Origin of the sequence: Streptomyces chengmaiensis (assembly GCF_029846775.1) — a bacterium.
Lineage (GTDB): Bacteria > Actinomycetota > Actinomycetes > Streptomycetales > Streptomycetaceae > Streptomyces > Streptomyces chengmaiensis.
In genome coordinates this window covers 56,640-100,793 of sequence record NZ_JARWBG010000026.1, presented here as the reverse complement: position 1 = coordinate 100,793, position 44,154 = coordinate 56,640, and the positions used below count along the sequence as shown (strand labels likewise).

At 71.5% G+C, this 44,154-nt stretch carries 40 protein-coding genes and 7 tRNA genes (1 of these 47 cut by a window edge); 36 read left to right on the top strand and 11 right to left on the bottom strand.

What is annotated here, in order from left to right:
- Positions 1–2,278: sensor histidine kinase (locus tag QCN29_RS22045; RefSeq protein WP_279930233.1), on the bottom strand; the 2,278-nt coding region annotated here is incomplete at its 3' end.
- 581 nt (positions 2,279–2,859) lie between these two features.
- On the opposite strand from QCN29_RS22045, the gene QCN29_RS22040 reads away from it, so the two are divergent.
- From QCN29_RS22040 to QCN29_RS21990, 11 genes are all read left to right on the top strand, one after another.
- Complete coding sequence (locus QCN29_RS22040) at positions 2,860–3,033, top strand: hypothetical protein (protein ID WP_240140271.1); 174 nt, start codon at positions 2,860–2,862, stop codon at positions 3,031–3,033.
- A gap of 383 nt (positions 3,034–3,416) precedes the next feature.
- Entirely contained in the window at positions 3,417–4,211 is a 795-nt protein-coding gene (locus QCN29_RS22035; protein ID WP_279930232.1) for a fumarylacetoacetate hydrolase family protein, read from the top strand.
- A 17-nt stretch (positions 4,212–4,228) separates the two neighbouring features.
- Entirely contained in the window at positions 4,229–5,704 is a 1,476-nt protein-coding gene (gltX, locus tag QCN29_RS22030) for a glutamate--tRNA ligase (protein ID WP_279930230.1), read from the top strand.
- A gap of 95 nt (positions 5,705–5,799) precedes the next feature.
- Complete coding sequence (locus QCN29_RS22025) at positions 5,800–6,522, top strand: HAD family hydrolase (protein ID WP_279930229.1); 723 nt, start codon at positions 5,800–5,802, stop codon at positions 6,520–6,522.
- A gap of 136 nt (positions 6,523–6,658) precedes the next feature.
- Positions 6,659–6,730: transfer RNA gene (locus tag QCN29_RS22020), tRNA-Gln, on the top strand.
- A gap of 21 nt (positions 6,731–6,751) precedes the next feature.
- A tRNA-Glu gene (locus tag QCN29_RS22015) sits at positions 6,752–6,824 on the top strand.
- 64 nt (positions 6,825–6,888) lie between these two features.
- Positions 6,889–6,964: transfer RNA gene (locus QCN29_RS22010), tRNA-Glu, on the top strand.
- 18 nt (positions 6,965–6,982) lie between these two features.
- Positions 6,983–7,054: transfer RNA gene (locus tag QCN29_RS22005), tRNA-Gln, on the top strand.
- Between the two features lie 18 nt (positions 7,055–7,072).
- Positions 7,073–7,148, top strand: a tRNA-Glu gene (locus QCN29_RS22000).
- An 18-nt stretch (positions 7,149–7,166) separates the two neighbouring features.
- Positions 7,167–7,238: transfer RNA gene (locus QCN29_RS21995), tRNA-Gln, on the top strand.
- An 18-nt stretch (positions 7,239–7,256) separates the two neighbouring features.
- Positions 7,257–7,329: transfer RNA gene (locus QCN29_RS21990), tRNA-Glu, on the top strand.
- Positions 7,330–7,417: 88 nt separating this feature from the next.
- On the opposite strand, the gene QCN29_RS21985 is transcribed toward QCN29_RS21990, so the two are convergent.
- Complete coding sequence (locus QCN29_RS21985) at positions 7,418–8,056, bottom strand: MerR family transcriptional regulator (RefSeq protein ID WP_279930245.1); 639 nt, start codon at positions 8,054–8,056, stop codon at positions 7,418–7,420.
- Between the two features lie 95 nt (positions 8,057–8,151).
- On the opposite strand from QCN29_RS21985, the gene QCN29_RS21980 reads away from it, so the two are divergent.
- Positions 8,152–8,658: a DUF4188 domain-containing protein gene (locus QCN29_RS21980; RefSeq protein WP_279930228.1), complete on the top strand. Its 507-nt coding sequence runs from the start codon at positions 8,152–8,154 to the stop codon at positions 8,656–8,658.
- Between the two features lie 1,012 nt (positions 8,659–9,670).
- Here QCN29_RS21980 and ndgR read toward each other — a convergent pair.
- Positions 9,671–10,387: an IclR family transcriptional regulator NdgR gene (ndgR, locus tag QCN29_RS21975; protein WP_279930227.1), complete on the bottom strand. Its 717-nt coding sequence runs from the start codon at positions 10,385–10,387 to the stop codon at positions 9,671–9,673.
- A 183-nt stretch (positions 10,388–10,570) separates the two neighbouring features.
- On the opposite strand from ndgR, the gene leuC reads away from it, so the two are divergent.
- The 4 genes from leuC (at position 10,571) to QCN29_RS21955 (ending at position 13,735) form a co-directional block, all read left to right on the top strand.
- Positions 10,571–12,004 (top strand): 3-isopropylmalate dehydratase large subunit, encoded by a 1,434-nt coding sequence (gene leuC / locus QCN29_RS21970; protein WP_279930226.1) that lies wholly within the window; start codon positions 10,571–10,573, stop codon positions 12,002–12,004.
- Positions 12,005–12,009: 5 nt separating this feature from the next.
- Positions 12,010–12,603 carry a 3-isopropylmalate dehydratase small subunit gene (leuD, locus tag QCN29_RS21965; RefSeq protein WP_279930224.1) on the top strand — a complete coding sequence of 198 codons (594 nt, stop codon included), beginning with the start codon at positions 12,010–12,012 and terminating at the stop codon, positions 12,601–12,603.
- A 104-nt stretch (positions 12,604–12,707) separates the two neighbouring features.
- Positions 12,708–12,935 carry an SCO5555 family protein gene (locus tag QCN29_RS21960; RefSeq protein WP_240136798.1) on the top strand — a complete coding sequence of 76 codons (228 nt, stop codon included), beginning with the start codon at positions 12,708–12,710 and terminating at the stop codon, positions 12,933–12,935.
- Between the two features lie 170 nt (positions 12,936–13,105).
- Positions 13,106–13,735 (top strand): HU family DNA-binding protein, encoded by a 630-nt coding sequence (locus QCN29_RS21955; protein ID WP_279930222.1) that lies wholly within the window; start codon positions 13,106–13,108, stop codon positions 13,733–13,735.
- A gap of 127 nt (positions 13,736–13,862) precedes the next feature.
- Here the strand turns inward: QCN29_RS21955 and QCN29_RS21950 are convergent, their stop codons facing one another.
- Together QCN29_RS21950 and cofC are read right to left on the bottom strand one after the other, a co-directional pair.
- A complete protein-coding gene (locus QCN29_RS21950; protein WP_240136800.1) occupies positions 13,863–14,066 on the bottom strand; it encodes a hypothetical protein in 204 nt (67 codons plus the stop codon).
- Between the two features lie 458 nt (positions 14,067–14,524).
- The gene (gene cofC, locus QCN29_RS21945; RefSeq protein ID WP_279930220.1) at positions 14,525–15,256 is read right to left on the bottom strand and encodes a 2-phospho-L-lactate guanylyltransferase; all 732 of its coding nucleotides are present in this window, start codon (positions 15,254–15,256) and stop codon (positions 14,525–14,527) included.
- 147 nt (positions 15,257–15,403) lie between these two features.
- On the opposite strand from cofC, the gene QCN29_RS21940 reads away from it, so the two are divergent.
- The 3 genes from QCN29_RS21940 (at position 15,404) to QCN29_RS21930 (ending at position 18,829) form a co-directional block, all read left to right on the top strand.
- Positions 15,404–16,156, top strand: coding sequence for a lysophospholipid acyltransferase family protein (locus tag QCN29_RS21940; protein ID WP_279930218.1), 753 nt, complete (start codon positions 15,404–15,406; stop codon positions 16,154–16,156).
- Positions 16,153–17,163, top strand: a complete 1,011-nt coding sequence (locus QCN29_RS21935) for an NAD(P)H-dependent glycerol-3-phosphate dehydrogenase (RefSeq protein WP_279930217.1) — start codon at positions 16,153–16,155, stop codon at positions 17,161–17,163. The genes QCN29_RS21940 and QCN29_RS21935 overlap by 4 nt, the downstream gene beginning before the upstream one ends.
- A 490-nt stretch (positions 17,164–17,653) precedes the next feature.
- Positions 17,654–18,829 carry a D-alanine--D-alanine ligase family protein gene (locus QCN29_RS21930; protein WP_279930216.1) on the top strand — a complete coding sequence of 392 codons (1,176 nt, stop codon included), beginning with the start codon at positions 17,654–17,656 and terminating at the stop codon, positions 18,827–18,829.
- A gap of 40 nt (positions 18,830–18,869) precedes the next feature.
- Here the strand turns inward: QCN29_RS21930 and QCN29_RS21925 are convergent, their stop codons facing one another.
- The gene (locus QCN29_RS21925) at positions 18,870–19,361 is read right to left on the bottom strand and encodes a DUF3515 domain-containing protein (protein ID WP_279930215.1); all 492 of its coding nucleotides are present in this window, start codon (positions 19,359–19,361) and stop codon (positions 18,870–18,872) included.
- Positions 19,362–19,381: 20 nt separating this feature from the next.
- Positions 19,382–19,615, bottom strand: a complete 234-nt coding sequence (locus QCN29_RS21920) for an Lrp/AsnC family transcriptional regulator (protein WP_279930214.1) — start codon at positions 19,613–19,615, stop codon at positions 19,382–19,384.
- 352 nt (positions 19,616–19,967) lie between these two features.
- Here QCN29_RS21920 and QCN29_RS21915 point away from each other — a divergent pair, with 352 nt between their 5' ends.
- The gene (locus QCN29_RS21915; RefSeq protein ID WP_240136806.1) at positions 19,968–20,930 is read left to right on the top strand and encodes a thiamine-phosphate kinase; all 963 of its coding nucleotides are present in this window, start codon (positions 19,968–19,970) and stop codon (positions 20,928–20,930) included.
- A 5-nt stretch (positions 20,931–20,935) separates the two neighbouring features.
- A complete protein-coding gene (thiD, locus tag QCN29_RS21910; protein WP_398859676.1) occupies positions 20,936–21,790 on the top strand; it encodes a bifunctional hydroxymethylpyrimidine kinase/phosphomethylpyrimidine kinase in 855 nt (284 codons plus the stop codon).
- A gap of 214 nt (positions 21,791–22,004) precedes the next feature.
- On the opposite strand, the gene rpmB is transcribed toward thiD, so the two are convergent.
- Positions 22,005–22,190, bottom strand: a complete 186-nt coding sequence (rpmB, locus tag QCN29_RS21905; protein WP_003993230.1) for a 50S ribosomal protein L28 — start codon at positions 22,188–22,190, stop codon at positions 22,005–22,007.
- Between the two features lie 236 nt (positions 22,191–22,426).
- On the opposite strand from rpmB, the gene QCN29_RS21900 reads away from it, so the two are divergent.
- The 9 genes from QCN29_RS21900 (at position 22,427) to mutM (ending at position 31,808) form a co-directional block, all read left to right on the top strand.
- Positions 22,427–24,037 carry a DAK2 domain-containing protein gene (locus QCN29_RS21900; protein ID WP_240136808.1) on the top strand — a complete coding sequence of 537 codons (1,611 nt, stop codon included), beginning with the start codon at positions 22,427–22,429 and terminating at the stop codon, positions 24,035–24,037.
- Positions 24,038–24,193: 156 nt separating this feature from the next.
- Positions 24,194–26,338, top strand: coding sequence for an ATP-dependent DNA helicase RecG (gene recG, locus QCN29_RS21895; RefSeq protein WP_279930243.1), 2,145 nt, complete (start codon positions 24,194–24,196; stop codon positions 26,336–26,338).
- Between the two features lie 146 nt (positions 26,339–26,484).
- Positions 26,485–27,069 carry a 16S rRNA (guanine(966)-N(2))-methyltransferase RsmD gene (gene rsmD / locus QCN29_RS21890; RefSeq protein WP_279930212.1) on the top strand — a complete coding sequence of 195 codons (585 nt, stop codon included), beginning with the start codon at positions 26,485–26,487 and terminating at the stop codon, positions 27,067–27,069.
- Between the two features lie 26 nt (positions 27,070–27,095).
- Positions 27,096–27,575: a pantetheine-phosphate adenylyltransferase gene (gene coaD / locus QCN29_RS21885; RefSeq protein ID WP_240136891.1), complete on the top strand. Its 480-nt coding sequence runs from the start codon at positions 27,096–27,098 to the stop codon at positions 27,573–27,575.
- A 73-nt stretch (positions 27,576–27,648) separates the two neighbouring features.
- Positions 27,649–28,728 carry a cell division initiation protein gene (locus tag QCN29_RS21880; RefSeq protein WP_279930211.1) on the top strand — a complete coding sequence of 360 codons (1,080 nt, stop codon included), beginning with the start codon at positions 27,649–27,651 and terminating at the stop codon, positions 28,726–28,728.
- 188 nt (positions 28,729–28,916) lie between these two features.
- On the top strand, positions 28,917–29,567 hold the full coding sequence (locus tag QCN29_RS21875) for a YceD family protein (protein WP_279930242.1): 651 nt from the start codon (positions 28,917–28,919) through the stop codon (positions 29,565–29,567).
- A gap of 2 nt (positions 29,568–29,569) precedes the next feature.
- Entirely contained in the window at positions 29,570–29,743 is a 174-nt protein-coding gene (rpmF, locus tag QCN29_RS21870) for a 50S ribosomal protein L32 (RefSeq protein ID WP_026165248.1), read from the top strand.
- A gap of 19 nt (positions 29,744–29,762) precedes the next feature.
- Positions 29,763–30,560 (top strand): ribonuclease III, encoded by a 798-nt coding sequence (rnc, locus tag QCN29_RS21865; protein ID WP_279930210.1) that lies wholly within the window; start codon positions 29,763–29,765, stop codon positions 30,558–30,560.
- Between the two features lie 348 nt (positions 30,561–30,908).
- Positions 30,909–31,808: a bifunctional DNA-formamidopyrimidine glycosylase/DNA-(apurinic or apyrimidinic site) lyase gene (gene mutM / locus QCN29_RS21860; protein ID WP_279930208.1), complete on the top strand. Its 900-nt coding sequence runs from the start codon at positions 30,909–30,911 to the stop codon at positions 31,806–31,808.
- A 4-nt stretch (positions 31,809–31,812) separates the two neighbouring features.
- On the opposite strand, the gene QCN29_RS21855 is transcribed toward mutM, so the two are convergent.
- Positions 31,813–32,673, bottom strand: a complete 861-nt coding sequence (locus QCN29_RS21855; protein ID WP_279930206.1) for a CAP domain-containing protein — start codon at positions 32,671–32,673, stop codon at positions 31,813–31,815.
- Positions 32,674–32,829: 156 nt separating this feature from the next.
- Between QCN29_RS21855 and QCN29_RS21850 the strand changes: the two genes are divergently transcribed.
- The 3 genes from QCN29_RS21850 to QCN29_RS21840 all read left to right on the top strand — a co-directional run bounded on the left by QCN29_RS21850 (position 32,830) and on the right by QCN29_RS21840 (position 38,236).
- Positions 32,830–33,111 carry an acylphosphatase gene (locus QCN29_RS21850; RefSeq protein ID WP_240136817.1) on the top strand — a complete coding sequence of 94 codons (282 nt, stop codon included), beginning with the start codon at positions 32,830–32,832 and terminating at the stop codon, positions 33,109–33,111.
- Between the two features lie 392 nt (positions 33,112–33,503).
- Entirely contained in the window at positions 33,504–33,722 is a 219-nt protein-coding gene (locus tag QCN29_RS21845; protein WP_240136818.1) for a hypothetical protein, read from the top strand.
- A 158-nt stretch (positions 33,723–33,880) separates the two neighbouring features.
- Positions 33,881–38,236, top strand: a complete 4,356-nt coding sequence (locus QCN29_RS21840) for an AAA family ATPase (RefSeq protein ID WP_279930205.1) — start codon at positions 33,881–33,883, stop codon at positions 38,234–38,236.
- Positions 38,237–38,251: 15 nt separating this feature from the next.
- Here QCN29_RS21840 and QCN29_RS21835 read toward each other — a convergent pair whose 3' ends face one another.
- Positions 38,252–39,244 carry an LLM class flavin-dependent oxidoreductase gene (locus QCN29_RS21835; protein WP_279930201.1) on the bottom strand — a complete coding sequence of 331 codons (993 nt, stop codon included), beginning with the start codon at positions 39,242–39,244 and terminating at the stop codon, positions 38,252–38,254.
- A 460-nt stretch (positions 39,245–39,704) separates the two neighbouring features.
- Between QCN29_RS21835 and ftsY the strand changes: the two genes are divergently transcribed.
- Complete coding sequence (gene ftsY / locus QCN29_RS21830; RefSeq protein ID WP_279930200.1) at positions 39,705–40,928, top strand: signal recognition particle-docking protein FtsY; 1,224 nt, start codon at positions 39,705–39,707, stop codon at positions 40,926–40,928.
- 152 nt (positions 40,929–41,080) lie between these two features.
- Here the strand turns inward: ftsY and QCN29_RS21825 are convergent, their stop codons facing one another.
- Complete coding sequence (locus QCN29_RS21825) at positions 41,081–41,758, bottom strand: bifunctional DNA primase/polymerase (protein ID WP_279930199.1); 678 nt, start codon at positions 41,756–41,758, stop codon at positions 41,081–41,083.
- A gap of 597 nt (positions 41,759–42,355) precedes the next feature.
- On the opposite strand from QCN29_RS21825, the gene nsdA reads away from it, so the two are divergent.
- Entirely contained in the window at positions 42,356–43,822 is a 1,467-nt protein-coding gene (nsdA, locus tag QCN29_RS21820) for a transcriptional repressor NsdA (RefSeq protein WP_279930198.1), read from the top strand.
- A 305-nt stretch (positions 43,823–44,127) separates the two neighbouring features.
- Positions 44,128–44,154 carry the 5' portion of an ammonium transporter gene (locus QCN29_RS21815; protein ID WP_279930197.1) on the top strand. Its footprint extends 1,275 nt past the window's final position, so only the first 27 of its 1,302 coding nucleotides appear in the window; the start codon lies at positions 44,128–44,130; its stop codon lies off the right edge, out of view.

Here is a 44,154-nt window from a genome sequence, read left to right as displayed (position 1 = left end):
CGCCGAGGCCGGGCCGGCCGCCGCCCGCCGGCGCGGCGGGCGCGCCGGGGCCGCCCTTGCCGCCTGCACCGGGCTTGCCGCCGGGCTTCTTGCCGCCGTGGGCGACGTCGACGGGGAGCATGACCAGCGCGGTCGTGCCGCCCGAGTCGGAGGGACGGAGCTGGATGCGGATGCCGTGTCGCAGGGACAGCCGGCCGACCACGAACAGACCCATGCGGCGGGAGACCGAGACGTCCACGGTGGGCGGCGACGCCAGCCGCTCGTTGATCGCGGCCAGGTCCTCGGGGGAGAGGCCGATGCCGGTGTCGTGGATCTCGACGAGCACCCGGCCGTCGGGCAGCGCATGACCGGTGACCTTGACCTTGGTCTGCGGGGAGGAGAACGACGTCGCGTTCTCCAGCAGCTCGGCGAGGAGGTGGACGAGGTCGTTGACGACGCGGCCGGCGACTTCGGTCGCCGGGACCGACGCCAGTTCGATGCGCTCGTACTGCTCCACCTCGGAGGCGGCGGCGCGGAGCACGTCGACCAGCGGGACGGGGCGCGTCCAGCGCCGGCCGGGCTCTTCACCGGCCAGAACGAGGAGGTTCTCGCCGTTACGGCGCATACGGGTCGCGAGGTGGTCCAGCTTGAAGAGCGACGACAGCTGGTCCGGGTCGGCCTCGCGGGACTCCAACTCGGAGATCAGCGAGAGCTGGCGCTGGATCAGACCCTGGCTCCGGCGCGAGAGGTTGGTGAACATCGCGTTGACGTTGCCCCGCAGCAGGGCCTGCTCGGCGGCGAGGCGGACCGCCTCGCGGTGCACGTCGTCGAAGGCCGCGGCCACCTGGCCGATCTCGTCACGGGAGTGCACACCGACGGACTCCACGGAGGTGTCCACGTCCTGCGGGTCCGCCTCCGAGAGCTGCTTGACCAGCTCGGGCAGCCGCTCCTGGGCGACCTTGGTGGCCGTGTCCTGCAGCCTGCGCAGCGAGCGGATCATGGACCGCGCGACGACGAACGCGCCGACGAGGGACACGCCGAGGACGACGAGGATCAGCGCACCGTTGATGATCGCTTCCTGCTGCGACTGCTCGCGCAGCTCACGCGCCTTGGCCTCCATCTGGCCCAGCAGCGTGGCCTCGATGGTCCGCATGGCGTTGATGCGGACCGAGTAGTCGTCGGTCCAGTCCAGGTGCGAACGCTTCTTCTGGTCCTGCTGCTTCAGCAGACCGTTCCGGTTGTCCAGCACACGCTTGGCGTACAGCTCGGACGCGGTGATGGTGGGGTTGCCGCTGTCCAGCGTCGCGGTCAGCTCCTCGGCGTTGCCGCCGACCGACTCGTAGATGGACTTGAACGCCTTGAGCTGGGTGTCGCCGTTCTCGAGAGCCGCCTTGCCGTAGAGGCGGTCGTTCTCGCTCAGACCCGGTCCGTTGGAGTCACTGCCCGCCGGGAGGGCCGCGGCGATGATGGCACGCTGGATGGACGCGTACTCCTTGGCGGCGGAGAAGGCCGCCAGCGCACGCGTGCGCTTGATCATCTCCGGGTTGGAGGTGGCCTGCGCCATGTCCTGCGAGAGGCTCAGCAGCGACTCGACCAGCCGGCTGTAGCTCTCCACCGTCATCGACGGCGGGGTGTCGTCGGTGTATGCCGACTGGCGGATCTTCTCCAGGCCGCGGACCTGGACGGCGATCTGGTTGGCGTTGGCGCGGATGGCCTCCAGCGCCGCGTCGTCGCCCGCGTTGGGGATGTCGCGGGTGGCGTCGAGGAAGCTCTTCTTGGCGCGGTCGGTCGCGGTGCGGGGACCGGTGACCTTGAAGTCGTTGGGGTTGGCGCCGTTGGCGAGGGGACCGGCCGACAGGTCACGCTCCGTCTGGAGCGCCTGGGCGAGCTGGGTCGCCTCCTTGGTCATGGTGGTGAGCAGCTGCATATGGTCCAGCTGCTTCATGTCCTCCATGGACTCGTTGATACGGAGTCCGCCCAGCGTGGTCGCCGCGACGACCGGCAGGGTGAGCAGGGACACCAGACGGGTGCTGATGCGCCAGTTGCGCAGGGCTATTCGTGACCCGGTGTCCGCGGGCCGCTTCGGAGCGGACGCCTCAGCGGGCCCGTCTCCCTGCCCTCCTTGGGCTCCCTGGGGCGCCGACGCTCCGGGGCGGGCGGCGCGCTCGCCGCCGTCGCCGGGCGCTGACTGACCCTGGTTCTGGGTGTGCTGGGGCGAGGTGCCGCGGTCGGCACCGCCGCGCGGCTCCTGTTCCGCCGCAGCGTCTCCTCGACTCTGGCGGGCCTGGGGGGAACCCATGCCATCCCTCTTGAAACGTCCCTGCACTAGCGTCGCAACCTCTGGACCAGGCGTCCCCCCGCGCGAACGGCGGGACGGTGTCGGCGTCGTGGGGCGACGGTGCGCGCCCCAATCGGTGGTCGTGAGTGACCGGCGCAGCTCCCCCTTTCCCGCCGCCGCTCGGCGCTGCGTTGCGCCTCTTGCGCGCCGATCTGAGACCTGCGGCGGTGCGTGGAATTCCAGCACAGTGCCGGATCTCCAACAAGAGCCGGGGACCCGTCTGTGACCTGGGTGACGCGATGTGATCGATATGTCACAAGCAGTGTAAATCGTTCATGGGCGAAAGCGGACTTTTCCCTACGAGCCAGCAGGGTGTGCGGGGTGTCCCAGTCGCCATGATCAGGAGCGGAATGCTGGCTTCGGGTGCGCAATGTCCGATTCGCCGGTGAAGATCCAGTGTCGGAATTGCCGGGATCGCTCAATAATTCGTGAGGAAACTCACACGCCGATCGTCGCCTCTTCCAGGTATTGGGGGGCAACCGGATGTTTAGCCTGGTGCCGCTTTACGATTGCCCGCTCTCTGTAAAGGCCCGATAGCGCACATGAAGACGACGATGATGTTCCGCAACATAGCCAACCCCCGTCGCACCACCCTCGCGCACCTCGAGGACGCGGAGGAACTGCAGACGCCGGAGCAGCCGGAGCACCCGCTCGATCTTCCCACCCAGACAGCCAACCCCCGCCGCACGGTCCTCATGGACGCGCCTGTTTCCTGACGTGGCTCGGTCCTCACCCAGCTACCTCCCCCAGACTCCGTCCGGGGGTACCCCCATGGAGGTGCCCCCACGGGGCGCTTTGGCGTCTGTCGACGGTTGATCATGCTCGGTCCTCCCCAGACTCCGTCCGGGGGTACCCCCACGTTCCTCGGGACCTGCGCGTTCCCCCAGCCACCGCTGGGCGGCGCCCCCACCTTTCGACACCTGCGCGCACCTTCGGCTCACTCGCCCCTGGGCGAGTCGTAGCTTGTGAGCCGGTGGTCCGGGCGAGCCGCGGTCGTACCGGCGGATGTACAGCACGTTAGCCTGGAGCGTCAGTTTCAACGCTCGCGCAGGCGCGGGCCGCAGCAGCAAGAAGACAAGAAGAGGGGCATCCGCATCCCGTGCGCATCGCCAGGTTCTCCATCGACGGCAATGTCGCCTTCGGTGCGGTCGAGGGCGACGGCACCGGCGACCCGGCCGGTCTCGTCCTCGACATCATCAAGGGCATTCCCTACGCCGACTTCGAACTCTCCGGCACCAAGGTCCCGCTGAGCAAGGTCCGTCTGCTGCCGCCCGTGCTGCCCAACAAGGTCGTCGCCATCGGCCGCAACTACGCGGAGCACGCGGCCGAGCTGGGCAACGAGGTGCCCGAGGTCCCCGTCGCCTTCTTCAAGCCCACCACATCGGTGATCGGCTCCGGCGACGCCATCGAGTACCCCTCCTTCTCCCAGGAGCTGCACCACGAGGCCGAGCTGGCCGTCGTGATCGGCCGGATGTGCCGCGATGTCCCGCGCGAGCGGGTCAAGGACGTCGTGTTCGGCTTCACCTGCGCCAACGACGTCACCGCGCGCGATGTCCAGAAGCGCGAGAAGCAGTGGGCCAGGGCCAAGGGCTTCGACACCTCCTGCCCGCTCGGCCCCTGGGTGGAGACCGGCATCGACCTGGCGGCCGCGCACGACCTCACCATCCAGTGCACGGTCAACGGCCAGCAGCGCCAGCTGGGGCGTACGAGCGACATGATCCGCTCCATCGAGGACCTGGTCGTCCACCTCACCGAGGCCATGACGCTGCTCCCCGGCGACGTCATCCTCACCGGCACCCCCGCCGGGGTCGGCCCCCTCAACGTCGGCGACGAGGTCGCCGTCACCATCGAAGGCATCGGCACTCTCACCAACAAGGTGATCAAGCGTGGCTAACAACAAGGTGATCAAGCGTGGCTAACGCGAACGTCCGCGTACGTTTCTGTCCCTCGCCGACCGGCAACCCCCATGTGGGGCTGGTCCGCACCGCCCTGTTCAACTGGGCGTTCGCCCGGCACCACGGCGGGACCATGGTGTTCCGCATCGAGGACACCGACGCGGCCCGCGACTCGGAGGAGTCGTACCGGCAGCTCCTGGACTCGCTGCGCTGGCTGGGCCTGGACTGGGACGAGGGCCCCGAGGTCGGCGGACCGCACGCGCCCTACCGCCAGTCGCAGCGGATGGACGTCTACCGGGACGTCGCGCAGAAGCTGCTCGACGGCGGCTACGCCTACCCCTGCTACTGCACCGCCGAGGAACTCGACGCCCGCCGTGAGCTGGCCCGCCGCGAGGGCCGGCCGTCCGGTTACGACGGCCAGTGCCGAACGGTGACGCCCGAGCAGAAGGCGGTGTACGACGCCGAGGGCCGTGAGCCGATCATCCGCTTCCGGATGCCCGACGAGCCGATCACCTTCACCGACCTGGTCCGCGGCGAGCTGACCTTCACCCCGGACAACGTGCCCGACTACGGCATCGTCCGCGCTACCGGCGCCCCGCTGTACACGCTGGTCAACCCGGTCGACGACGCGCTGATGGAGATCACCCACGTGCTGCGCGGCGAGGACCTGCTGTCCTCCACCCCGCGGCAGATCGCGCTCTACAAGGCGCTGATCGAGCTGGGGATCGCCAAGGAGATCCCCGCCTTCGGCCACCTGCCGTACGTCATGGGCGAGGGCAACAAGAAGCTCTCCAAGCGCGATCCGCAGTCCTCGCTCAACCTCTACCGGGAGCGCGGCTTCCTGCCGGAGGGCCTGCTCAACTACCTCTCGCTGCTCGGCTGGTCCTTCTCCGCCGACCAGGACGTCTTCTCCGTCGCCGAGCTGGTCGAGAAGTTCGACGTCGAGGACGTCAACGCCAACCCGGCCCGCTTTGACCTCAAGAAGGCCGAGGCGATCAATGCCGACCACATCCGACGCCTGGACGAGAAGGCATTCGTCGAGGCCTGCGAGCCCTGGCTGAAGGCCCCGTACGCCGACTGGGCCCCCGAGGACTTCGACCGGGCGGCCTGGGAGGCGATCGCCCCGTACGCGCAGACCCGGCTGACCGTCCTGTCGGACATCACGGCCAATGTCGACTTCCTCTTCCTGAAGGAGCCGGCAGAGGACGAGGCGTCCTGGGCCAAGGCGATGAAGGGCGACCCGGCCGCCCTGCTGACGACGGCTCGCGCCAGGCTGGAGGCGGCCGACTGGTCCAGTCCCGACTCGCTCAAGGACGCCGTCCTCAAGGCGGGCGAGGAGCACGGCCTCAAGCTGGGCAAGGCCCAGGCCCCGGTCCGCGTCGCGGTCACCGGCCGCACGGTGGGGCTGCCGCTCTTCGAGTCCCTCCAGATCCTCGGCAGGGACCGCACCCTGGCCCGGATCGAGGCGGCCCTGTCCAAGCTGGCCGGGTAACCGTCCGTTCGCACGAAGGGCCCGGAAGCCGCCATGCCTTCCGGGCCCTTCGCGGTTCCCCCGCGAGCGGCCCGCCCCGGCGGTACGGTCGCGCTATGGCCATCCGCGGGGTTCTCTGGGACATCGACGACACGATCTTCGACTATGCGAGCGCGGACCGAGCGGGCATGCAGCGGCACCTCGCGGCGGAAGGGCTGGCAGGGGAGTACGGCTGCGTGGAGGAGGCGCTCGCCCGGTGGCGGGAGGCCACGACCCTGCACTGGAGACGCTTCGAGGCGGGCGGGGTCGGCTTTGAGGAGCAGCGCAGGGACCGGGTCCGGGACTTCCTCGGCGCGCAGGGGATGACCGACGCCGAGGCCGACGGCTGGTTCGGGCGCTATGTCGCGCACTACGAGGCGGCCTGGGAGCTGTTCCCGGACGCACTGCCGGTGCTGGAGGCGCTGGCGGGGGAGTACCGGCAGGGTGTGCTGTCCAACTCCTCCCTGCACAACCAGCAGCGGAAGCTCACCGTCCTGGGGGTGCGCGACCGCTTCGAGACCGTGTTGTGCGCGGCGGAGCTCGGTGTGGCCAAGCCCGCCCCGGAGGCCTTCCACGCCGCCTGTGAGGAGCTCGGGCTGCCCCCGGGGGACGTCGCCTACGTCGGAGACCAGCCGGACATCGACGCCGGCGGGGCGGTCGCGGCCGGTCTCACCGGCATCTGGCTGGACCGCGCCGGTATCGGCGGGCGTCCGGAGCTGGTCCGGATCACCGGCCTCGACGAGCTGCCCGGCCTGTTGCGGGCGGATACCCGTTTTGGAGCGCCGTCCACCTTCGGGTAATGTTCTTCCTGCGCCGCCCGAGAGGGCCGAGAGGTCCGGCGGGAAGCGTAAGCCAAACAAAATCCCCACTGGGGGTTGAGTTTTGNCGGCGGGAAGCGTAAGCCAAACAAAATCCCCACTGGGGGTTGAGTTTTGGTGGCCTATGGTGTAATTGGCAGCACGACTGATTCTGGTTCAGTTAGTCTTGGTTCGAGTCCAGGTAGGCCAGCTCGCAGAGCTCATCTGCAAAGCCCCCGTTGTGTAGCGGCCTAGCACGCTGCCCTCTCAAGGCAGTAGCGCCGGTTCGAATCCGGTCGGGGGTACAGATCCTTCCCGTGTGATCATCTGGGTCGCTCCCGATGCATCTCTCGACGCAGGATCGCCAGGGCCCCCGTTGTGTAGCGGCCTAGCACGCCGCCCTCTCAAGGCGGTAGCGCCGGTTCGAATCCGGTCGGGGGTACCAACTGGTCTAAACCACCAGTGGCCTATGGTGTAATTGGCAGCACGACTGATTCTGGTTCAGTTAGTCTTGGTTCGAGTCCAGGTAGGCCAGCAGGTCTTTCGAGATCTTGCCCCCGTTGTGTAGCGGCCTAGCACGCCGCCCTCTCAAGGCGGTAGCGCCGGTTCGAATCCGGTCGGGGGTACCAACTGGTCTAAACCACCAGTGGCCTATGGTGTAATTGGCAGCACGACTGATTCTGGTTCAGTTAGTCTTGGTTCGAGTCCAGGTAGGCCAGCAGGTCTTTCGAGATCTTGCCCCCGTTGTGTAGCGGCCTAGCACGCCGCCCTCTCAAGGCGGTAGCGCCGGTTCGAATCCGGTCGGGGGTACGTGACGAAGAGGCCCTCCCCGTCAGGGGAGGGCCTCTTCTGTCTTCCCTCGGTCTTCCCCGGCTCCTGGTCTTTCCCGGCTCCGTGCTCAGCCGAAGCGGCGGTGCGACTCCTCCGCCTCCGCCATCCGGCGCAGGCCGAGCAGCACCGGCTCGTACAGCACGGTGAGCGCGACCGCCGCCTCGACCTGCTCCTCCTCGCGCTCGTACTCCTCGACCAAATCAAGGTCCGCGACCGCGAGTTGGCCGGCGCTGCGGGCGTACGGCAGCAGGTGGGCGGTGTCGCAGGGGTAGCCGAGCCGGTGCAGCGCCGCGACGGCGGCCACCAGCATCCGGTACGCCGGCGACTCGTCGCCCACCTCGCGGCCGAAGTCCCAGCCGGCGCGCTCCAGCAACTCGTCGACGGCACCGCGGGCGGCGACGGCGGCGGGGTCGCCCTCGTCGGGCTCCGGCCCGTGCGGCAGCGCCCAGACCGCGGCGCCCAGGCGCATGTGGTGGTCGAGCGCGTCGTCGCCGAGGGCGGCGAGCACCTCGCGGGCCGTGGCCACCGGCATCCGCCCCACCTGGATCAGCGCCCGCACCAGTCGCAGCCTGCGCAGATGCTCCTCGGTATACGCCGCCTGGGTCGCGGTGATCCGCCGGCCCGGCGGGAGGAGACCCTCGCGCAGGTAGTACTTGATCGTCGCCGGGGAGACCCCGCTGCGTTCGCTGAGCTCCGCGAGTTTCATCATGCGCTTGCACCCCCTCTTAGATAGTGGCACTATCTAAGCATGGATAGCGACGCTATCCAATGGCCGGCAGTCGCCACGAAGGGGACCGAGCGATGAGCGACGTCAAGCGGAACGAGCCGATCGAAGGCCGGATGACCGCCGCATCCGAGGGCGGTGTGACCGTCTTCCTGATCGGCATGCGGATCAACAACTTCCGGGCGGTGCGCAGCTGGTGGCCGGTGTTCACCGCCATGCCGAAGATGATCAGGGAGCTGACGAGGGAGAAGGGCCGTGGCCTGCTGGGCCTCCAGCCGCTGCTGGGCGGCCCCCGGCTGCTGTACGTCGTCCAGTACTGGGAGTCCGAGGAGAAGCTGCTCGCCTACGCCTCGGACCGCGACGGAGAGCACAGGCCCGCGTGGGCGGCGTTCAACCGCCGGATGCGTGAGGGGCGAGGCAACGTGGGTTTCTGGCACGAGACCTATGTCGTGCCGGCCGGCTCCTACGAGTCGATCTACCTGAACATGCCGGAATTCGGCCTGGGCAAGGCCACCGGGGTGATCCCGGTCGCCCGCCGGGGCGACCGCGCCGCGGACCGCCTCACGGCGAAGCCCGCGGGCTGACCTTGCGGCGGTCGGCTCGTGGAGCCCGAGGGCTGCTGGGGCGGATCTTGCCCCTGCCCGCCCCCTTCCCGAAACCGGGGCTCTGCCCCGAGCCCCCGCGCCTCAATCGCCGGCGGGCTGGGTTTTGGGGCTCCTGCCCCCGGGGCCCTGCGCCTCAATCGCCGGCGGGCTGGGTTTTGGGGCTCCTGCCCCCGGGTTCCTGCGGCTCAATCGCCGGCGGGCTGGGTTTTGGGGCTCCTGCCCCCGGGTTCCTGCGGCTCAATCGCCGGCGGGCTGGGTTTTGGGGCTCCTGCCCCCGGGTTCCTGCGGCTCAATCGCCGGCGGGCTGGGTTTTGGGGCTCCTGCCCCCGGGTTCCTGCGGCTCAATCGCCGGCGGGCTGGGTTTTGGGGCTCCTGCCCCCGGGTTCCTGCGGCTCAATCGCCGGCGGGGCTGGTTTGTGGGGCTTCGGTCCCTGGGCCCTTGCGGCTCAATCGCCGGCGGGGTGGTTCTCTGTAGCTGCGGCCCCGGGCCCTGCGTCTCAATCGCCGGTGGGGCTGGCTCTTGGGGCTCTGCCCTGGGTCCCCGGCCTGGTCGTCGGCGGGGCTCATCCGAGCTTCGTCTGGGGTGCCTCCCGGACGAAGCCTGGGGGCTGTGGACACGGCCAGCAGGCCGTACCGGGAGCCGGGGGTCCGGGGGCCCGCCCCCGGTTTCGGGAAGGGGCGGGGCAGGGGCAAGATCCGCCGGATGCACGCCGGCCGACTCGCCCGGCTCTGACGGGCACTGCTCGGCGGCTCTCTCCGGTGGTGCGTCCGCACGCTGGTCTGGCGCAGGTCGGGGAACCCGTCGAAGCGGCTCCGGCTTCGGGCGGGGCCCTGTGCCGTCCGTGCGGGCGGAGGTGCGGGGCCGGCTCCGCGGCCGGGCCCTTCCGGCAGGCGGCGGCGTTGACGCCCACCAGTCGGGACCATGCGCAGCCCGGGGTGCGACCCGGTGCCCATGCGCCCATGCGCCCATGCGCTCCCCGCGCCCCAGGCGTCAGCTCGCGCGGCGCAGCGCCTCCGAGAGCCGCGCCGCGGCGTCGATGACCGCCTGCGCGTGCATCCGTCCCGGATGCCGCGTCAGCCGCTCGATCGGCCCGGAAACCGACACCGCGGCCACGACGCGGTTCGAGGGTCCGCGCACCGGCGCGGACACCGACGCCACACCCGGCTCGCGCTCGCCGATCGACTGGGCCCAGCCCCGGCGTCGTACGCCCGAGAGCGCCGTCGCCGTGAAGCGCGCGCCCTGCAGCCCGCGGTGCAGCCGCTCGGGCTCCTCCCAGGCCATCAGGATCTGCGCGGACGAGCCCGCCTTCATGGTCAGCGTGGAGCCGACCGGGACGGTGTCCCGCAGTCCGGACAGCCGCTCGGCCGCGGCCACGCAGATGCGCATGTCTCCCTGCCGGCGGTAGAGCTGCGCGCTCTCGCCGGTAACGTCGCGCAGATGGGTCAGCACGGGGCCGGCCGTGGCCAGCAGCCGGTCCTCGCCCGCCGCTGCGGCGAGCTCCGAAAGCCGCGGGCCGAGGATGAACCGGCCCTGCATGTCACGCGCCACCATCCGATGGTGCTCCAGAGCCACGGCCAGGCGGTGTGCCGTGGGTCGTGCCAGTCCGGTCGCCCCGACCAGACCCGCGAGGGTGGCCGGACCGGACTCCAGGGCGCTCAAGACCAGTGCCGCCTTGTCGAGAACGCCGACGCCGCTAGAGTTGTCCATGCAACGATACTCGCGTCTCACTCTGTGAAACGCAAGTTCAATATTCCCGGGAACTTGCGAACCTGGGTTGCACCAGCCGCCCGCGCACCGACGGGACGGCGGCCGGTGTCCGCGTGGGGCGCGGCCATCGGCGCACACATCTCTAGGAGCGCCGGGCGAACAACGCCGGCCGGAGGGAAAGCGATGGGTAGGACACTCGCGGAGAAGGTCTGGGACGACCACGTCGTCCGGCGCGCCGAGGGCGAGCCCGACCTGCTCTTCATCGATCTGCACCTGCTGCACGAGGTGACCAGCCCCCAGGCTTTCGACGGCCTGCGCAAGAGCGGCCGGCAGGTGCGGCGGCTCGATCTGACCATCGCCACCGAGGACCACAACACCCCCACCCTCGACATCGACAAGCCCATCGCCGACCCGGTCTCGCGCGCCCAGCTGGAGACGCTGCGCAAGAACTGCGCGGAGTTCGGGGTGCGGCTGCACCCGCTCGGCGACGTCGAGCAGGGCGTCGTCCACGTCGTGGGGCCGCAGCTGGGCCTGACCCAGCCCGGCACCACCGTGGTCTGCGGCGACTCGCACACCTCCACGCACGGCGCGTTCGGCGCCCTGGCCTTCGGCATCGGCACCTCGCAGGTGGAGCATGTGCTGGCCACCCAGACGCTCCCGATGGCCCGCCCCAAGACCATGGCAATCACCGTCGAGGGCGAGCTGCCCGAGGGCGTCACCGCCAAGGACCTGATCCTGGCGATCATCGCGCGGATCGGCACCGGCGGCGGCCAGGGCTACGTCATCGAGTACCGCGGCTCGGCCATCGAGAAGCTCTCGATGGAGGCCCGGATGACCATCTGCAACATGTCGATCGAGGCCGGCGCGCGGGCGGGGATGATCGCCCCGGACCAGACCACGTTCGACTACCTCCAGGGCCGTGACCACGCGCCCCAGGGCGCGGACTGGGACGCGGCCGTCGCCTACTGGAAGACGCTGCGCACGGACGACGACGCCGTCTTTGACGCCGAGGTGTTCATCGACGCCGCCGAACTGGCCCCGTTCGTCACCTGGGGCACCAACCCCGGGCAGGGCGCGCCGCTCTCCGCCTCCGTCCCCGACCCCGCTTCGTACGAGGACGCTTCGGAGCGGCTCGCAGCCGAAAAGGCCCTGGAGTACATGGGGTTGACCGCGGGGCAGCCGCTGCGCGACATCAAGGTCGACACCGTCTTCGTAGGCTCGTGCACCAACGGCCGCATCGAGGACCTGCGGGCGGCCGCGTCGCTGCTCGAAGGCCGCAAAGTCGCCGACGGGGTACGGATGCTGATCGTGCCCGGCTCCGTACGGGTCGCTCTGCAGGCGGTCGAGGAGGGCCTGGACAAGGTCTTCACCGGGGCCGGGGCCGAATGGCGGCATGCGGGCTGTTCGATGTGTCTGGGCATGAACCCCGACCAACTGGCCCCCGGCGAGCGCTCCGCCTCCACCTCCAACCGCAACTTCGAAGGCCGGCAGGGCAAGGGCGGACGCACCCATCTGGTCTCCCCCCAGGTCGCCGCCGCCACCGCCGTGCTGGGCCATCTGGCCTCGCCCGCCGATCTGACCGACAACTCTGCCACCCGCACGCCCGCTGGAGTCTGAGGATCATGGAAGCCTTCACCACACACACCGGCCGGGCCGTGCCGCTGCGCCGCAGCAATGTCGACACCGACCAGATCATCCCCGCCCACTGGCTGAAGAAGGTCACCCGCGACGGCTTCGAGGACGGGCTGTTCGAGGCCTGGCGCAAGGACGCGGAGTTTGTCCTCAACCGCCCCGAGCGGCAGGGCGCCACCGTGCTGGTCGCCGGACCCGACTTCGGCACGGGCTCCTCGCGCGAGCACGCGGTCTGGGCGCTGCAGAACTACGGCTTCAAGGCCGTGATCTCCTCCCGCTTCGCCGACATCTTCCGAGGCAACTCCCTCAAGAACGGTCTGCTGACCGTGGTTCTGGAGCAGTCGGTCGTGGACCGGCTGTGGGAGCTGACGGAGGCCGACCCGGCGGCGGAGATCACCGTCGACCTGGTCGAGCGCAAGGTGACCGCCGAAGGGGTCGTGGCCGATTTCGAGCTTGACGAGAACGCCCGCTGGCGGCTGCTCAACGGCCTGGACGACATCTCCCTCACCCTTCAGAACGAAGCGGACATCGCCGCGTACGAGGGCTCCCGGCCCGCCTTCAAACCGCGTACGCTGAAGGCCTGAGCAGCGGTTTTCCCTTACTGCGCCCCCCGCCGCCCGGCGGGGGGCGCAGTCGCTTGTTGAGACCCCGTCGGGCGACAACTCGCCCCAGATGGCACAATCGGTGCATGGAACGCGACAGCCAACTCGAGCTCTACGAGGCCGTCGCCGCCCGGCTGAAAGAAGCGCACACAAGAGTGCGCCAACTGCAAGTCCCGGAGGGCGTAAGGATGGCGCTGTCCCGGAAGCTGCTGGTCGTGACGGCAGCGGCGAAGCACGATCTCCCGGACGCGGCAAGGCGTCTGGACCGCTTGATGAAGGACCTCGACGAGGGCCGATTCCCTGAAGGCGACTGACACCCGGTGCTGTGCCGATATACGGCTTCGCCGCGTGGCTGCGACGGTCGACTTCGTTGCGGCACTAGGGTGATTAGCCCGTTTCGTGTTTGATTTGCGGTATATATCTGCCTAACGTGCGAAAAAGGCCGAACGCATTCGTTCCGGTCAATGTCTCCGAAGGGGAAGACGTGAACAAGGCGCAGCTCGTAGAAGCGATTGCCGACAAGGTCGGCGGCCGCCAGCAGGCGGCGGACGCCGTCGACGCGGTGCTTGACGCGATCGTCCGCGCGGTGGTCGGCGGAGACCGGGTTTCGGTCACCGGCTTCGGCTCGTTCGAGAAGGTCGAGCGTCCGGCCCGTTACGCCCGCAACCCACAGACGGGTGAGCGCGTGCGGGTCAAGAAGACCTCTGTTCCGCGCTTCCGCGCGGGCCAGGGCTTCAAGGATCTGGTCAGCGGCTCGAAGAAGCTCCCGAAGGGCGGGGAGATCTCCGTCAAGAAGGCTCCCAAGGGCAGCCTGACCGGTGGCGCAGCCATCAAGAAGGCCGCGGCGAAGAAGGCCGCCGCCAAGAAGGCCGCGGCGAAGAAGACCACGGCCAAGAAGACGGTGGCGAAGAAGACGGCGGCGAAGAAGACCACCGCCAAGAAGACGGCTGCCAAGAAGACCACCGCCAAGAAGACGGCTGCCAAGAAGACCACCGCCAAGAAGGCCGCGGCGAAGAAGGCGCCCGCGAAGAAGGCCACCGCGAAGAAGGCGCCGGCCAAGAAGGCCACCACACGCAAGGCCGCCGCCAAGAAGACGACGGCGCGCAAGAGGTAACCGCCGCGGAAGCGGCCCACGACACTCGACGCCACGCCACGCCCACTCACGCGCCGGGCCGGGCCCCCATGGGGACCCGGCCCGCGGCGCGTCTGTGTGCCGTCCGGCGGTGCTCAGCCCACGCCGGTCACAGCGTCTGCAGCGTCACCAGCGTGATCCTCAGCGATTCGGCTGCGCCCTCGGTCTCGATGCGCACCCGCTGCCCGGGCCGCAGCAGCCGCAGACCGCCCGCGTCGAACGCCGCCGCGTCGAACTCCACCGGGGTGCCGTCGTCGAGGAGCACGCTCCCACAGCGGGTGTCGGGGTCGTATGTGTACGAAGTCGCCTGCATGCCGCCAGCCTATCCGCCGCCGCTCTCCCATAGCCGGGGGCTCCGCCCCCGGACCCCCGGTCCTCAGACTCCCCCGGCTACCTCCCCCAGACTCCGTCCGGGGCTCCCCCACGGAGACGCCCCCAACGGGCTGGAAGATCTGCCTCGGAGGGGCTTGCGGCGCGGGCTGGAAATCCCAGCCTTGCTGGCGTTCGAGGACCGGGGCGGCATATCCAGCCCGCCGGAGTTTGCGGGCCGGGGCGGTAATCCGGCCTCGGCGGGGCTTGCGGCGCGGGCTGGAAATCCAGCCCTGCTGGCGTTTGGGGGCCGGGGGTGGCACATCCTCCCCCGCCGGGTTTGAGGCGCAGGGCCGGTAATCCAGCCTCGCCGGCGTTTGAGGCGCGGGGGTCCGGGGGCGGGGCCCCGTGAACGGGGTCTGGGGCGGAGCCCCAGCTGCGGGAGGCTCCGCCGGGCACGGCCTAGACCGCACGCGCCCCCGCCGCCCACCGCTCAGCCGTCCGAGGCCCCACCCCCAGGGCGAACGCGGCCGCCAGATCGGCCCCCGTGTCCACGTCCTGCCGTACCGAATCGACCCCGTCCAGCACGATTTCCACGGCCCCCGACGCCAAATGGCGACACCGTGAAGGGCCGCCGAAAGTCGGTTGCAATTCGCTCCCGGGCGCGGCCGTCAGCAATGTGGTGCCGATTCCTGCGGCATCCGTCAGAAATGCCCGTGGAAATGCCGAAGCGCGCGTGAGTACCCGTGCCAATTCCCCGGGCCGCAATGCGGGAAGGTCGGCGTTGAGCGCGGCGAGCGGCGCGCCCGGCCGCAGGGATCGCACCGTGCGCGCCCCGTGCGCCAGCGCGGCGTTGAGCCCCGCGCCCGGGGAGTCCGGCACGATGCGCGCCCCCAGTGCGGCCAGTCCGGCCGCGGCCGCGGGGTCGTCCGTGACGACCGACACATCGGCGACAGCGGGGCTGGCCAGCGCTGCGGCCACCGTGTCCAGCGCGAAGGCGAGCGCGAGCCGTGGCCGCAGCAGCGCGTCGGCCGCGGCCGAGAGCCTGCTCTTGGCCAGTGCCAGCGGCTTCAGCGGGACGATCAGCGACCAGCGGACCGGCGGATCGCTCCACGCGGCGGTCGTGGCGGCTGTGGCGGCTGTGGCGTCCGTGGCCCGAATGGCGTCCGTGGCAAGCTCTCCGTCCGTGCGCATCGGGCCCATTGTGGCCCGTGCGCGGGAAGGTCCACAGCGCCGGGCCGACGGACGAGGCGTACGGTGTCCTCGACAGACCAGGGGCCTGGGGCGACACTTGACCCCCAGCAGCCAGGCAGTAGCCCGGTCAAAGAGGAAGGTGTCCGAGTGTCCCGCCGTAGAATCGGCTTCTGGTACCGCCTGGCGGCGGTCATCGCGAAACCGCCGCTGTTGATTCTGTTCAAACGGGACTGGCGGGGAATGGAACACATTCCGGCCCAGGGCGGATTCATCACCGCGGTCAACCACAACTCATATCTCGATCCCCTCTCCTACGCCCACTTCCAGTACAACACCGGACGAGTGCCGCGCTTCCTGGCGAAGGACGGGCTGTTCAAGGGCGCGTTCGTCGGCATGATGCTGCGCGGCACCCGGCAGATCCCGGTGTACCGGGAGACCACCAACGCCGTGGACGCCTTCCGAGCCGCCGTGGACGCCATCGAGCGGGGCGAGTGCGTTGCCTTCTACCCCGAGGGCACGCTCACCCGCGACCCCGGGATGTGGCCCATGGCGGGCAAGACCGGGGTCGCGCGCGTCGCTCTGCTCACCAAGGCCCCCGTCATCCCCGTCGCCCAGTGGGGCGCGAATCTGGCGATGCCGCCGTACGCCAAGGAGAACAAGATCCGGCTCTTCCCGCGCAAGACCCTCCGGGTCAAGGCGGGACCGCCGGTCGATCTGAGCCGCTTCGACGGCGTCGAGCCCACCCCGGAGGTGCTCCGCGAGGCGACCGAGGCCATCATGGCGGCGATCACCTCGCTGCTGGAGGAGGTGCGCGGCGAGAAGGCCCCGGACCAGCCCTACGATCACCGCAACGCACGTGCAGAACAGCGGCGCAAGGCCGCCGGGGAGGGAAGCAAGTGACAGACCCCGCCAAGGCGGCCGTGTTCGGAACCGGCTCGTGGGGAACGGCGTTCGCCATGGTCCTCGCCGACGCCGGCTGCGAGGTGACCCTGTGGGGCCGGCGCGCGGAGCTCGCCGACACCGTCAACGCCACCCGCACCAATCCCGACTACTTTCCCGGCATCGAACTCCCCGCCCGGATCACGGCCACGACCGACCCGGCGGAAGCGCTGCACGGCGCGGACTTCGCGGTGCTCGCCATCCCCTCCCAGACCCTGCGCGCCAACCTCGCACGGTGGGCCCCGCTGCTGCCCGCCGAGACGGTCCTCGTCTCCCTGATGAAGGGCGTCGAACTCGGCACCGCCAAGCGGATGAGCGAGGTCATCGAGGAGGTGGCGGGCGTCCCGCCGGAGCGGGTCGCCGTCGTCACCGGCCCCAACCTCGCCAAGGAGATCGCCGAACGCCGCCCGGCCGCAGCGGTCGTCGCCTGCGTGGACGAATCCGTCGCCCAGCGTCTGCAGGCCGCCTGTCACACCCCGTACTTCCGCCCGTACACCAACACCGACGTCGTCGGCTGCGAACTGGGCGGCGCGGTCAAGAACGTCATCGGGCTCGCCGTCGGCATCGCGGACGGCATGGGCCTCGGCGACAACGCCAAGGGCTCGCTGATCACCCGCGGCCTCGCCGAGACCACGCGCCTCGGCCTGGCCATGGGCGCCGACCCGCTGACCTTCTCCGGCCTCGCGGGCCTGGGCGACCTGGTCGCCACCTGCTCCTCCCCGCTCTCCCGCAACCACACCTTCGGCACCAACCTCGGGCGCGGGATGACCCTCCAGGAGACCATCGCGGTCACCAAGCAGACCGCCGAGGGTGTCAAGTCCTGCGAGTCGGTGCTGGATCTGGCGCGCCGCCACGGCGTCGACATGCCGATCACCGAGATGGTCGTCGGCATCGTCCACGAGGGCAAGCCGCCGGCGGTCGCGCTGAAGGAACTGATGTCGCGAAGCGCGAAGGCGGAGCGCCGCTGATCGCCCACCCCGGGGGCTCCGCCCCCGGGACCCGCGCCTCGATCTCCCCCAGAGAGCCCCGGACGCCGTCCGGTGGCCCCCCAGAGACCCCCGGACGCCGTCCGGTGGCGGCCCCCAGGGGTACACCCCGGAGGCGCCTCGGGCGGGGCTGGATGTGCGCCTCGAACTCCCCGGCTGCCTCGCCTCGGAGCCCGTCCGGGCCCCGGAGGCACCCCCGGGCGAGGCTTGACTGTGCTGCCTCAGCCGCCTCAATCGCCGACGAGGCTTGAAGTCGCCCGCCCTTGCGGGCAACTCCAGCCCGTCGGGGACGCCTCCCGGACGAAGTCCGGGGGAGTTCGAGGAGACTGCCTTCAGGCCGTACCGGGGGCCGGGGGCTGAGCCCCCGGTTTCGGGAAGGGGGCGGGGTGGGCAAGAGGCCCCACAGGCGCACCCCGACGCACCGTCCACAGGGCTCCACGCCCCTCACCCCGCAAGGTAGTCTCATCGCGATATGAGCACCGAGAACCACTCCCAGAGCCCCCTCCCTCCCCACTCCGGAGGGGAGTCGCTCCGCAAGCCGCGCGTGGCCGTCGTGTTCGGCGGGCGCAGTTCCGAGCACGGCATCTCGGTCGTCACGGCCGGCGCCGTCCTGCGCGCCATCGACCGGACCAAGTACGACGTGCTGCCCATCGGCATCACCGCCGACGGCCGCTGGGCGCTCACCGGTGACGATCCGGACCGGATGGCCATCGCCGACCGCACGGTGCCGGACGTCTCCCGGCTCGCCGAGTCGGAGGAGGGCGGCGTCGTCCTCTCCGTCGACCCGGGCAGCCGCGAAGTCGTCTACACGGAGCCCGGCGCCGTGCCCAAGGCGCTCGGCGAGGTCGACGTGGTCTTCCCCGTGCTGCACGGCCCGTACGGGGAGGACGGCACGCTCCAGGGCATGCTGGAGCTCGCCGGCGTCCCGTACGTCGGCTCCGGCGTCCTCGCCTCCGCCGTCGGGCAGGACAAGGAGTACATGAAGCGGATCTTCATCTCCTTCGGGCTTCCCGTCGGCCCGTACACCGTGCTCCGCCCCCGGGAGTGGGAACAGGACGCTTCAGCGGCCCGGAAGAAGATCATCGACTTCGCCGCGGACCACGGCTGGCCGCTCTTCGTCAAGCCCGCGCGCGCCGGTTCGTCCATCGGCATCACCAAGGTCGACGACCTCTCCGGCCTCGAGGCCGCGATAGAGGAGGCCCAGCGCCACGACCCCAAGATCATCGTGGAGGCGCTGGTCCGCGGCCGCGAGATCGAGTGCGGGGTGCTGGAGTTCGAGGACGGGCCGCGGGCCAGTGTGCCGGCCGAGATCCCGCCGGTCAGCTCGCACGACTTCTACGACTTCGAGGCCAAGTACATCGACTCGGCCTCCGGTGTCGTGCCCGCGCCGCTGACCGACGAGCAGACCGCCGAGGTGCGCCGTCTCGCGATCGAGGCCTTCGACGCCGCCTCCTGCGAGGGCCTGGTCCGCGCCGACTTCTTCCTCACCGAGGAGGGCCGGTTTGTGATCAACGAGATCAACACGATGCCCGGCTTCACGCCGATCTCGATGTACCCGCGCATGTGGGAGGAGAGCGGCGTGGGCTACCCGGAGCTGGTGGACCGGCTGATCCAGGCCGCGCTCAACCGCTCGACCGGGCTGCGCTGAAGAAGGTCCCCCGGCTGCCCCGCCGGCAGCCCGCCGCGGCCTACAGGCTGGCGGGGATCGTCTTCTCGACGGCCTCCGCCAGCCCGGCCAGCGGCCCGGCGTCATGTGCGTACCGCTCGTCCAGCGCGACCTCGACATAGGTGGTGCGGTACGTCGTGGTGAACCGCGGACCGGCGCCCTCCTCGCCCGTGCGCTCCTCCACCAGCCAGCCGACCCCGTTCGCTTCCAGCCCCTGGGACTGGGGATCGTCCATGGCCTGGGGCCGCGGCACCCCGCAGCGCAGTACGATCGCGCCATCGCCCCAGGCGGCGGTGTACTCGGAGGCCGGCTGCGGATCGCGGCGGCTCTGGCCCGCGACGGACTCCGGAAGCTCCTCGTCCAGCGCACGGCACAGAGCGGCCTCCGCGGGCGGCGGGCTGGGAACCGCCGCCCGCACCGTCGCGTCCGTGGGAGAGCAGCCCACGGCGGCCGACACAAGCACGGTGGCGGCAGCGGCGGGCAGACAGAGGGGCCGGCGGCGCGAGAATGTCACCGGCCAAGCGTAGACGGGGGCTACAGATGCACGACCGGGCAGGTCAGAGTACGGGTGATGCCATCCACCTGCTGGACCTTGGCGACCACCATGCGGCCGAGGCCGTCCACCGTGTCCGCCTGGGCGCGGACGATCACGTCATAGGGCCCGGTCACGTCCTCGGCCTGGATCACTCCCGGGATCTTGCTGATGACCTCGGCGACGACCGACGCCTTGCCCACCTCGGTCTGGATGAGGATGTACGCCTGTACCACGGAACCTCCAGGTCGGCCACGAGGATTCGTGTTCGGGGGAAAGGGACGCCACGGTATCGCGTCGCCGCGGGCCAGGGGGAGACCCGGGCCCCGTGGACGCGCGAAGCGCGGCGCGCACGAGCCGGACGCCGGGTGGGCGGCCGACGCTATGCGGCCGCCCGACGCCATGCGTGCCGGACGCCGGGCAGGCTGGCGCACAAGGCGGCGCAGGGGATAAGAGAAGTCGAGGTGTCTCCTGACGGTACCCGGGTCTCTTGACGGTACCCAGGACGACAACCGCCCGCGACCGCGGGCGGAGCGAGCGGACAGCCCGGCCGGACGGTCCGGCCGGGCCACGGAGAGGTGGGACTCGGTGAAGGGCACTGTGGGCGAGTTGGGGGAGTTCGGGCTGATCAGAGAGCTCACCTCCCGGCTCACCTCCACTCCTGCGGTGCGGCTCGGCCCCGGCGACGACGCCGCTGTCGTGGCCGCCCCCGACCGCAGGGTCGTGGCCAGCACGGACCTCCTCCTGGAGGGACGGCACTTCCGCCGCGACTGGTCGACCGCGTACGACGTGGGCCGCAAGGCCGCCGCGCAGAACCTCGCGGACATCGCGGCCATGGGCGCCGTGCCCACCGCGCTGCTGCTCGGCCTCGTCGTGCCGGCCGAACTCCCGGTCACCTGGGCGACCGAGCTGATGGACGGCATCCGTGACGAGTGCCAGGTCGCGGGGGCGGCCGTGGTCGGGGGCGATGTCGTACGCGGCGATGTCATCACGCTCGCGATCACCGCGCTCGGCGATCTGCGCAACCACGAGCCGGTCACCCGGGCCGGCGCCCAGCCCGGCGACGTCGTGGCCTACACCGGATGGCTCGGCTGGTCGGCGGCCGGGCACGCGGTCCTCTCCCGCGGCTTCCGCTCCCCGCGAGCCTTCGTCGAGGCCCACCGCAGGCCCGAGCCGCCGTACCACGCGGGCCCCGCGGCCGCCGGTCTTGGCGCCACCGCCATGTGCGACATCAGCGACGGGCTGGTCGCCGACCTCGGGCACATCGCGGAGGCAAGCAAGGTCCGCATCGATCTGCGGTCCGGCAGCATCGACATCCCGAGCCAGATGAACGACATCGGGCAGGCCGTCGGCGTCGACCCGATCCAGTGGGTGCTGACCGGGGGCGAGGACCACGCCATCGTCGCCACCTTCCCACCGGATGTGAAGCTGCCCGCCCGCTGGAAGGTGATCGGCGAGGTGCTCAACCCGTCGGCGCTGCCGCAGGTCACCGTGGACGGCGCACCCTGGACCAGCAAGAGCGGCTGGGACCACTTCGGGGAGAGCGAGTGACGGGGATGCCGGACGGGGCGCACGCGCCGGACGGGACGGGCCCGGCGGGCGCGTCCGCCCGGCCCCCGTCCGCGCCGCCCAGAGTGCTGACCGTCGCCGGGTCCGACTCCGGCGGCGGAGCCGGCGTCCAGGCCGACCTCAAGACCATGCTGGCGCTCGGCGTACACGGCATGAGCGTCGTCACCGCCGTCACCGCGCAGAACTCGCAGGGCGTGCAGGGCGCGTGGGAACTGCCCGTCGAGGCGGTGCGAGCCCAGTACCGCAGCGTCGTCGACGACATCGGCGTTCAGGCCGTGAAGACCGGGATGCTGGCGTCCGCGGAACTCGTGGAGACCGTCGCGGAGCTGCTGGCGGGGACGGACGCCCCCGTGGTCGTGGACCCCGTCGGGGTCTCCAAGCACGGGGACGCGCTGCTCGCCGATGCGGCGCTCGGCTCCGTACGCACCCGGCTGCTGCCGACGGCGACCGTGGCCACCCCGAATCTGGACGAGACGGCGCAGCTCACCGGTGTACGAGTGGAGAGCGAGGCGGATCTGCCGCGGGCGGCTCAGGCCCTGCTGGAATACGGCCCGCGATGGGCGCTCATCAAGGGCGGACACCTGGCGGGAGACGCCGTCGACCTGCTGACGGACGGCTCCGAGGAGCACTGGCTGCGTGCTCCCCGCCATGAGAACCGGCATACCCACGGCACGGGCTGCACGCTGGCCTCGGCGATCGCGGTCGGCCTGGCCAAGGGGCTGGACGTGCCGGAGGCGGTGCGGCAGGCCAAGGAGTATGTGACGGGCGCGATCGCGGCCGGGTTCGCACTGGGCGCGGGGATCGGCCCCGTCGACCACGCCTGGCGGCAGCGCCGACGCTGACGGCGGGGCCGCCGCCGAGGGCCGGCCGAGGCGCTCGCCCGAGTCGGCGCCGGAGCGCCCTTGGCCCGCCGGGAATCCCGGAGCCGGCCGATCCGTCCGCGGGAAACCCCGGAGCCGGCCGACCCGCCCGCGGGAAAGGCGAAAAGCCGGTCCATCGGCTGATGGACCGGCTTTTGAGGCAACCGGAAGGCTGCGCTACGACGAAGCGTCGGCGTTAGCGCGAGACCTTGCCGGCCTTGATGCACGAGGTGCAGGCATTGACGCGCTTCGGCGTCCCGCCGACCACGGTACGCACGCGCTGGATGTTCGGGTTCCAGCGACGGGACGTACGGCGGTGCGAGTGCGAGATGTTGTTGCCGAAGCCCGGCCCCTTGCCGCAGACGTCGCAGTTGGCAGCCACGGGTCACTCCAAAGACTTCAGATGCACTTACGGTGAATTCCGGCGTGCCGGAATCAGTGGTCTGATGGTGGCTTTGCCGGGAAACGGCCCGACTCGCATCGGGCAACCGGAGCAGCATACAACGGCTGCGTCCGGGATACGAAACTACCATGGTTCCCCCCGCCCCCACCCTGCCCACCGGCCGGAACCGGGTCTACCCTGCGGTGCAGCCCAGTCCGATCAAGGAGGATTGCCCGGTGCCGCAGACCCTCGACGCCGTCGCGGTACGCAGCTGGTGTGCACGGGCGCTGGACGCGCTGGGCCGGGAGCGCGAGGAGATCGACGCGATCAACGTCTACCCGGTCGCGGACGCCGACACCGGCACCAATCTGTATCTGACCGTGGAATCGGCGGCCCAGGCGGTCGAGGCGGTCTTCGCGGCGCACGAGGTCGGCTCCTCCAGCCCGGCCGCAGGCGAAGTCGTCCGCGCGATGGCGCACGGCGCGCTGATCGGGGCCCGCGGCAACTCGGGCACGATCCTGGCGCAGCTGCTGCGCGGCATGGCCGAGCGGCTCGCCGACGGAGACGAGCTCCCCGGCGCCCTGCGCCGCGCCGCACAGCTCGCTCGGGAAGCGGTGGCACACCCGGTGGAGGGCACCATCCTCAGCGTTGCCGGCGCGGCCGCCGACGCGGCGGGCGCATGCACCGACCCGGGGGACGCCGGTGCGGTCGCCAAGGCAGCGTACGAAGGCGCGAGCACGGCACTCGACGCGACTCCCGGGCAGCTGGAGGTGCTCGCCCGCGCGGGCGTCGTGGACGCGGGCGGACGCGGGCTGCTCACGGTCCTGGGCGCGCTGGTGGAGTCGGTCTCCGGCGCCGCCGTCCCGGCGAGGCGCGAAAGGCCCGCCCATCCTGCGCCGCCGCCGGAGCAGTGCGGCGCCGAGGGCGGCCCCGCCTTCGAGGTGATCTATCTGCTGGAGGCGGACGACGCGGCGGTGGAGCGGCTGCGGACCCGGCTCGACGGCCTCGGGGACTCGCTGGTCGTCGTCGGCGGCGACGGCCTGTGGAACGTGCACGTCCATGTCGACGACGCGGGCGCGGCCGTGGAGGCGGGCGTCGAAGCGGGCCGCCCGTACCGCATCCGCATCACCCACTTCGCGGCCGCCGCCGGCGCCGGAGCCGCCGCCCCGCCCCGCCGCGAGCCGGTGCAGCGGGCGGTGGTGGCGGTCGTCCCCGCTGAAGGACTGGCCGCCCTGTGCGCCGAGGCCGGTGCGACGACCGTGCTGGCCCGGCCCGGAGAGCCGCCCGCGAGCGGCGAGCTCGTCGACGCCATCCGGCGGGCCCACGCCCGCGAGGTCGTCCTTCTGCCGAACGACGCAGACCTGCGCCACACCGCGGCCGCCGCCGCGGAACAGGCCCGCACGGAAGGCGTGCGCGTCGCCCTCATCCCCACCCGCGCCGCCGTCCAGGGCATCGCCGCCCTCGCCGTCCACGAGCCGGGCCGCCGCTTCGACGAGGACGTGGTCGCCATGACGGCGGCCGCGGGCGCCACCCGCTATGCGGAACTGGCCGTCGCGGAACGCCAGTCCTGGACCACCGCCGGCGTCTGCCAGGCCGGCGACGTCCTCGGCCTCATCGACGGCGACGTCGCCGTCATCGGCCGCGACCTCGCCGCCACTGCCGAAACGGTCCTCGACCGCATGCTCTCCGCAGGCGGCGAACTGGTCACCCTCATCGCCTCCGACTCCGCGCCCGCCGGGCTGACGGCCCGCCTGGAATCCCACGTCCGCGAGACGCACCTCGCGGTGGACACGGTGGCGTATGCGGGGGGAGCGGATGCGGCGCCGCTGCGGATAGGGGTGGAGTAGCTCGGCGTCTGAGGCGCGGGGGTCCGGAGGGCGGAGCCTCCGGAAACCGGGTCCGGGGCAGAGCCCCCGGTTGTCGGTCCCGTGGTGTGCAATGGACCCGTGCACGCGCTGGATGAACCGCTCAAGACCACCCTCGGCCCGGCCACCGCCAAGGTCATGGCCGAGCACCTCGACCTGCACACCGTCGGCGATCTGCTGCACCACTACCCCCGCCGCTACGCCGAGCGCGGCGAGCTCACCCGCCTCGCCGAGCTGCCCCTCGACGAGCACGTCACGGTCGTCGCCCAGGTCGCCACCGCCCGCGTCGTGAAGTTCAACGGCGGCCGCGGCCAGCGCCTGGAGGTCACCATCACCGACGGCAGCGGCCGGCTGCAGCTGGTGTTCTTCGGCCGCGGCGTCCACAAGCCGCACAAGGACCTGCTGCCCGGCACCCGAGCCATGTTCGCGGGCAAGGTGTCCGTCTTCAACCGCAAGCTCCAGCTCGCCCACCCCGCGTACGAGCTGCTGCGCGAGGGCCGCGACGACGACTCCGCGGCCGACGCCTGGGCGAACGCACTGATCCCGATCTACCCGGCCACCGCCAAGCTGGAGTCGTGGAAGATCTCCAAGGCGGTCGACGCGGTGCTCCCCGGCGCCGCGGAGGCCGCCGACCCGCTGCCGCCCGCCCTGCGGGAAGGCCGTGGGCTGACCTCCCTGCCCGACGCCCTCCGCAAGGTCCACCGCCCGCGCACCAAGGCGGACGTCGCCGCCGCCCGCGACCGGCTCAAGTGGGACGAGGCATTCGTCCTCCAGGTCGCCCTCGCCCGCCGCCGGCTCGCCGACACCCAGCTCCCGGCGGTGGCCCGCACCCCCGGCCCCGACGGGCTGCTCGCCGCCTTCGACGCCGAACTGCCCTTCACCCTCACCGAAGGTCAGCAGAAGGTCTCCCGGGAGATCTTCGACGATCTGGCGACGGAGCACCCCATGCACCGCCTCCTGCAGGGCGAAGTGGGTTCGGGCAAGACGATGGTGGCGCTGCGGGCCATGCTCGCCGTCGTCGACGCCGGCGGTCAGGCAGCCATGCTCGCCCCCACCGAGGTGCTCGCCCAGCAGCACTGGCGCTCCGTCGTGGAGATGATGGGCGAGCTCGCCGAGGGCGGGATGCTCGGCGGCGCCGAGCACGCCACCAAGGTGGTGCTGCTCACCGGCTCCATGGGCGCGGCCGCCCGCCGCCGGGCCCTGCTCGACCTGGCGACCGGCGAGGCAGGCGTCGTCATCGGCACGCACGCGCTGATCGAGGACAAGGTCCGGTTCCACGACCTCGGCCTGGTCGTCGTCGACGAGCAGCACCGCTTCGGCGTCGAGCAGCGCGACGCGCTTCGGTCCAAGGGGGAATCCCAGACGGAAAGGCGCACCCCGCATCTGCTGGTCATGACGGCCACTCCCATCCCGCGCACCGTGGCCATGACCGTATTCGGCGATCTGGAGACCTCCGTCCTCGACCAGCTGCCCGCCGGGCGTTCGCCGATCGCCAGCCATGTGGTCCCCGCCCAGGACAAGCCGCACTATCTGACCCGCGCCTGGGAGCGGGTGCGGGAAGAGGTCTCCAAGGGCCACCAGGCATACGTGGTGTGCCCCCGCATCGGCGACGACCTCGACGAGAGCGCCGCCGCGCGCGGGAAGTCCCCCGAGGACGAGGCGGAGAAGCGTCCGCCGCTCGCGGTCGTCGACGTGCTGGACCAGCTCGCCCGGGGGCCGCTCGCCGGGCTGCGCCTCGCCATGCTCCACGGGCGGATGCCGCCGGACGAGAAGGACGACGTGATGCGCCGCTTCGCCGCCGGCGAGGTGGACGTGCTGGTCGCCACCACCGTCATCGAGGTCGGGGTGAACGTGCCCAACGCCACCGTCATGGTGATCATGGACGCGGACCGCTTCGGCGTCTCCCAGCTCCACCAGCTCCGCGGCCGGGTCGGCCGTGGAACCGCCCCCGGCCTGTGCCTGCTGGTCACCGAGATGCCCGAGGCGAGCCCTGCCCGCGCCCGGCTCGGCGCGGTCGCCGCCACGCTCGACGGCTTCGAACTCTCCCGCATCGACCTCGAACAGCGCCGTGAGGGCGATGTCCTCGGTCAGGCCCAGTCCGGCGTCCGCTCCTCGCTGCGCATGCTCACGGTCGTCGACGACGAGGAGGTCATCGCCGCGGCCCGCGAGGAGGCCACGAAGATCGTCGCGGCGGACCCGGACCTGGAGGGCTTCCCGGAGCTGCGCACAGCCCTGGACGCCCTGCTCGACCAGGAGCGGGAGCGGTATCTGGACAAGGGCTGAGCACCCCTGCGCAGCGCCCGAGCGGCACGGCGCGGCATATCGTGGGGGCAGCGCCCCGACAACGGGGACAACACCGACAGCACGGCTTCGACAGCACCGCATCGACAGCACCTCCGCACCATCGCCCCGACGAGGATCGACACACCATGACCCGCGTGATCGCCGGCGCAGCCGGCGGACGCCGCCTGGCCGTCCCGCCGGGCAACGGCACCCGGCCCACCTCCGACCGGGCCCGTGAGGGCCTGTTCTCCAGCTGGGAGTCGCTGCTCGGCGGCTTCCACGGGGTCCGGATCGCCGATCTGTACGCCGGCTCGGGGGCCGTCGGCCTCGAAGCGCTCTCCCGCGGCGCCGCCCACGCCCTCCTCGTCGAGGCGGACCCCCGCGCCGCCCGAACCGTCCGGGAGAACGTCCGCGCCCTCGGGCTGCCCGGCGCGGAGCTGCGCACGGGCAAAGCGGAGCAGATCGTCACAGGACCGGCCCTGGCGGAACCGTACGACCTGGTCTTCCTCGACCCTCCGTACGCCGTCACCGATGACGATCTTCGGGAGATCCTGCTCACACTCCGCCTTCAGGGGTGGCTCGCGGGCGATGCCGTCGCCACCGTGGAGCGCAGCACCAGAGGCGGGGAATTCGTCTGGCCCAAGGGATTTGAGCCGCTGCGGGCCCGCCGTTACGGCGAAGGCACGCTTTGGTACGGTCGCGCCGCCTCTACGTGCGAAGAGGCACCATGACCGGACCGGAGAGCGAGGGACTTCAGTTGCGCCGCGCAGTCTGTCCTGGGTCGTTCGACCCCATCACCAACGGACATCTGGACATCATCGCTCGCGCCTCCAAGCTGTATGACGTCGTACACGTCGCGGTGATGATCAACCAGTCCAAGAAAGGGCTGTTCACCGTCGAGGAGCGCATGGCGCTGATCCGCGAGGTGACCAGCGAGTACAGCAATGTGGTGGTGGAGTCGCACCACGGCCTGCTCGTCGACTTCTGCAAAGAGCGCGACATCCCGGCCATCGTGAAGGGCCTGCGCGCCGTCAGCGACTTTGACTACGAACTGCAGATGGCCCAGATGAACAACGGGCTCTCGGGCGTCGAGACCCTCTTCGTCCCGACCAACCCCACCTACAGCTTCCTCTCCTCCAGCCTGGTCAAGGAGGTCGCGGCCTGGGGCGGCGACGTCTCCCACCTCCTGCCGCCTGCCGTCCACCGGGCCCTGGTCGAGCGGCTTGCCGAGAAGTGAGCCACGAAGCGCCGAATGCCCTTAAAGTCGTGCCGTCCGTCTCCAACCCGCTGTAGAGAGTGGCGAGCACGCCGTGGATGTGCAGAAGAAGCTCGATGAGATCGTCGAGTCGGTCAGCAGCGCCCGCTCCATGCCCATGTCGGCCTCCTGCGTGGTCAACCGCGCCGAGCTGCTCGCCATGCTCGAAGAGCTGCGCCACGCGCTGCCCGACTCGCTCGCCCAGGCCAGGGAGCTGATCGGCGGCCGGGAGCAGCTCGTCGAAGAGGCCCGCCGGGAGGCCGAGCGGATCATTCAGTCGGCCCACGCCGAGCGCGGCTCCCTGATCTCCGACACCCAGGTGGCGCGCCAGTCCCAGGACCAGGCCGACCGCATCCTGGCCGACGCCCGCCGGGAGGCCGAGGAGGTCCGTGCCGAGGCCGACGACTACGTCGACTCCAAGCTCGCCAACTTCGAGGTGGTCCTCACCAAGACCATCGGCTCCGTCGACCGCGGCCGCGAGAAGCTGCTGGGCCGCGGGAACGCCCTGCCCGGGGCGTACGAAGACGAGGCCGACGCCGACGCCCCCGAGTACAGCTCCGACCCCTCCACCCTGATCCAGCGCGCCGACGACTACGTGGACGCCAAGCTCGGCGCCTTCGAAGCCGTGCTCTCCAAGACGCTCGAGGCCGTCGGCCGCGGCCGGCAGAAGCTGCACGGCCGGATCGCCACCGATGAGCTGGGTGCGCACATCGCCGCTCAGGACGCCGCGGGGGACGCGCCCCGGCACTCCAGCGACGCGGACTACCTGGCCGGCCTGGCGGAGCTCGCCGACCCGGAGCCGCAGGCGCAGCAGGCTCCGCAGGCACAGCAGACACCTCAGACGCCCGGCGGCCCGCTGCAACCGGGCATCCCCCAGCAGCCGGACCCGTACACCTACCAGCCGCAGGACGCGTACGCGTACCAGCAGGACCCGTACGCCGCCTACCAGCAGCAGCCGGCCCACACCGGCCAGGCGGGCTACGACCAGGCGGGCTACGACCAGGGATACGCGCCTCAGCAGTCCTCCTACGGCTACCAGCAGCCGCAGACCCAGCCCGCGCTGGACGAGACCAGCTTCTTCGACACCAGCATGATCGACCTCGAACAGCTGCGCCGCTATGAAGAGGGGCGCTGACGCCGGCTGTCCGGGGAGGGCCTTTGAGCGCCCGTGGTCCGGCCGGACGACCGGGAGCGGATTGGGCCCTGGGCGAAGCGTCCAGTATCCTGGCTCTTCGGTCGCACGTACCTCCGCGATTTCGGCTGCCCGTTTCCGACACCAGAACACGGTCGGCCTCACCCCACGATCCGAAAGCAGGAAGAGCCCTGAACGCCCGCCTCGACCACCGCAACCCCCTCGTGTTCGACACGCACGAGCTGGGCCGGCGGCCCGGTGCGCTCCAGCGGCTGACCCGCACGGTCTCGGCGCCCGGCGCGCCCGCGGCCTTCGGCGTCGAGGGGGTCATCGGGGTGCCGGAAGGCGCGCCCGTGGAGCTGGATCTCCGCCTGGAGTCCGTCATGGAAGGTGTGCTTGTCACAGGCACCTCCCGTGCCACGGCCGAGGGGGAGTGCGTAAGGTGTCTGGAGCCGCTGCGCCTTGACGTCGAAGCGGACTTCCAGGAGCTGTTCTCCTACCCTGACGCCGACGACCGGGGCCGCACCGCGGAGCCCGGCGACGACGCCGAGGACGAGGAGCGGCTCTTCGTCGAGGACGACCTGTTCGACCTCGAACCCGTGCTGCGTGATGCGGTGGTGCTCGCACTGCCGATGCAGCCGGTGTGCCGGGAGGACTGCCCCGGTCTGTGCCCCGACTGCGGGGCCAGGCTGGAAGAGGACCCGGACCACCACCATGACGCCGTCGACATCCGTTGGGCGGCACTGCAGGGACTCGCCGAATCCATCAGGGACGGCGAGAAGGACGACATGAGCGGCGACGCGCCTGGATCAGCACGCGTCGACGAGAAGCAGGAGAAGTAGCCGTGGCTGTTCCGAAGCGGAAGATGTCGCGCAGCAACACGCGCCACCGCCGGTCGCAGTGGAAGGCTGCGGTCCCCACTCTGGTTTCGTGTGAGCGGTGCCAGGAGCCGAAGCAGCAGCACATCGCGTGCCCGAGCTGCGGCACCTACAACAAGCGCCAGGTCCTCGAGGTCTGAGCGGCTGGTGAGAGGCCCGATGTCTGACAACAGCGTCAACGCAGCCTCGTCCCACACGCTTCTGGAAGGGCGGATCGGCTATCAGGTCGAGTCCGCCCTTCTGGTGCGTGCCCTGACCCACCGGTCGTACGCCTACGAGAACGGCGGTCTGCCCACCAACGAGCGGCTGGAGTTCCTCGGGGACTCGGTGCTCGGCCTGGTGGTCACCGACACGCTGTACCGCACCCACCCCGACCTGCCCGAGGGCCAGCTGGCCAAGCTGCGGGCCGCGGTGGTCAACTCGCGCGCCCTGGCCGAGGTCGGCCGCGGCCTCGAGCTGGGCTCCTTCATCCGGCTGGGCCGGGGCGAGGAAGGCACCGGAGGGCGGGACAAGGCGTCCATTCTCGCCGACACCCTGGAAGCGGTGATCGGCGCGGTCTATCTCGACAAGGGCCTCGAAGCGGCGTCGGAGCTGGTGCACCGGCTGTTCGACCCGCTGATCGAGAAGTCCTCGAACCTCGGCGCGGGCCTGGACTGGAAGACCAGCCTCCAGGAACTGACTGCGGCCGAGGGCCTCGGGGTGCCGGAGTATCTGGTCACCGAGACCGGCCCGGACCACGAGAAGACCTTCACTGCTGCCGCCCGCGTCGGTGGTGTCTCGTACGGCACCGGCACCGGCCGCAGCAAGAAGGAAGCGGAGCAGCAGGCCGCGGAGTCCGCGTGGCGGGAGATCCGCGCGGCTGCGGACGCGCGTGCCGCGGAGGAGGCATCCGCGGGCGAAGGGGCCGCCGACACCCCTTCGCCCTCCCAGCCCCCTGCGGACCGCGCCTCGGCCTGACGCCGGCGCCGTTTCCTCGCGTCCCGCCGCCCCTGAGGGCGGCGGGACTTCTGTTCCCCACCCTCGGCCCTTTCCGGGCCCCCGGCCCTGCGCGGCAGCTGTGCACCGCTCCGCCGCCCGTCAGGAACTGCTCACCCGGCGGGCGAGCGGGCCTTCCGGAAGCGGGCCCGGCTTCGGGCCCGGCGGCTTGTCGGGGCGGAGCCGCCGTCGACCTTCCCCGGAGGGGGCTGGGGAGACGGAGCCCCCTGGTCTCGGAAACGGGCGGGACAGGGGAGACAACCCCGCCCAAGGCCACCACGCACCCGCGTTAGGCTTCAGGCGTCCCCCGCCGGAGAAGGAGAGCACGCCGTGCCCGAGTTGCCCGAGGTCGAGGTGGTACGGCGGGGGCTGGAGCGCTGGGTCAGCGGGCGGACCGTCGCCGAGGTCCAGGTCCTGCACCCCCGCGCCGTACGCCGCCACCCGGCCGGCGGCGAGGACTTCGCCGCCCGCCTCAAGGGCCACCGCATCGGCGTCGCCCGCCGCCGCGGCAAGTACCTCTGGCTCCCCCTCGCCGACGCCGACGCCGACGCCGACGCCTCGATCCTCGGCCACCTCGGCATGAGCGGCCAGCTCCTCGTCCAGCCCGAGACCGCGCCCGACGAGAAGCACCTCAGGATCCGTCTCCGCTTCGACGACACCGCCGGCACCGAGCTCCGCTTCGTCGACCAGCGGACCTTCGGCGGCCTCTCCGTCCATGACAACACGCCCGACGGCCTGCCCGACGTCATCGCCCACATCGCCCGCGATCCGCTCGATCCGGCGTTCGACGACGCCGCCTTCCACGCCGCGCTGCGCCTGCGCCGCACCACGATCAAGCGCGCCCTGCTCGACCAGTCCCTGATCAGCGGCGTCGGCAACATCTACGCCGACGAGGCCCTCTGGCGTGCCAAGCTCCACTACGAACGGCCCACCGCCGGTTTCACCCGCCCGCGTACCGCCGAACTCCTCGGCCATGTGCGCCAGGTGATGTCGGCCGCCCTCGCCGTCGGCGGCACCAGCTTCGACAGCCTGTACGTCAACGTCAACGGCCAATCCGGTTACTTCGAACGCTCCCTCGACGCCTACGGCCGCGAGGGCGAACCCTGCCGCCGCTGCGGCGCCCCCATGCGCCGCCGCGCCTGGATGAACCGGTCCAGCTACTTCTGCCCGCGCTGCCAGCGCACCCCGCGCCCCCGGCCGCAGCCGCCCGGTCGGCGCCCGCGGGCCTGAGCCGTCAGAAGCCGAAGTTCTGCGTCCACCAGGGACCGCCGGTCCCCAGCACGACCCCTATGCCCAGCGTCTTGTACTCGCAGTTCAGGATGTTGGCGCGATGGCCGTCGCTGTTCATCCAGGCGTTCATGACCGCTTCGGCGTCCGCCTGGCCGCGGGCTATGTTCTCGCCGCCCAGGTTCGACACGCCCGCCTCGGCGGCACGGTCCCAGGGGGACTCGCCGTCCGGGTTGGTGTGGTCGAAGAAGCCGCGGTCCTTCATGTCCTGGCTGTGGCCCTCGGCCAGATTCGCGAGCGCTCCGTCGGCGCGCACCGCGCTGCAGCCGGCCTTCGCCCGCTCGGCGTTGACGATGCTCAGCACCGCCGCCGCTTCGGCCGCCGCCTTGGAGCCGGCCTCGGCGGTCGGGGTCGTCCGCTCGGCCGACCGGCTGGCGGACGGGGGCTGGGTACGCGGCGGAGCGGTCGTCGCCGTCTCGGCCTTCGTCTTCTCCGGTTTCGGGGCCGGGGCCGGGGCCTTCGTCTTCTGTGAAGGCGTCGCCGACGGCTTCGCGGGAGTGGGGGAGGCGCTCTTCGACGGGGACGCCGGAGACTTCGACGGCGTGGCGTCGGCGTCCGGCCCCGTGTTCAGGCTCGGCGAGGCCGCGGGGGTGTCCGTCGGGGACGCGCTCGCCCCGCCCTGAGCGTCGAGCTTTGCTGAACCCTCCGTGCGGACCTTCGTGCTGGAGTCGCCGCCGAAGGTGAACGTGTCACCGCCCGGCAGCAGCCCGGAGGTCACGGCCACCGCGCCGACCGCCATGGCAGCGGAGGCGCCGAGCAACCCGGTGCGGACGGGCCTGCGCCCGCGCTTCCGTCGATGGCGTCCCATCTGCTGTGCCTTCCTGATGCGCGACGTCGTCCCGGACGTCGGACGTCAAGTCAGATTGCGTCACCCATTCGGGTGACGCTTATTGCGACGGGACTGTACGCCATGACGCATGGGGGTGAAGTGCTCTCTGAGGAATCGGGCGGCTACCGTGCACGCATGCATGACGTCGCACGGTTCACGGCCTGGGTACGCGGTCGAGTACAGGGAGTGGGCTTCCGCTGGTTCACCAGGGCAAACGCTCTGGAGATCGGCGGCCTGACCGGATTCGCCCTCAATCTCGACGACGGCAGGGTGCAGATCGTGGCAGAGGGCCCACGTGAGAATTGCCACCGTTTGCTGGAGTGGCTTCGCTCGGACGACACTCCCGGGCACGTTTCCGGAGTCACTGAGATCTGGGCCACGCCCCGCGGCGGCTACGAAGGCTTCGCGATCCGCTGAGTGTGTGGGGGCGCCCGCCACGCGCGACGGCGACATATGCGCCCCGGGTCGTGCGCCCGGAAGGGAAAACGCCTGGTGGTTGCCAAGAACAGCTTGTCATGCGAGGCTGCGCCAGAAAGGATGATCTCCACGCCCCCAGGGCCCCGCAGGTCAGGCTCCGCCGCGCGCTCCGCGGCCGTATGCCCCCGGGTCGCCCCTTGATACGGGGCGTGATCGTGTTGACCGTCAAACTTTTTGGTGAGACGCTGGAAGCCCCGCGCACCTTAGCTGTTTGGCAGTAAGAACCGCAGCAATATCAAGCACTATCCCCCCGCTGCCGAGCACCGCGGGTGCGAATCCCTCACGACCCACCACCGCTTCGGTCGGTCACTCAGTGTGGAGGACCATCCATCATGGCAAAGGCGCTTCTCGGTTACGTCGGCGGTTCCGACCCGCGACTCCTCGCCGAGATGCGACGGCTTCAGCAGCGCGTCCAGGACCTCGAATCCGAGCTTGTACGGATCCAGTCCGAGAACGACGCGCTGAACGCTGCCGTCGCTCAGCACCCTGGAGAGTCGCTGCTCGACGGCATCGACATCGACGTTTCCAAGGCGGAGCCCGTGCTCACCTGAGCATGTCTCCGCTGGAGATTCATCGCGCACGATATGCAAGGGACGCTTCGGCGTCCCTTCTTGCTTTCCCCGGCCCCCCCGAACCCGCAAGCCTTACCGTCTGATGTGCCCTGCACCTTCATAGGTGAAACCGGCGGTGAAAGGTAGAGTCCGGCGGCGTGCACCTCAAGGCCATGACCCTGCGAGGCTTCAAGTCCTTCGCCTCCGCCACCACGCTGCGCTTTGAACCCGGCATCACCTGTGTCGTGGGCCCGAACGGCTCGGGGAAGTCCAACGTGGTGGACGCGCTCTCCTGGGTCATGGGCGAGCAGGGCGCCAAGTCGCTGCGCGGCGGGAAGATGGAGGACGTCATCTTCGCGGGGACGACCGGGCGGCCTCCGCTGGGCCGCGCCGAGGTCTCCCTCACCATCGACAATTCCGACGGCGCACTGCCCATCGACTACGCCGAAGTCACCATTACGCGGATCATGTTCCGCAACGGCGGCAGCGAATACCAGCTCAACGGCGACACCTGCCGGCTGCTCGACATCCAGGAACTGCTCTCCGACAGCGGCATCGGCCGCGAGATGCACATCATCGTCGGGCAGGGCCAGCTCGACTCGGTGCTCCACGCCGACCCCATGGGACGGCGCGCCTTCATCGAGGAGGCGGCCGGCGTCCTCAAACACCGCAAGCGCAAGGAGAAGGCGCTGCGGAAGCTGGACGCGATGCAGGCCAATCTCGCCCGGGTACAGGATCTCACCGACGAGCTGCGCCGCCAGCTCAAGCCGCTGGGCCGGCAGGCCGCGGTGGCCCGGCGCGCCGCCGTCATCCAGGCCGATCTGCGCGACGCCCGGCTGCGGCTGCTCGCCGACGACCTCGTAGGCCTCCAGGAGGCGCTGCGCGCCGAGATCGCCGACGAGGCGGCGCTCAAGGAGCGCAAGGAGGCGGCCGAGGCGGAGCTCAAGGCGGCGCTCGCGCGCGAGGCGGCCCTTGAGGAGGACGTCCGGCGGCTGGCCCCGCGGCTGACGCGGGCGCAGCAGAGCTGGTACGAACTCTCCCAGCTGGCCGAGCGGGTACGCGGCACGATCTCGCTCGCCGACGCCCGGGTCACCAGCGCGACCGCCCAGCCGCCGGAGGACCGGCGCGGCCGCGATCCCGAGGACCTGGAGCGCGAAGCCGCCCGCATCCGGGAGCAGGAGGCGGAGCTGGAGGCCGCGTTGGAGGCCGCCGAACGGGCGTTGGAGGACACCGTCGCCCACCGCGCCGAGCTGGAGCGGCAGCTCGCGCTCGAGGAGCGGCGGCTCAAGGACGCCGCGCGGGTCATCGCGGACCGGCGCGAGGAGCTGGCGCGGCTGGGCGGCAAGGTCAGCGCGGCCCGTTCGCGGGCCGCCTCCGCCCAGGCCGAGATCGACCGGCTCGCCGCCGCCCGCGACGAGGCCCAGCAGCGGGCCGTCGCCGCGCAGGAGGAGTACGAGCAGCTCAAGGCCGAGGTCGACGGCCTCGAAGCGGGCGACACGGAGCTCGCGGAGCGGTACGAGGCGGCCAAACGCGAGCTGTCCGCGGCGGAGGCGGCGCTCAGCGAGACCCGTGACGAACTCGCCGCGGCCGAGCGGGGCCGTGCAGCGGTCGCCGCCCGCCGTGAGGCCCTCGCGCTCGGCCTGCGCCGCAAGGACGGCACCGGTGCGCTGCTGGCCGCCCGCGACCGGCTGGGCGGGCTGCTCGGCCCCGCGGCGGAGCTGCTGACCGTGGCGCCCGGGTACGAGGCCCCGGTCGCCGCGGCCCTCGGCGCGGCCGCGGACGCCCTCGCCGCCGCCGACCCGGCCACGGCCGCAGAAGCGATCCGCCTCCTGCGCAAACAGGACGCGGGCCGCGCCACGCTGCTGCTCGCCGGACTGCCGGGGCCGGACCGGCCCCGCACGGCGACCCGCCTGCCGGAAGGTTCCGCCTCCGCGCCCACGGTTCCGCCGGGCCGACAAGTGCCCGACGGCCCCGTCACCCCGGCGGGCGACACACCGGGCGCCGGCGGCGCGGTCCCGGCCGGGGGTCGGGGGGCGGAGCGTTCCGCCCGGCCGGACGGCTCTGCGGATGTGCCGGCCGGTGGCCCGGCCCCGTCCGGCGACGCCCGTGGGTTTTCGGCCGGTGGTCGGGTCCCGGTCGGCCGGCCGGGGGTTCCTGCCTCCGTGCAGCCTGAGGGCGGTGCGTCGGCGGAGGCAGCCGAGGCCGACCGGGTTCTGCCCGGCGGCCGTGCGACGCGGAGCGCCGCCGACTCCGAGGACGGTCCGCCGGCCGGCAGCCCGGCAGCGCCCGGTGGCCGGGCGGCGGAGAGCTCCGCCCGGACCAGCGGCAGCCAAAGCGCGCCGCCCTTCGGCCCTCACGCGCCCTTCGGCCCTCACGCGGCCGGCGGCGCGCCCGTGCCCGCCTGCCGCCAGGAGGAGGAAGGTTCCGTCTCGGCGACGGCCGGCGACGGCGGCGGTCGGCAGGGTGGACTGCCCGCCGTCCCGCACGGCGCGGAGTGGGGCGTGCCCGAACAGGCGGACGCCCCCGTCTCCGAAGGCCCGCGTGCCGTGCAGCCCGGTGCTCCGGGAACGGCCATGGCCGCCGAAGGCCGCCGAGACGGCGGAGCGGCCCCGGAGCCCGACGGCGTCGGCGCTGTTTCGGGCGCGGGGCTGGAGTCGGCCGGTGACCCGGCCCCGGCGGACCGGGCGGCGGCCCGCACCGGGGTCCTCGCCGCGGCCGTCCCCGTCGAGGGCCTGGTGCAGGGGCCCGAGGGGCTCCTCTCGGCCGTGCGGCGGCTGGTGCACGACATGGTGGTCGTCGGGACGCTGGAGGACGCCGAGGATCTGGTCGCCGCGCGCCCCGGGCTGACTGCCGTGACCGCGGAGGGCGATGTGCTCGGTGCGCACTTCGCGCAGGGCGGCTCCGCGGGCGCGCCCAGCCTGCTGGAGGTCCAGGCGTCCGTGGACGAGGCGGAGGCGGAGCTTCAGGAGCTGGAGCGGCGCTGCGCCGAGCTGGCCGTGTGCAAGGACCGGGCCGCCGCAGGCCGTGCCGACCGCGCCGCGCTGGTCGAGGAGCTGGGAGAACGGCGCAGGGCCGCCGACCGGGAGAAGTCCGCCGTGTCCGGACAGCTGGGGCGGCTCGCCGGCCAGGCGCGCGCCGCGGCCGGCGAGGCCGAACGGGCGGGCGCGGCCGCCGCCAAGGCGCAGGAGGCGCTGGAGCGGGCCCGCGAGGACGCCGAGGAACTGGCCGAGCGGCTGCTCGCCGCCGAGGAGCTGCCGGTCGACGACGAGCCGGACGCCTCCGTACGCGACAGGCTCGCCGCCGATGGCGCGAACGCACGTCAGACCGAGATGGAGGCCCGGCTCCAGGCCCGTACGCACGAGGAGCGCGTCAAGGCGCTCGCGGGCCGCGCGGACGCGCTCGACCGGGCCGCGCGCGCCGAGCGGGAGGCGCGGGCGCGGGCCGAACAGCGGCGTGCCCGGCTGCGCCATGAGGCCGTCGTCGCCTCCGCCGTCGCGGCGGGCGCACGGCAGCTGCTCGCGCATGTGGAGGTCTCGCTCGTCCGCGCAGAGCAGGAGCGCGCCGCCGCGGAGACGGCCAAGGCCGAGCGGGAGCGGGAGCTGGCCGCCGCCCGCAACGCCGGCCGCGAGCTGAAGGCCGAACTCGACAAGCTCACCGACTCGGTGCACCGGGGCGAGGTGCTCGGGGCCGAGAAGCGGCTGCGGATCGAGCAGTTGGAGACCAGGGCGCTGGAGGAGCTGGGCGTGGAGCCGGCCGGGCTGGTCGCCGAGTACGGCCCCGATCAGCCGGTGCCCCCGTCGCCGCCCGCCGAGGGCGAGGAGCTGCCGGAAGACCCGGAGCACCCGCGCAATCAGCCGAGGCCGTTCGTCCGCGCGGAGCAGGAGAAGCGGCTTAGGTCGGCCGAGCGGGCGTATCAGCAGCTGGGCAAGGTCAACCCGCTGGCGCTGGAGGAGTTCGCGGCGCTTGAGGAGCGCCATAAGTTCCTGTCCGAGCAGCTCGAGGATCTGAAGCGGACCAGGGCCGATCTGCTCCAGGTGGTCAAGGAGGTCGACGAGCGGGTCGAGCAGGTCTTCACGGAGGCATACCGGGACACGGCCCGGGAGTTCGAGGGCGTTTTCTCCCGGCTCTTCCCGGGCGGCGAGGGCCGGCTGGTGCTGACCGACCCGGACAACATGCTCACCACGGGTGTGGACGTCGAAGCCCGCCCGCCGGGCAAGAAGGTCAAGCGGCTGTCGCTGCTCTCCGGCGGGGAGCGTTCGCTGACCGCGGTGGCCCTGCTGGTGTCGATCTTCAAGGCGCGGCCCAGCCCGTTCTATGTGATGGACGAGGTCGAGGCGGCGCTGGACGACACCAATCTCCAACGGCTCATCCGGATCATGCAGGAGCTCCAGGAGAGCTCCCAGCTGATCGTGATCACTCACCAGAAGCGCACGATGGAGGTCGCGGACGCCCTCTACGGCGTCTCCATGCAGGGGGACGGCGTCTCCAAGGTGATCAGTCAGCGTCTTCGCTGATCGCTGCCCCTCTCCTCAACCCACTGCCGCCCCGGCTCGCCCCTTGAGCCGGGGCAGCACGTTCTCGCAGAACAGATGCATGCTGCGCCAGCCCTCGTCCACCGGCAGCCCGCCGCACAGCGGATGCAGCACCACGCCCGCCGCGCCCTGATGAAGGCACTGGGCTGGCGTCAGCACCCGGTAGACACCCTCGCGCCGCAGCTCCTCGACCGTCGTCGCCGCCGACCGCACCGCGGATCTGACGTCCTTCGACTGCCAGGAGGCATACATACGGGCCTCGTGCAGAAAGCACTCCCCGTGCTGAGCCCAGACGCGGTCCGGGTCCTCTGCCAGATGCACCAGAGGCGTGCGCTCCGCGGGCATCATGCAGAAGCCGTCCGTCCCGTACCGGGCGCGCACTTCCTCGTAGTACGCCCGCAGCTCCGGCAGATGCGCGCTGGGGAAGAACGGCAGCCCGAAGCGCGCCGCACGCCGGGCCGCCGCCCGTGAGGAGCCGCCGACCAGCAGCGTCGGATGCGGCCGGGTGTACGGGCGCGGGGTGACCGTCACCGTGCGGCCCCGGAACGAGAACGGCTCACCCCGCCAGGCCGTGAGCAGGGTCTCGACCAGCTCGTCCTGGAGCAGACCGCGCCTGCCCCACTCCACGCCCAGCTGCTCGTACTCCGCGGGCCGGTAGCCGATCCCGGCCACCGTGATCAGCCGCCCCTTGCCGATCAGATCCAGCACGGCGATGTCCTCGGCCAGCCGCAGCGGGTCGTACAGCGGGCCGATGATCGCCGAGACGGTGATCGAGATACGGTGCGTGGCGCCGAGCACCGCCCCCGCGAAGACGAAGGGGGAGGGCAGCCAGTTGTCCTGCGCGCCGTGGTGCTCCTCCGTCTGCACGGTGTCGATTCCGCGGTCATCGGCGTACGCGGCCATCTCCAGCGCCGCCCGGTAGCGCTCCGCCAGCGCCTTGGGCGTTCCTGCGGGGTCGACGAGGTTGAACCGGACCACGGTGAACGCCATGGGGAGCCCCCTGAAGCCGAGTGAACCTGGCGAAGTGCGACGCTAGCTGACATGGCATCAGTTGGACAGGGTGCGGACGTGCGCCTCCCGTCGGCGGCCGGCTCCGCGCCGACCGCCGCCGCGCCCGACCGGTGCGCTCCCCGGCGGGTACGGGACCGAAAGGCGCCGCTCTCCGTCGCGCCTTCGGTCGCGGAGGCCACGGGGCATGCGGGCGCTCCGTACGACGGGCCGGCGCCGTGGCGGCTGGGCGGCCGTGGCGGCAGGACGGCTGTGGCGAGAGGGCGGCTGGCGGCCGGGGCGGCCGTGGCGGGCAGGCGGCAGGCCCGCAGGCGCAGGCGGCAAGCAGGAAGCCTGCAAGATCGTGTGGATCGACCAAAAGGTCCAAACGGGGCCGGAAGTCGTTGTGTGACCCTCCCGGACCGTCGACCGCGGCCGGCGGTGGCCGATACTGGGTGGCGTTATGGACATCGTCATCCTTGCTGTAGTCATCGCCCTGGTCGCGATCGGCGCGATCAGCGGGCTGGTGGTCGGCAGTCGCAAGAAGAAGCAGCTGCCCTCCCCGCCGCCGCCCAGCGCGCCGACCATCACCGCTCCGCCCGCCGAGCCGCACGTCGGCGACGAGGCGGAGACACCGCGCGACGAGCCGCGCCGCACCATCGAAGAAGTCGGCCTCCCCGAAGCCGAGCAGGCGGTCGAGACGCCGGTGGCGGTGGAGGGCCCGGTCATCGCCGAGCCCGCCGCCCCCGAGATCGAGATCCCCGAGCCCACGGCCGGCCGCCTCGTCCGGCTGCGTGCCCGCCTCGCCCGCTCGCAGAACTCCCTCGGCAAGGGGCTGCTCACCCTGCTGTCCCGCGAGCACCTCGACGAGGACACCTGGGAGGAGATCGAGGACACCCTCCTCACCGCCGATGTGGGCGTCGCCTCCACCCAGGAGCTGGTCGAGCGGCTGCGCGAGCGGGTGAAGGTCCTCGGCACCCGCACCCCGGAGCAGCTGCGCACCCTGCTCCGCGAGGAGCTGCTCACCCTGGTCGGCGCCGACCTCGACCGCGAGGTCAAGACGGAGAGCGGACTTGAGACCCCGGGCGTCGTCATGGTCGTCGGCGTCAACGGCACCGGAAAGACCACCACCACCGGCAAGCTGGCGCGGGTTCTGGTCGCCGACGGGCGCTCGGTCGTGCTGGGCGCGGCCGACACCTTCCGCGCGGCGGCCGCCGACCAGCTCCAGACATGGGGTGAGCGGGTCGGCGCGCGCACCGTGCGCGGCCCCGAGGGCGGCGACCCGGCCTCCATCGCCTTCGACGCGGTCAAGGAGGGCATCGCGGAGAGCGCCGATGTCGTCCTGATCGACACGGCGGGCCGGCTGCACACCAAGACCGGTCTGATGGACGAGCTGGGGAAGGTCAAGCGCGTCGTGGAGAAGCATGGCCCGCTGGACGAGGTCCTGCTGGTCCTGGACGCCACGACCGGCCAGAACGGCCTGGTGCAGGCGAGGGTCTTCGCGGAGGTCGTGGACATCACCGGCATCGTGCTGACCAAGCTGGACGGCACGGCGAAGGGCGGCATCGTCGTCTCCGTCCAGCGCGAGCTGGGTGTGCCGGTGAAGCTGGTGGGGCTGGGCGAGGGCCCGGACGATCTGGCGCCCTTCGAGCCGGAGGCCTTCATCGACGCCCTGATCGGCGACTGAGCGGAAGCCCTCTACGGCCTTGTCCGGCACAGGCCCCTGCGCGGCGGCCGGTCAGACGGGGGCCGCACCAGAGGACCGCCACGGGCGAGCGCCCCACCGCATGGTGCAGATGCAGTGGGGCGCTCCCATGTATATCCCGGCGTGCGCGTCGGTCACCGGGTCACAGGCGACCGATGGCAGATATACGCCAAGGTGCCCAGTAGCAGCCTGGCCTGCGGCGGAGCGCCGGCGGTGTCCAGCGACGGCGGCCGCAGCCAGCGGGCGGGCCCCAGGCCGGCGTGGTCCGACGGCGGCGCGGTGATGTACGCCCCCGGGCCCAGGCAGCGCAGATCCAGATCCGCGTCGTCCCATCCCATGCGGTAGAGCAGCTCAGGCAGATCGGCCGCGGCCCCCGGGGCGACGAAGAACTGGCAGCGCCCGTCCGGCGTCGCCGACACCGGCCCGAGCGGCAGCCCCATGCGCTCCAGCCGGAGCAGCGCGCGCCGCCCGGCGGGCGCCGCGACGTCCAGGACGTCGAAGTCGCGGCCGGCCGGCAGCAGCAGCGCCGCCCCCGGAACCTCCGACCAGGCTTTCGTCGCGTCGTCGAGCGTCGCGCCGGAAGGGACCTCAAGAGCGAAGTCGAGCGGGTGCGCCCCCGGGGACGCGCAGCACGGATCGCCGCACGAGCACACGCCGTCCGCGGCCCGGGCGCCCGGGACTACGGACCAGCCCCACAATCCCGTGTACTCGGCCACCGCCGTGCAGTCGTTCGTCCGGCCGCGCCGCCATGAGCCGGGCCGGAGCTGACCGATCCCGCTGATCCCCCGGCTGCCGCCGATCGTGAAGCCCATGCCCCCTCCAACGGGTGGATGTCGCCGGTGGTTACGACCTGAAGTCTCCCTGTGACCGAGCGTCGCCGGCGGTAGGGATTCGGCGGCGCACAGTGGCATAAGGGGTGGTGCGGACAGCTGCGAGCGCCCCCGCGGGCAACAGTCCACTGCCTCCCGATCGTCATGGGTTCAGTGAATCGCGACTCGCGGCAGTCGGGTTCATTCGCAGGGGTGGCGAATGGTGGCGTTTACTCAATCCCCCTCGCTGGACCCGTGATCGTAGGACTACTTTGGGTGCGCGAGCTCTGGAGTTCAGCGCACCAGCGGGTATGCCGCAGGCAACTCGCCACCGTGTGCGTGTGGTTCGAAGGAGCTCCGCGTCCGTCACGGGCCACCGCGACAGGCGGCATTCTGATGGGGCTTTCGAGGGATCCGGCGGGAAGCGAGCCAGCGGCAGCCGGATCGGGAGAAGCAGGCAACCGGTTCCGGGCGGGGCGGAACCGAGCGGAACCGACACGACAGATTCGGCGACCCGGCCGCTCGACCGAGCGGAGGGCGGCGACAAGGACGACGAGGCCGACGTCACTACTTCGGCGAAGGCGAACAGGGGGCACATCAGTGGGCGGCAGCGGCGCAGACGGTACATCCGCCGGCAAGCGCCCGAACGAGCAGTTGGGCTCGTGGTTCGTGCGCAGCGGCTGGTCCAAGGGCGAGCTCGCGCGTCAAGTGAACCGCCGGGCGCGCCAGATGGGCGCACACCACATCAGCACGGACACCTCTCGGGTGCGCCGCTGGCTCGACGGCGAGCAGCCGCGCGAGCCGATCCCGCGGATCCTCTCCGAACTGTTCTCCGAACGCTTCGGCAGCGTCGTCGCCGTGGAGGACCTCGGTCTGCGGGCAGGCCATCAGTCACCCTCCGTGTCCGGAGTGGACCTTCCCTGGGCGGGCCCGCAGACCGTCTCCCTGCTGAGCGAGTTCTCGCGCAGCGACCTGATGCTGGCCCGCCGGGGCTTCCTCGGCACCTCGCTGGCGCTGGCCGCGGGACCCGCGCTCATCGAACCCATGCAGCGCTGGCTGGTGCCCACCCCGCCGGGTGAGAGCCCCGCCCCCGCCCCCGGCAGCCGGCCGGCCCGGCTCTCCCAGCCCGAGCTGGACCTGCTGGAATCCACCACCGCCATGTTCCGCACCTGGGACGCCCAGTGCGGCGGCGGGCTCCGCCGCAAAGCCGTCGTCGGACAGCTGCACGAGGTCACCGACCTTTTGCAGGAGCCCCAGCCGCCCGCCACCGCCAAGCGGCTGTTCAAATGCGCTGCGGAGCTGGCCGAGCTGGCCGGCTGGATGAGCTATGACGTCGGCCTCCAGCCCACCGCCCAGAAGTACTTCGTCCTCGGGCTGCACGCCGCCAAGGAAGCGGGAGAGAAGTCACTCGGCTCCTACATCCTCTCCTCCATGAGCCGCCAGATGATCCACCTCGGACGGCCCGACGACGCCCTGGAACTCATCCACCTCGCGCAGTACGGCAGCCGTGACTGCGCCACCGCGCGCACCCAGGCCATGCTGTATGCGATGGAGGCCCGCGCCTACGCGAACATGGGCCAGCCCAGCAAGACCAAGCGGGCCGTCCGCATGGCGGAGGACACCTTCTCCGACGTGGGCCTGGACGGCGAGCCGGAACCCGACTGGATCCGCTTCTTCTCCGAAGCGGAACTCAACGCCGAAAACGCTCACTCCTACCGCGACCTCGCCTATGTCGCGGGCCGCAGCCCCACCTACGCGTCGCTCGCCGAACCGCTGATGGAGCGCGCCGTCCAGCTCTTCGGCGAGGACAAGGTGCACCAGCGGTCGTACGCACTCAATCTGATCGGCATGGCCACCGTCCATCTGCTGAAGCGGGAGCCCGAGCAGGCCACGACGCTGGCCGGCAAGGCGCTCGGGACCGCGAAGTCGGTCCGCTCGGAGCGGGTCAACACCCGGCTGCGCAAGACCGTGGACACGGCCGCACGCGACTTCGGGGACGTGCCGGAAGTCGTCCAGTTCACCGACTACCTCACCACTCAGCTCCCCGAGACGGCCGAAGCCGTCTAGGACCGGAGCACCCACCGGAACCCCGGCCGCGACGCCCACCCCCTACAGGCCGACTCGGCTCCCCCACGCCAGGTCAGACAGGTGGCCGTCGCGGCCGGCCGTGCGACGTGCCGCAGATGGTATCTGCGGCCCCCCGCCCCCACCCGCCGGTTCATGGGCCTGTAACACGCCGGACTTCTTCGTCACTGGCGTGAAACATCGAGCTGCTCTGACCGAAACGGCGCTGCGCCACGCTCCTCAGCACAGTCGGCCCACCCCCACGGCATCCGCACGGGCCGTTCCGACCCACTGAGGAGACGCTGGCCTTGAATGGCGCAGATACAGCATTCGTA

What these genes read in the sequence shown, in the direction of transcription:
- QCN29_RS22040 (WP_240140271.1), top strand. Translation starts at nt 2,860, where the DNA reads ATGAAGACGACGATGATGTTCCGCAACATAGCCAACCCCCGTCGCACC.
- QCN29_RS22025 (WP_279930229.1), top strand. Translation starts at nt 5,800, where the DNA reads ATGGCCATCCGCGGGGTTCTCTGGGACATCGACGACACGATCTTCGAC.
- QCN29_RS21985 (WP_279930245.1), bottom strand. Translation starts at nt 8,056, where the DNA reads ATGAAACTCGCGGAGCTCAGCGAACGCAGCGGGGTCTCCCCGGCGACG.
- QCN29_RS21980 (WP_279930228.1), top strand. Translation starts at nt 8,152, where the DNA reads ATGAGCGACGTCAAGCGGAACGAGCCGATCGAAGGCCGGATGACCGCC.
- ndgR (WP_279930227.1), bottom strand. Translation starts at nt 10,387, where the DNA reads ATGGACAACTCTAGCGGCGTCGGCGTTCTCGACAAGGCGGCACTGGTC.
- leuC (WP_279930226.1), top strand. Translation starts at nt 10,571, where the DNA reads ATGGGTAGGACACTCGCGGAGAAGGTCTGGGACGACCACGTCGTCCGG.
- leuD (WP_279930224.1), top strand. Translation starts at nt 12,010, where the DNA reads ATGGAAGCCTTCACCACACACACCGGCCGGGCCGTGCCGCTGCGCCGC.
- QCN29_RS21960 (WP_240136798.1), top strand. Translation starts at nt 12,708, where the DNA reads ATGGAACGCGACAGCCAACTCGAGCTCTACGAGGCCGTCGCCGCCCGG.
- QCN29_RS21950 (WP_240136800.1), bottom strand. Translation starts at nt 14,066, where the DNA reads ATGCAGGCGACTTCGTACACATACGACCCCGACACCCGCTGTGGGAGC.
- cofC (WP_279930220.1), bottom strand. Translation starts at nt 15,256, where the DNA reads ATGCGCACGGACGGAGAGCTTGCCACGGACGCCATTCGGGCCACGGAC.
- QCN29_RS21930 (WP_279930216.1), top strand. Translation starts at nt 17,654, where the DNA reads ATGAGCACCGAGAACCACTCCCAGAGCCCCCTCCCTCCCCACTCCGGA.
- thiD (WP_398859676.1), top strand. Translation starts at nt 20,936, where the DNA reads ATGCCGGACGGGGCGCACGCGCCGGACGGGACGGGCCCGGCGGGCGCG.
- recG (WP_279930243.1), top strand. Translation starts at nt 24,194, where the DNA reads ATGGCCGAGCACCTCGACCTGCACACCGTCGGCGATCTGCTGCACCAC.
- rsmD (WP_279930212.1), top strand. Translation starts at nt 26,485, where the DNA reads ATGACCCGCGTGATCGCCGGCGCAGCCGGCGGACGCCGCCTGGCCGTC.
- rnc (WP_279930210.1), top strand. Translation starts at nt 29,763, where the DNA reads ATGTCTGACAACAGCGTCAACGCAGCCTCGTCCCACACGCTTCTGGAA.
- QCN29_RS21855 (WP_279930206.1), bottom strand. Translation starts at nt 32,673, where the DNA reads ATGGGACGCCATCGACGGAAGCGCGGGCGCAGGCCCGTCCGCACCGGG.
- QCN29_RS21850 (WP_240136817.1), top strand. Translation starts at nt 32,830, where the DNA reads ATGCATGACGTCGCACGGTTCACGGCCTGGGTACGCGGTCGAGTACAG.
- QCN29_RS21845 (WP_240136818.1), top strand. Translation starts at nt 33,504, where the DNA reads ATGGCAAAGGCGCTTCTCGGTTACGTCGGCGGTTCCGACCCGCGACTC.
- QCN29_RS21835 (WP_279930201.1), bottom strand. Translation starts at nt 39,244, where the DNA reads ATGGCGTTCACCGTGGTCCGGTTCAACCTCGTCGACCCCGCAGGAACG.
- ftsY (WP_279930200.1), top strand. Translation starts at nt 39,705, where the DNA reads ATGGACATCGTCATCCTTGCTGTAGTCATCGCCCTGGTCGCGATCGGC.
- QCN29_RS21825 (WP_279930199.1), bottom strand. Translation starts at nt 41,758, where the DNA reads ATGGGCTTCACGATCGGCGGCAGCCGGGGGATCAGCGGGATCGGTCAG.